The 57,671-nt window shown below is 41.4% G+C and carries 44 protein-coding genes (1 of these 44 running past the window's edge); 29 read left to right on the top strand and 15 right to left on the bottom strand.

Annotation, left to right across the window (positions count from 1 at the left end; all coding sequences use genetic code 11):
* Positions 1–139: 139 nt before the first annotated feature.
* Positions 140–838, top strand: coding sequence for a FadR/GntR family transcriptional regulator (locus tag PSF31_RS01295; protein ID WP_096863685.1), 699 nt, complete (start codon positions 140–142; stop codon positions 836–838).
* 47 nt (positions 839–885) lie between these two features.
* Positions 886–2,289, top strand: coding sequence for a multidrug transporter subunit MdtD (gene mdtD, locus PSF31_RS01300; protein WP_004906350.1), 1,404 nt, complete (start codon positions 886–888; stop codon positions 2,287–2,289).
* Here the strand turns inward: mdtD and rbsR are convergent.
* From rbsR to rbsD, 6 genes are all read right to left on the bottom strand, one after another.
* Positions 2,286–3,287, bottom strand: a complete 1,002-nt coding sequence (gene rbsR, locus PSF31_RS01305) for a ribose operon transcriptional repressor RbsR (RefSeq protein WP_164560861.1) — start codon at positions 3,285–3,287, stop codon at positions 2,286–2,288. The two genes, mdtD and rbsR, sit on opposite strands and share 4 nt — an antisense overlap.
* A 3-nt stretch (positions 3,288–3,290) precedes the next feature.
* Positions 3,291–4,220, bottom strand: coding sequence for a ribokinase (gene rbsK, locus PSF31_RS01310; protein ID WP_004906346.1), 930 nt, complete (start codon positions 4,218–4,220; stop codon positions 3,291–3,293).
* 80 nt (positions 4,221–4,300) lie between these two features.
* Positions 4,301–5,191, bottom strand: a complete 891-nt coding sequence (rbsB, locus tag PSF31_RS01315; RefSeq protein WP_004906343.1) for a ribose ABC transporter substrate-binding protein RbsB — start codon at positions 5,189–5,191, stop codon at positions 4,301–4,303.
* 18 nt (positions 5,192–5,209) lie between these two features.
* On the bottom strand, positions 5,210–6,172 hold the full coding sequence (gene rbsC / locus PSF31_RS01320) for a ribose ABC transporter permease (protein ID WP_004906340.1): 963 nt from the start codon (positions 6,170–6,172) through the stop codon (positions 5,210–5,212).
* Positions 6,169–7,683, bottom strand: coding sequence for a ribose ABC transporter ATP-binding protein RbsA (rbsA, locus tag PSF31_RS01325; RefSeq protein ID WP_096863684.1), 1,515 nt, complete (start codon positions 7,681–7,683; stop codon positions 6,169–6,171). Before rbsA ends, rbsC begins: the two co-directional genes overlap by 4 nt.
* A gap of 7 nt (positions 7,684–7,690) precedes the next feature.
* Positions 7,691–8,110, bottom strand: coding sequence for a D-ribose pyranase (rbsD, locus tag PSF31_RS01330; protein ID WP_004906336.1), 420 nt, complete (start codon positions 8,108–8,110; stop codon positions 7,691–7,693).
* Between the two features lie 280 nt (positions 8,111–8,390).
* Here rbsD and ravA point away from each other — a divergent pair, with 280 nt between their 5' ends.
* Both ravA and viaA read left to right on the top strand, forming a co-directional pair.
* Positions 8,391–9,908: an ATPase RavA gene (gene ravA, locus PSF31_RS01335; protein ID WP_096863683.1), complete on the top strand. Its 1,518-nt coding sequence runs from the start codon at positions 8,391–8,393 to the stop codon at positions 9,906–9,908.
* 2 nt (positions 9,909–9,910) lie between these two features.
* On the top strand, positions 9,911–11,368 hold the full coding sequence (viaA, locus tag PSF31_RS01340) for an ATPase RavA stimulator ViaA (protein WP_096863682.1): 1,458 nt from the start codon (positions 9,911–9,913) through the stop codon (positions 11,366–11,368).
* Here viaA and asnA read toward each other — a convergent pair whose 3' ends face one another.
* Positions 11,369–12,361 carry an aspartate--ammonia ligase gene (gene asnA / locus PSF31_RS01345; protein WP_004906329.1) on the bottom strand — a complete coding sequence of 331 codons (993 nt, stop codon included), beginning with the start codon at positions 12,359–12,361 and terminating at the stop codon, positions 11,369–11,371.
* 161 nt (positions 12,362–12,522) lie between these two features.
* Here asnA and asnC point away from each other — a divergent pair, with 161 nt between their 5' ends.
* From asnC to PSF31_RS01470, 25 genes are all read left to right on the top strand, one after another.
* Positions 12,523–12,984 carry a transcriptional regulator AsnC gene (asnC, locus tag PSF31_RS01350; protein ID WP_004906326.1) on the top strand — a complete coding sequence of 154 codons (462 nt, stop codon included), beginning with the start codon at positions 12,523–12,525 and terminating at the stop codon, positions 12,982–12,984.
* A 91-nt stretch (positions 12,985–13,075) separates the two neighbouring features.
* The gene (gene mioC, locus PSF31_RS01355; RefSeq protein ID WP_094962009.1) at positions 13,076–13,516 is read left to right on the top strand and encodes an FMN-binding protein MioC; all 441 of its coding nucleotides are present in this window, start codon (positions 13,076–13,078) and stop codon (positions 13,514–13,516) included.
* Positions 13,517–13,893: 377 nt separating this feature from the next.
* Positions 13,894–15,783 carry a tRNA uridine-5-carboxymethylaminomethyl(34) synthesis enzyme MnmG gene (gene mnmG / locus PSF31_RS01360; RefSeq protein WP_096863681.1) on the top strand — a complete coding sequence of 630 codons (1,890 nt, stop codon included), beginning with the start codon at positions 13,894–13,896 and terminating at the stop codon, positions 15,781–15,783.
* A 1-nt stretch (position 15,784) separates the two neighbouring features.
* Complete coding sequence (gene rsmG / locus PSF31_RS01365) at positions 15,785–16,405, top strand: 16S rRNA (guanine(527)-N(7))-methyltransferase RsmG (protein WP_096863680.1); 621 nt, start codon at positions 15,785–15,787, stop codon at positions 16,403–16,405.
* A gap of 601 nt (positions 16,406–17,006) precedes the next feature.
* Positions 17,007–17,384 carry a F0F1 ATP synthase subunit I gene (gene atpI / locus PSF31_RS01370; protein ID WP_004906317.1) on the top strand — a complete coding sequence of 126 codons (378 nt, stop codon included), beginning with the start codon at positions 17,007–17,009 and terminating at the stop codon, positions 17,382–17,384.
* 33 nt (positions 17,385–17,417) lie between these two features.
* Complete coding sequence (atpB, locus tag PSF31_RS01375) at positions 17,418–18,236, top strand: F0F1 ATP synthase subunit A (protein WP_004906316.1); 819 nt, start codon at positions 17,418–17,420, stop codon at positions 18,234–18,236.
* Between the two features lie 48 nt (positions 18,237–18,284).
* On the top strand, positions 18,285–18,524 hold the full coding sequence (atpE, locus tag PSF31_RS01380; protein WP_004093904.1) for a F0F1 ATP synthase subunit C: 240 nt from the start codon (positions 18,285–18,287) through the stop codon (positions 18,522–18,524).
* Positions 18,525–18,582: 58 nt separating this feature from the next.
* Complete coding sequence (gene atpF, locus PSF31_RS01385) at positions 18,583–19,053, top strand: F0F1 ATP synthase subunit B (protein WP_004906301.1); 471 nt, start codon at positions 18,583–18,585, stop codon at positions 19,051–19,053.
* A 12-nt stretch (positions 19,054–19,065) separates the two neighbouring features.
* On the top strand, positions 19,066–19,599 hold the full coding sequence (gene atpH, locus PSF31_RS01390; RefSeq protein ID WP_004906300.1) for a F0F1 ATP synthase subunit delta: 534 nt from the start codon (positions 19,066–19,068) through the stop codon (positions 19,597–19,599).
* Positions 19,600–19,613: 14 nt separating this feature from the next.
* Positions 19,614–21,155, top strand: a complete 1,542-nt coding sequence (gene atpA, locus PSF31_RS01395) for a F0F1 ATP synthase subunit alpha (RefSeq protein WP_004906297.1) — start codon at positions 19,614–19,616, stop codon at positions 21,153–21,155.
* Positions 21,156–21,206: 51 nt separating this feature from the next.
* Positions 21,207–22,070 carry a F0F1 ATP synthase subunit gamma gene (gene atpG / locus PSF31_RS01400; protein ID WP_004906295.1) on the top strand — a complete coding sequence of 288 codons (864 nt, stop codon included), beginning with the start codon at positions 21,207–21,209 and terminating at the stop codon, positions 22,068–22,070.
* 34 nt (positions 22,071–22,104) lie between these two features.
* The gene (gene atpD, locus PSF31_RS01405; protein WP_004906293.1) at positions 22,105–23,487 is read left to right on the top strand and encodes a F0F1 ATP synthase subunit beta; all 1,383 of its coding nucleotides are present in this window, start codon (positions 22,105–22,107) and stop codon (positions 23,485–23,487) included.
* A gap of 21 nt (positions 23,488–23,508) precedes the next feature.
* A complete protein-coding gene (locus tag PSF31_RS01410; RefSeq protein WP_004906291.1) occupies positions 23,509–23,934 on the top strand; it encodes a F0F1 ATP synthase subunit epsilon in 426 nt (141 codons plus the stop codon).
* A gap of 126 nt (positions 23,935–24,060) precedes the next feature.
* Positions 24,061–25,431 carry a bifunctional UDP-N-acetylglucosamine diphosphorylase/glucosamine-1-phosphate N-acetyltransferase GlmU gene (glmU, locus tag PSF31_RS01415; RefSeq protein WP_094962007.1) on the top strand — a complete coding sequence of 457 codons (1,371 nt, stop codon included), beginning with the start codon at positions 24,061–24,063 and terminating at the stop codon, positions 25,429–25,431.
* A gap of 207 nt (positions 25,432–25,638) precedes the next feature.
* Positions 25,639–27,471 carry a glutamine--fructose-6-phosphate transaminase (isomerizing) gene (glmS, locus tag PSF31_RS01420; protein ID WP_036959190.1) on the top strand — a complete coding sequence of 611 codons (1,833 nt, stop codon included), beginning with the start codon at positions 25,639–25,641 and terminating at the stop codon, positions 27,469–27,471.
* A 139-nt stretch (positions 27,472–27,610) separates the two neighbouring features.
* On the top strand, positions 27,611–28,441 hold the full coding sequence (locus tag PSF31_RS01425; RefSeq protein ID WP_096863679.1) for a TnsA endonuclease N-terminal domain-containing protein: 831 nt from the start codon (positions 27,611–27,613) through the stop codon (positions 28,439–28,441).
* Entirely contained in the window at positions 28,428–30,512 is a 2,085-nt protein-coding gene (locus tag PSF31_RS01430; protein ID WP_096863678.1) for a DDE-type integrase/transposase/recombinase, read from the top strand. The genes PSF31_RS01425 and PSF31_RS01430 overlap by 14 nt, the downstream gene beginning before the upstream one ends.
* Complete coding sequence (locus PSF31_RS01435; protein WP_096863677.1) at positions 30,512–32,170, top strand: AAA family ATPase; 1,659 nt, start codon at positions 30,512–30,514, stop codon at positions 32,168–32,170. The genes PSF31_RS01430 and PSF31_RS01435 overlap by 1 nt, the downstream gene beginning before the upstream one ends.
* Positions 32,171–32,172: 2 nt before the next feature.
* Positions 32,173–33,690 carry a TnsD family Tn7-like transposition protein gene (locus tag PSF31_RS01440; protein WP_096863676.1) on the top strand — a complete coding sequence of 506 codons (1,518 nt, stop codon included), beginning with the start codon at positions 32,173–32,175 and terminating at the stop codon, positions 33,688–33,690.
* Between the two features lie 10 nt (positions 33,691–33,700).
* Positions 33,701–35,329, top strand: a complete 1,629-nt coding sequence (locus PSF31_RS01445; protein ID WP_096863675.1) for a Tn7-like element transposition protein TnsE — start codon at positions 33,701–33,703, stop codon at positions 35,327–35,329.
* A gap of 549 nt (positions 35,330–35,878) precedes the next feature.
* Positions 35,879–36,526, top strand: coding sequence for a WYL domain-containing protein (locus PSF31_RS01450; protein WP_442959846.1), 648 nt, complete (start codon positions 35,879–35,881; stop codon positions 36,524–36,526).
* Positions 36,527–36,606: 80 nt separating this feature from the next.
* Complete coding sequence (locus PSF31_RS01455) at positions 36,607–38,430, top strand: site-specific DNA-methyltransferase (protein WP_096863673.1); 1,824 nt, start codon at positions 36,607–36,609, stop codon at positions 38,428–38,430.
* Position 38,431: 1 nt separating this feature from the next.
* A complete protein-coding gene (locus PSF31_RS01460; protein ID WP_096863672.1) occupies positions 38,432–41,083 on the top strand; it encodes a DEAD/DEAH box helicase in 2,652 nt (883 codons plus the stop codon).
* Positions 41,084–41,179: 96 nt separating this feature from the next.
* Complete coding sequence (locus tag PSF31_RS01465; RefSeq protein ID WP_096863671.1) at positions 41,180–45,061, top strand: hypothetical protein; 3,882 nt, start codon at positions 41,180–41,182, stop codon at positions 45,059–45,061.
* Positions 45,061–47,478 carry a hypothetical protein gene (locus PSF31_RS01470; protein WP_164560860.1) on the top strand — a complete coding sequence of 806 codons (2,418 nt, stop codon included), beginning with the start codon at positions 45,061–45,063 and terminating at the stop codon, positions 47,476–47,478. The genes PSF31_RS01465 and PSF31_RS01470 overlap by 1 nt, the downstream gene beginning before the upstream one ends.
* A 360-nt stretch (positions 47,479–47,838) precedes the next feature.
* Here PSF31_RS01470 and PSF31_RS01475 read toward each other — a convergent pair whose 3' ends face one another.
* The 8 genes from PSF31_RS01475 to PSF31_RS01510 all read right to left on the bottom strand — a co-directional run.
* Positions 47,839–48,249, bottom strand: coding sequence for a hypothetical protein (locus tag PSF31_RS01475; protein WP_096863670.1), 411 nt, complete (start codon positions 48,247–48,249; stop codon positions 47,839–47,841).
* Between the two features lie 21 nt (positions 48,250–48,270).
* Complete coding sequence (locus PSF31_RS01480) at positions 48,271–49,416, bottom strand: ABC transporter substrate-binding protein (RefSeq protein ID WP_096863669.1); 1,146 nt, start codon at positions 49,414–49,416, stop codon at positions 48,271–48,273.
* Entirely contained in the window at positions 49,400–50,611 is a 1,212-nt protein-coding gene (locus PSF31_RS01485) for an MFS transporter (protein WP_164560859.1), read from the bottom strand. The genes PSF31_RS01480 and PSF31_RS01485 overlap by 17 nt, the downstream gene beginning before the upstream one ends.
* Before the next feature lie 2 nt (positions 50,612–50,613).
* Positions 50,614–51,777 carry an NAD/NADP octopine/nopaline dehydrogenase family protein gene (locus tag PSF31_RS01490; RefSeq protein ID WP_096863668.1) on the bottom strand — a complete coding sequence of 388 codons (1,164 nt, stop codon included), beginning with the start codon at positions 51,775–51,777 and terminating at the stop codon, positions 50,614–50,616.
* A 10-nt stretch (positions 51,778–51,787) separates the two neighbouring features.
* Positions 51,788–52,804, bottom strand: coding sequence for a PLP-dependent cysteine synthase family protein (locus PSF31_RS01495; protein WP_272683173.1), 1,017 nt, complete (start codon positions 52,802–52,804; stop codon positions 51,788–51,790).
* Between the two features lie 8 nt (positions 52,805–52,812).
* On the bottom strand, positions 52,813–54,207 hold the full coding sequence (locus PSF31_RS01500; RefSeq protein WP_096863666.1) for a Y4yA family PLP-dependent enzyme: 1,395 nt from the start codon (positions 54,205–54,207) through the stop codon (positions 52,813–52,815).
* A 12-nt stretch (positions 54,208–54,219) separates the two neighbouring features.
* Entirely contained in the window at positions 54,220–56,154 is a 1,935-nt protein-coding gene (locus tag PSF31_RS01505; protein WP_232062928.1) for a TonB-dependent receptor, read from the bottom strand.
* Between the two features lie 321 nt (positions 56,155–56,475).
* Positions 56,476–57,671, bottom strand: the 3' portion of a protein-coding gene (locus PSF31_RS01510; protein ID WP_232062927.1) for an IucA/IucC family protein. 469 nt of this gene lie beyond the right edge of the window; the window shows 1,196 of its 1,665 coding nt (coding positions 470–1,665); the start codon falls outside the window, past its right edge; its stop codon occupies positions 56,476–56,478.

The following is a 57,671-nucleotide window of genomic DNA, read 5'->3' on the forward strand; positions in this document are numbered from 1 at the left end:
GTTTTTATCTTGTTCGTGTTTTTTTTAGCCAAAAACATATTTATAAGTTAAATTAGGTCTATATGTTGACTATTTAAGCAGCAATCACACATCTACTCACGTAATATATGCATCTAAGAATTATGCTTTGAGATGAATTATGGAATTAAGTAAGCAACAAACAGCCTCACAAAAAAATCGCTCTTATATTATTGCAGAAAATCTTGGCCAGTTGATTTTAACCAGCGCCTATTTACCTGATTCCATTTTACCCAGCGAATTAGAATTATCAGAACAATTCCAAGCAAGTCGAACAGCAATAAGAGAAGCAATAAAAATATTAGCTGCAAAAGGTATGGTATTAGCTCGCCCCAAAATAGGTACCCGGGTTATGCCTCCCTCAAATTGGAATTTTTTAGACCAAGATCTTTTAACATGGTGGTCCAATATCGAAGAGCAATCTGTCGTGATGGAACACTTTAAAATGGTTCGACTAGCGATAGAACCTCAAGCTTGTTATCTTGCAGCTATACATGCAACAAAAGAACAAAAGCAATCATTACAACTGTTAGCAAGTGAAATGCAATTACTAGCCAAAGAATTTGACAGGGCGCATTGGGTGAAAGTTGATTATCATTTCCATTTAACTATTTACAAAGCTTGTGCCAATCCTTTCTTAATTTCTTTTGCTAATTTATTCCGTTCTATTTATCTGCGTTACTTTGATGTCATTACTAATAATGAGGTTATAGAGGTCGAAATTCATCAACAACTTGCCAATGCAATTATTCATGGTAAAAGTACAGTAGCACTCGACCTTTGCTATAACTTACTAACGATTACCCAAAAGCAAGACTAACAAAACAATATTCCATTAAAGCTTTCATTTATTTGTATAGGTAACTGATGTTCAAAACAGCGAAAAATATGTCTGGCCTTCCATGGATTGCGGCAATGGCCTTTTTCATGCAAGCGCTTGATGCCACAATTTTGAATACGGCTTTACCTGATATTGCAAGAAGCCTCGATCACTCGCCGCTTGCGATGCAATCAGCCGTAGTCAGTTATACGCTTACTGTTGCTCTATTGATTCCTGTTAGCGGCTGGTTTGCAGATAGATTTGGTACAAGACGTATATTTATTTTAGCGGTTTCTTTATTTTCTCTTGGTTCATTACTTTGTGCCCTTTCGCCTTCCTTAAATTTCTTAGTGACCTCTAGGGTTATTCAAGGAATTGGTGGGGCAATGATGATGCCAGTCGCCCGCTTAGCCTTAATAAGGGCTTACCCTCGAAGTGAGTTATTACCTATCTTAAATTTCGTCACCATCCCTGGTTTAGTAGGGCCAATATTGGGGCCTCTATTAGGTGGTATCTTAGTAACCTATGCAACTTGGCATTGGATATTTATTATTAATATTCCTATTGGTGTTTTAGGTATTTTTTATGCCTTAAAACATATGCCTGACTTTAAAATGCCAAAACGTAAATTTGATACTTTAGGGTTCTTATTGTTTGGTTCCGGCTTAGTCATGCTATCTGTCAGCTTAGACTTATTCAGTGATAAATCTCTTTCAACATCGATTCCAGTCACTATTGTCTTAGTCGGCTTTCTCTTCTTATTTGTTTATATTTTCCATGCAAGACGCACTAAGCACGCAATAATCCCATTGAATTTATTTAAAACGCGTACATTTTCTATTGGGATCAGCGGTAATATCGCGACACGCTTAGGAACAGGCAGTATTCCATTTTTAATGCCATTAATGTTGCAGGTGGGTTTTGGTTACGAAGCCGTTGTGGCAGGAATGATGATGGCACCACTAGCAATAGGGTCAATCACTGCTAAATCGGGAGTTACTCGGGTCCTAACTAAGTATGGCTACCGTAATACATTATTTGTTATCACCATTATTATTGGATTAATGATCGCACAGTTTTCCTTACAATCACCAAGTATGTCGATTTACCTGTTAATCGTACCTTTATTCATTTTAGGAATGGTGATGTCAGTGCAGTTCACCGCAATGAATACTATTTGCTTGGCTGATTTAACAGACAATAATGCGAGTGCGGGAAATAGTATGTTAGCGGTGACTCAGCAACTATCGATAAGCTTCGGTATTGCAGTCAGTGCTGCAATCTTAAACTTCTATGGTGGACAACCTAATAGCAATACGGTCGATAATTTTCACTACACTTTTATTACCGTTGGTGTCATTACGCTTATCTCAGCTTTTGTCTTCTTATTATTAAGTAAGACAGATGGTGATAATTTAATAAAAAACAAAACCAAAAAAGCGAAGAATTAATATTTTTTAACCGATTGGCGCTCAATTAGCTCAGGGGTAAGAACCAAAACGCTCGCCTTTGCCTCTGGGTTATCCATACGATAAATAAGTTGGTCAACAGCCTGTTGGCCTAACTTATCTTTTGGCTGATGAATTGTTGTTAGTGGTGGGATCATATAAGGTGAAAGATCGATATCATCATAACCAATAATTGAAATATCATCAGGTACTTTCAAGCCCTTTTGGTATATCGCTTGATAAGCTCCCACCGCCATCGCATCATTACCGGCAAAAATAGCCTCGGGAGGGACAGGTAAGCTAAGCAGTTTATTCATAGACTCAAACCCACCAGCAAATTCAAAATCACTGAAAATGATATAATCATCATAAATATTAATGCCGCCATCTGTCATGGCTTGAATAAAACCTTGATGGCGTGCCCTTGCTGGTGATTTGTCTTGTGGTCCTGCAATACATGCAATACGGGTAAAACCAGATTCAATAAGGTAACGAGTGGCTATTTCCCCACCAAGAAAAGAGTTATCTTGAATGATATCGCCATCTGATTCGAATGGTGACCAGTCCATCATAACCGTTGGCACAGCGGGGTAACGAGCCAAAACATTTTTTGATGGCCCTTGAACTTCTGTGCACATAATCAATAGCCCATCAACACGCTTTTGTAGCAACGTTTCTAAACTATGATTCATCCGCTGAAGGTCACCTTCAGTGTTGCACAAAATCAAACTATAACCGCGTTCGTAACAACTCCGCTCTACCCCCCGCACTACTTCTGCGTAGAATGGGTTATTACTTGTTGTCAGTAACATCCCAATCGTATTAGTACGATTCATTTTTAAACTACGCGCTAACGCAGAAGGGGTATAGTTTAACTCTTCAATCGCATTTTTAACGCGAGTGGTAATGCTCTCGCTGACATAGCGATTTTGATTAATAACGTGAGAGACGGTGGATGTCGACACCCCCGCAAGGCGTGCCACATCTTTCATTGTTGCCACAAGTTAATCCTGTTGAGTCAAAAACTGGTCAATTTCTTTACGCCATGGAACAGACGGTTGAGCTCCTGGGCGAGTCACAGCTATCGCCGCCGCCGCATGAGCAAAAATAATCGCTTCTTCGTCAGCCTTACCTTCAAGCAGTGCAGTAACGTAAGCCCCATTGAATGTATCACCTGCGGCAATAGTATCCACTGCTTTTACGCGAAATGCAGAAATTATTTTACCTTCTGCACCTTTTTCACTATACCAAACACCTCGAGAACCAAGTGTTATCATCACTTTACTAATACCTTTTTGATGTAAGGCTTCAGCTGCATCCTGAGCACCTTGATTATCATTAACCGCAATACCTGTTAAGTGTTCAGCTTCTGTTTCATTTGGTGTGATGATATCAACTAATGATAATAATGAATCAGGTAATGATTGAGCAGGTGCAGGGTTCAAAATGACTTTCGTATTGTTTTTCTTAGCTATTTCAGCGGCCATTTGTACTGTTTCAATGGGGGATTCCAGTTGCATCAATACCGCATCCGCTTCCACAATTTTTTGCTGATAATGAGCTAACCTTGCCTTGGTTAGTTGCGCATTTGCACCTGCATTGATGCCAATTGTATTTTCCCCTTGTTGATTCACATAAATGAGGGCGACACCTGTCGTTTCACCTTCAATTGCATCAATACATTCAGTTTTAATATTATCGAGAGATAACTGTTTTTTTATACTCACACCAATATCGTCATCACCAACACAAGCAATAAACGTTATGTCAGCACCACTGCGACCTGCTGCAACAGCTTGGTTGGCGCCTTTCCCGCCAAATGCAACTTGGTAATGATCGCCTCTAACGGTTTCACCCGGCTGAGGGAAATGCTTAACATTTAATATATGATCCGCATTGATACTACCGAGAACCACCAGTTTTGCTGTACCCATAACGTTTATTTCCTTTTTTGATGACCCAATGAATTGCAAACTAAAATAAACCGCCGCAGTATGCCGCGGCGGTTTTTATCTTATTGTTTTACCACTAATTCTAATTCAACCGGAACCGTTGAATCCACTTTTTCGCCTTTTAAGACTTTATCTGCAATCTGAACACCAACAATCCCAATTTGGTCTGGGCGCTGTGCAATAGTTGCACCTAATTTTCCACCTTCAACAGCTTTGATACCATCATTTGTTCCATCAAAACCGACAACCAGAACATCAGTACGGCCTGCGGTTTGTAAAGCTCTTAATGCCCCTAATGCCATTTCATCATTTTGAGCAAATACCGCTTGAACAGCGGGATGTGCCGTTAACAAGTTTTGCATTACGTTCAAGCCTTTTGTTCTATCGAAATCAGCAGGTTGGCTCGCCAGTAAATTGAATTTGTGCTCTTTTGCTCCAGTACTAAAACCTTCACCGCGCTCACGCGCTGCTGATGTACCTGAAATACCTTCTAATTGAATCACTTTCGCTTCATTGCCTGTTTTTTGTGCAATATAGTCGGCAGCCATTTTCCCGCCCATGCGGTTATCTGATGCCACATGGCTGACAACTTCACCTTTGTTAGCTGCTCTATCCAAAGTGATGACAGGTATATTTGCTTTATTAGCCATTAATATTGAGTTACCCACCGCATCTGAATCCGTTGGGTTAATTAACATTAATTTTGTACCACGAACGGTTAAATCTTGAACGTTGGCTAATTCTTTAGCTGGATTGTCTTGGGAATCTAAAACAATCAGCTCATAACCCAATTTATCCGCTTCTTTTTGTGCGCTATCTTTCATCGTCACAAAGAACGGGTTATTCAATGTAGAAATTACGAGTGCAATGCTATCTTTCGCCATCGCATTGACACTAACGGTTGCACTCAGTGCAACTGCAGATAATAACGTTGCTAGTTTGTTCAGTTTCATAATAATTTTCCTGTAGGGTTACTTTTTATTATCAACAAGTACAGCGAGTAAGATGACGACAGCTTTAACAATCATCTGGTAGTTTGACGAAATACCTAATAAGTTTAATCCATTGTTTAAGAAACCAAGGATAAGCGCACCAATCAATGTTCCGACGATACGCCCCTTACCACCAGCAAGGCTGGTACCACCAAGTACAACCGCAGCGATAGCATCAAGTTCATACCCATTACCTGCCATTGGCTGAGCTGATGATAAACGTGCAACTTCAATGACACTCGCCAATGCCGCTAGCAGTCCACATAAGGCATAAACCACTATTTTAATGCGGTCGACATTAATACCAGAAAGACGGGTAGCCGCTTCATTCCCACCAAGTGCGTAGATGTAACGACCAAGGCGAGTATGATGCAACATATACCACGCAGCAGCAAAAACGATGATCATTAACCAGACTGGAGTTGGAATACCAAATGGACGGCCAATACCAAACCAACCGAATAAATCTGCGTTATCACTAAATCCTGTATTGATAGGGCTGCCGTCTGTGTAAACTCGTGTCACACCACGCAGTAGTAGCATCATGACTAAAGTCGCAATGAAAGCTTGGACTTTTCCTTTTGCAACAATCACTCCTGTACATGCACCGATAGCAGCACCAAGTGCTAGTGCTCCCGCAACAGCCACTAATGCGTTAACTTCCGCTCCAACCATTGAGGCCGCAACCGCTCCCGTTAAGGCCAATAAGGACCCAACAGAAAGGTCGATTCCTGACGTTAAGATAACTAATGTCATCCCAACCGCCATAATGGCGTTGACGGAGGTTTGTTGTAAGATATTGAATAGGTTATTAACCGTAAAAAAATTCGGGCTTAATGTTGATACGATTGCAATCAAAACTAATAGTGCGATTAATGATTTTTGCTCCATCAGCCATGCTTTGCTGAACCAGCGTTTTGATGATGCGGTAGTTGAACTCATACTGATAACTCCTGAACTGAGCCATAATTTTTACCCACTGCGGCAGCCATTAAGGCTTCCTGAGTCGCGTCTTTGGCTGAAAATTCGCCGCTAATATGACCTTCGTGCATCACCAAAATGCGGTCACTCATTCCTATTACTTCAGGCATTTCTGAAGAAACTAAAATGATACTCAGCCCTTCTTTTTTAAACTGGTTAATTAGTTGATAGATTTCTTTTTTAGCACCAACGTCTACACCACGAGTTGGCTCATCGAGGATCAGTACTTTTGGTCTTGTCATCAAACCGCGCGCAATGGCCACTTTTTGCTGGTTTCCACCAGAAAGATTACCAATTATTTGGTCCATAGACGGGGTTTTAATATTGAATAATCGTATGAAATCGCTAACGGTTTGCTGCTCTTCACCATGCTTGAGGCTTCCCCCCGCACGACTGAAATAACGTAATGCCGTCAATGACATATTTTCTTTCACTGACATGCCTAATACTAATCCATCACGTTTACGGTCTTCTGAAATATAAACAATGCCACTGTTTAAGCCATCTTGTGGTGTTTTCAGTGTTACGGGTTTGCCTTCCAGTTTTATCGTGCCTGATTTTTTTGTCGCCGCGCCGTAGATGATTTTCATCAACTCTGTACGCCCCGCGCCCATCAAACCAGATACACCTAAAATTTCCCCACTCTTCAGGGTGAAATTGGCATTTGTTACACCTGGTCCAGATACATCTTCAAGCTGCAGCCTAATTTTTCCAGTTTCTACCTCAACCCTTGGATATTGGTCTTCAAGTTTACGACCAACCATCATTTCAATGAGTTTTTCTTCTTCTAATTCACTCACGGGTTTCTCACCAATAAACTGGCCATCGCGAAACACCGTTACATCGTCGCAAATTTCAAAAATTTCTTTTAAACGATGAGAAATATAAACAATGCCACAGCCTTGAGCTTTTAAGTCTTCGATAACTCTAAATAAGGATTCTGTTTCCGTGTCCGTTAGCGCATCAGTGGGTTCATCCATGATAATCACTTGTGATTGGAAGCTCAGGACTTTGGCGATTTCGACCATTTGTTGTTCGCCGATAGAAAGCTCTGCAATAGTTTGATGGCTATCATAATCAAGGTTAAGCCGTTTAAGCAGTTTGTCAGATTCACTGAACATTTTTTTCCAGTTAATTTTGCCAAATGCATTAACATATTCTCGGCCTAAAAAAATATTTTCAGCGATGGTTAATTCAGGGATCAGGTTGAGTTCTTGGTGGATAATCCCAATACCCGCCTCTTGGGAACTTTTGGGCCCATTGAACGCCACTTCTTTGCCTAAATAGCGGATTTGCCCGGCATCTTTTTTATAAATACCTGTCAGCACTTTCATCATGGTTGATTTGCCAGCCCCATTTTCCCCCACCAGCGCCATGACTTTCCCTGGATAGACATTCAATGTCGCACCACTGAGGGCTTTTACCCCTGGAAATGATTTATCAATCCCGATAAGTTCTAATAAAGGTTGCATAGTCACCTCAGAAAGTCACACCAGAACAAAGAATAACGTTAGCGAACGGTGAACATTCCCCTGTTCGGATCACCGCTTTACTGTCATGAGTCAGTTGTTTAAAACGTTCATGACTGCAATAAATAATTTCAATCGTATTGTTTTGAGTGACTTCTAACTGTTGTAAGTGAGCCAAAATAGCAGCTTCCATTTGTGGGTTAATGGTGCTGATTTCCTCTGCTAGAATGACTTTTTCAACTTGCATCTCTTGGGTGATGACACTTAAAACTGACATGAAATCTGGTAAGCCTTGCGTAATGGCTAAATCAATACGTTCCGTTCCTTGATAAATGGGTAAACCTGCATCAGCAAGCGTTATTTGGTCTGTATGACCTAATCTTGCGATTACAGAGGTAACGTTGGCATTAAGTAAAACACCCTTTTTCATTTTTCACCGCCATTCCAGTAAGCGAAACGTTTCGCTCATGTAATAATAGTAAAGATAAGTAACAACTCAATATTGATGATTAATATTTGTGATCAATATCGAAACGTTTCGTTCGTGTTGAGAAAGTTTAAAAACAATAACTTATTGAATCACTTATAGCTGAATCGTTTTTTCTGATTTCTTGGGGCATATCAAAGAAAAATGGAAAAATAGGTCGCAGTATGTAATAAAAGAAATTGATAGTTTTAATATCAACGCTTCTATAATAAAAGGAATGAATATGCAGCTTGCTGAACGAATAGCCCAATTAAGCAATTACCTTGAAAGCGGTTTATATGAACGCCAGCAAGCTATTCGTTTGTGCTTATTAGCCACATTAAGCGGTGAAAGCGTATTTCTATTAGGCCCTCCAGGTATTGCCAAAAGCTTAATTGCACGAAGAATGAAATATGCTTTTCGTCACGCAAACGCTTTTGAATACTTAATGACGCGATTTTCAACACCGGAAGAAATCTTTGGTCCTCTTTCAATACAGGCGCTAAAAGATGAAGGACGATATGAACGTTTAACCAAAGGTTATTTACCAGACGCTGAAGTCGTATTTCTTGATGAAATATGGAAAGCGGGCCCAGCCATTTTAAATACCTTATTAACGGCGGTTAATGAGCGCAAGTTCCGTAATGGTGATGAAGAAAAATCCATCCCTATGCGATTATTAGTAACTGCATCAAATGAATTACCCGATGCTGATAATAGCCTCGAGGCGCTATTCGACAGAATGCTAGTACGTATTTGGCTGGATAAAGTGCAAGAGAAACAAAATTTTCGCGCACTGTTAACAGGAAAATCATCGCTGAATGAATCTCAAATGCCAGAGCATTTAAAAATCAGTGATGAAGAGTACCAACAGTGGCAACAAGAAATTCCTAAAATTACGCTACCCGATCACTGTTTTGAACTTATTTACCAATTACGCCAGCAGTTAGATGCTACAGATAAACAACTTTATGTTTCCGATAGGCGCTGGAAAAAAGCAGTTTACCTATTACAAGCAAGTGCTTTCTTTAATGGTCGCAACAGCGTATCTCCTCTAGATCTTGTGTTATTAAAGGATTGTCTGTGGCATGACATGCAATCGATGAATACTTTACCGCAACTATTGCAGTCATTATTACAAGAAGATGGCTGGCAACAGAGAAAGTTAACTCGCGAAATAGAGCAAATTTATCAGCAATGGATGTCATCGACCCAAGACCAAAACAACCAAGATGCATTTAAAGTCAATAAAAACAATGCGATGTTTGCTCGTAAAGCGTCTTACGTATTGCCCGAAAATATCAGTGACGGTCGAATTACCCTGTTTTTACATCGTCCACTTCAACTGCATAATATGAAAGTTACCTTTGTAACAACTGATAAAAAGTCACTAATAACCTTCTTAAATAAAGGAACGACACTGTCCGCTCATCTAAATGGGATTGGTTTTGCGCAAGACATTGCTGCTGAGGTAAATAATTTAAACCAGATACAGTTATTAGATGTAAGTCATCAATCATCTACTTTATATATTCAAGATAAAACCTCGTCACTTGCGCCAAATACAAATAACCAAGAGTGGCTAGACAAGCTAGATAAAATTCAAGGTGAGATTCAAGCCGCACGCTATCAGTTTGAAAAACAGCAGCCCAACTTATTTATTGAACCACACTGGCTTGCGGATATTGAACAAAGTTTTATAAAGCTCACTGAAAAGCTAAACCAATTACGTAACCAAATCACGGGTAAAGTGGCCGAATAGCGATGATGAGTTTAGCCACATTAGAAATGCTGCTTTCGGTTAATGAAGGCCAATTAATTGAAGAGATAATTATATCTTTGCTAGCAACTCCTCAATTAGCGGTATTTTTTGAAAAACATCCTCGATTAAAAAAAGCTTTACTCAAAGATTTATCGGGTTGGAAAAAGGATCTCAAACAGCGTATGCAAGATGCGCTTGTTCCCGCACAACTTTCAGAAGAATTTGAACTTTATCGTCAGTCCCTTGGGATTTCGACAGATGCCTTTTTTATCCGATTACCTAATGTCATCGCAAAACTTCACCAACTGGATTCCCCTTTTTACCGTGAGGCATATCAGCTACAGAGTGGGAAAATAGAGAACCGCAGTGCAAGACAATCATTATTTGTTCAAAGATGGCGTATTAGCTTAATTTTACAAGTTACAACACTACATAAAGAGCTACTAGAACAGGAAAAAGAACAATTATTGGCAGAATTACAACGCCGACTGGCTCTAAGTGGTAATTTAGAAGATATTCTTGGCGAAAATGATCGTGCTGCTGGCCGGCTGTGGGATTTAACCAAAGGTGTGAACATGACTTCCGCTTATAATGACCAATTATTAAGCCGATACAGTGAATTTTTACGTCAGCAGCCTGAATTAGAAAAAATAGCCCAATTATTAGGCCGTAGCCAATCCGCTCAATCCATTCCTGATGATAGTGTTTTTCTTGAACCAATGACTATCATGGAAAAAGTGCCTGAAACGGTTCCTGAGCAAGTTAATGGCTTAAATCAAAGTGATGATATTTTACGGTTATTGCCTGCAGAACTCGCTATGTTAGGCCTTGAAGATATTGAATTTGAGTTCTATCGAAAATTACTCGAAAAACAGCTTCTAACTTATCGGTTACAAGGAGATAGCTGGCAAGAAAGAAAAGTTCTGCGCCCTATTACCCACCACCATAATGAAGAACAGCCAAGAGGACCATTTGTTGTATGTATTGATACATCGGGTTCGATGGGCGGTTTAAATGAACGCTGCGCCAAAGCATTTTGCCTCGCGCTAATGAAAATTGCGCTGGCGGATAATCGCTCATGCCATGTGATGTTATTTTCCACAGAAATTGTGCATTACGATTTACTTTCTATTGATGGCTTAGAGCAATGTATTCGTTTTTTACATCAAACATTTAAAGGTGGGACTGACCTTGCGGCTTGTTTGCAAGAAACCGCAATAAAATTGGAATCAAAACAGTGGATTGATGCAGATGCCGTGGTGATTTCTGATTTTGTTGCTCAGCGTTTACCGGATGAGTTAATTCAGAAAATAAAGATTATGCAGAAGAAAGGTAAATACCGCTTCCATGCGGTATCTGTATCAAATTATGGGAAACCCAGTATCATGAAGATCTTTGACCATATTTGGCGTTTTGATACTGGGTTAAAAAGCAGGCTGTTACGCCGCTTTAGCCGCTAATTACAGCATACCTTCAACGGATTCTTGCATTTCAGCACCCCATACACCACATTGCACTTGGCCAATGTGTTGACGTTGAAGAAGTAGCATAACTAAGCGAGACTGGCCAATACCACCACCGATAGTTTGTGGCATTTCACCTTTCACTAACGCTTGGTGCCACTCTAATTCCATACGTTTTTCATCGCCAGTTAAACTTAATTGACGAGTTAAACACTCAGGACTTACGCGAATTCCCATTGAAGAAAGCTCAAATGCGTCCTGTAAAACAGGGTTCCACACAATGATGTCGCCGTTCAAACCACAAAAACCGTCTTCATTTTTTGTTGTCCAGTCATCGTAGTCTGGCGCACGAACATCATGTGATTCACCGCTAGATAGCTTACCACCGATACCAATTAAGAATACTGCGCCTAATTCTTTTGCGATTGCGCGTTCACGCCCTTTCGCATCTAAATCAGGGTAGCGCTGTAACAACTCTTCACTGTGAATAAAGTGGATTTGGTCAGGCAGGAACGGTGCCAACCCAAATTCTTTACTTACGGCAGCTTCTGTTTCTTTTATTGCCTTATAGATTTTACCCACTGTCTGCTTCAGATAAGGAAGTGTACGTTCCTCATCTGCCATCACTTTTTCCCAATCCCACTGATCAACATAAACGGAGTGGATTGGGGTTAAGCGATCTTCGTCCGGACGCAACGCTTTCATATGAGTGTATAAACCTTGGCCTTTACTAAAACCGAAACGCCCTAAGGTTTTACGTTTCCATTTAGCCAAAGAATGAACCACTTCAAAGGTTGCACCTGGAATTGATTTCACTTTCACTTGAACGGCTTTTTCGCTGCCAGATAAGTTGTCTTGAGTACCATCCCCTAAGCGGCTTAGGATTGGCCCTTGAACTTCAATTAACCCTAATTCTTTTTCAAGTAAACGTGAGAAATATGATTTCACAAAACTAATTTGTTGCTGATGTTCAATAAATGACTTGTCCATAATTTATTCCCATAATTTGTTAGCTGTATTAGCTGATGTATAGATTAAGCAACAAAATGAGGTATAAATTCAATATCCATCATTAAAAAAAGCCTTTACTGTTTATTTTGAATAAAAAAACAGGTATAAAAATGAATAATCGTTAAAATAGAGGTGAAATAATGCCGGAAAATTATCAAATCGATAATCTCGATCGTGACATACTTCACGAATTAATGGCAAATGCACGCATACCGTATGCTGAATTAGCCAAAAAATTCGCTGTTAGCCCCGGGACAATTCATGTCCGTGTCGAAAAAATGAAACAAGCAGGAATTATTAAAGGCACACGTATTGATATAAACCCAAAACAATTAGGGTTCGACGTTTGTTGCTTTATTGGCATTATTTTAAAAAGTGCAAAAGATTACCCAACCGCACTAAAAAAATTAGATGCCTTAGAAGAAGTTGTCGAGGTGTACTACACAACAGGGCAATACAGCATTTTTATTAAAGTAATGTGCCGTTCTATCGATTCTTTACAAGACGTACTTATCAACAAAATTCAAACTATTGATGAGATACAATCCACAGAAACACTGATCTCCTTACAAAACCCGATCTTACGAACAATCAATCCGTAGAAAAAAAATGATATAACCACATTATCCACAGGTAGATCCCAGCTCATTCACAGCGTACAATAGCGCCCTATTATTGTGAAAGAGAATCACCATGACAAAAGTAACCTTAATAAGTGGCAGTACAATGGGCAGTGCGGAGTATGTTGCCGAGCACATGGCTGAGATTTTAGAAGAACTCGGTCATGAAACCGAAATTCAACATGGCCCGGAGCTTGATGACTTAACACTTGAAGGCATATGGCTGGTGGTGAGCTCAACACATGGTGCAGGTGATCTCCCTGAAAATATTCAACCTCTTTTTGATTCAATAGAAGAAAGTGCTCCTGATCTAAGCCAAGTTCAATTTGGCTCGGTAGGGATCGGTAGCTCTGAATATGACACTTTTTGTGGTGCGATCCATAAAATAGATGACTTGTTAACCAAGCAAGGGGCTAAAAGGATCGGTGAATGTTTGGAAATTGATGTCCAACAACACGAAATACCCGAAGATCCCGCTGGGGAATGGGTTAAAATTTGGGCAAACGAACTCTAATTTGATTAAAATAACAGCAATCAACTGTGGATAACTCAGGGAAGATCCCGGTATTAACCCGTAGTTATCCAGAGTATAAGTTTTAGGTTCCCCATGCCCTGTGCATAAGTACCCTTTTTGATCCCAGCTTATACGCAAATGGATCACGGATCATTCACAGTATATGATCCTTTACACTTTTATGATCTTTAAAGTGAAAATCCACTTATCCACAGAAACGAGTGATCCTAATAAAAGATCTAATAAAGAGATCTTTAAATAAAAAGATCTTTATATTATATAGGGGAGAAACCTAAAGCTTGGTCTCTTCCTCAAACTTGAGTAGAATTCTCTCCTCAAATGCACAATCCGCATTTTCTAACGTTTAAGGTCCACACATGTTTTATCCAGAGCAATTTGACGTCATCGTAATTGGTGGTGGTCATGCCGGTACTGAAGCAGCAATGGCAGCTGCACGTATGGGGCGTCAAACCCTATTACTGACTCACAATATTGATACATTGGGCCAGATGTCTTGCAACCCAGCCATCGGTGGGATCGGTAAGGGGCATCTGGTTAGAGAAATTGATGCCCTTGGTGGTCTAATGGCCACAGCAACAGACAAAGCAGGTATTCAATTTAGAACATTAAATGCCAGCAAAGGGCCTGCAGTTCGTGCAACCCGAGCACAAGCTGACCGTGTTCTTTATCGCCAAGCTGTTAGAATGGCTTTAGAAAATCAGCCAAATTTGATGATTTTTCAACAACCTGTAGAAGACTTAATTGTTGAAAACAATCGAGTTACAGGGGCTATTACTCGCATGGGCTTAAAATTTAAAGCCAAAGCTGTAGTATTAACCGTTGGTACTTTCCTTGATGGCAAAATTCATATAGGTTTAGAAAATTACAGTGGTGGTCGTGCAGGTGATCCCCCTTCAATTTCACTTTCTCAACGTTTGAGAGAATTGCCTTTACGTGTTAATCGTTTAAAAACAGGAACGCCACCACGTATTGATGCAAGAACTATTGATTTCAGTCAGTTAGCTCAACAGCTAGGTGATGATCCAATGCCGGTATTTTCATTTTTAGGTTCACAAGATCAACATCCACAACAAATGCCTTGTTACATCACCTATACCAATGAAAAAACCCATGAAGTGATCAGAAATAACTTGGATCGTAGCCCTATGTATGCAGGGGTTATTGAAGGGATCGGCCCACGTTATTGCCCTTCGATCGAAGATAAAGTTATGCGTTTTGCCGATAAAGACTCACATCAGATCTTCTTAGAGCCAGAAGGCTTAACAAGCAATGAAATTTACCCTAACGGGATATCCACCAGCTTACCATTTGATGTTCAAATGCAAATTGTTCATTCCATGAAAGGAATGGAAAATGCAAGGATCATCCGCCCTGGTTATGCTATTGAATATGATTTCTTTGACCCTAGAGATCTAAAACAAACGCTTGAAAGTAAATTTATTGATGGCTTATTTTTTGCTGGCCAAATTAACGGTACAACAGGTTATGAAGAAGCAGGGGCTCAAGGACTACTAGCCGGCCTTAATGCTGCACAACATGCCTTTGGTTTAGAAGGTTGGTTCCCTCGTCGTGACCAAGCTTATATTGGTGTTCTCGTTGACGACCTTTGTACTTTAGGGACAAAAGAACCTTACCGTATGTTTACCTCACGTGCTGAATACCGTTTGATGCTTCGTGAAGACAATGCAGATTTACGTCTAACAGAAAAAGGCCGAGAGTTAGGTTTAGTTGATGATGTTCGCTGGGCGCATTTTAATAACAAAGTCGAATTGATTGAAAAAGAGCGTCAGCGCTTAAAAGATATCTGGGTTCATCCTAAATCGGATAACCACACAGAAATAGATGGAATTTTAACCGTTCCATTATCTAAAGAAGCAAATGGGGAAGATTTACTCCGTCGCCCAGAAATGACGTATAAAATGTTAACTTCACTCAACCTTTTTGCACCGGGTATTGATGATCCTCAAGCTGCGGATCAAGTGGAAATCCAAGTTAAATACGAAGGGTATATTGCTCGTCAAAAAGAAGAAATTGAAAGACAACTGCGTAATGAAAATACCTTGTTGCCTGTTGACCTTGATTACAAACAAGTCAAAGGGTTGTCTAACGAAGTGATGGCGAAACTAAACGATCATAAACCAACATCTATTGGTCAAGCATCGCGAATTTCAGGGATCACGCCTGCTGCAATCTCTATTTTACTTGTTTGGCTGAAAAAACAAGGCATGCTACGCCGGAGCGCTTAACGTGGATTTATTATCAAAACTTAATCAATTGCTAGTAAAAACCGATATCGACTTAACGGAAAAGCAAAAACAGCAGTTAGTTGATTATGTTGGGTTATTAGCGAAATGGAATAAAGCCTATAACCTGACATCGGTACGTGACCCACAGCAGATGTTAATCCGCCATATCATGGATAGCATAGTGGTGAACGGTCAACTCAACGGAACAAAATTTATTGATGTAGGAACTGGTCCTGGTTTACCTGGTGTTCCTTTAGCAATTGTTCGACCTGATTCCCATTTTGTTTTATTGGACAGCTTAGGGAAGCGCATACGCTTTCTAAAACAGGTTCAACATGAGTTAGGGCTAACTAATATTGAACCTGTTCAATCACGTGTTGAAGAATATCGGATTGAAAATGGTTTTGATGGTGTGATTAGCCGCGCATTTGCTTCGCTGAATGATATGTTGAGTTGGTGCCATCATTTACCTTCATCTGAAGGGCGCTTTTATGCACTTAAAGGTGTCATTCGTGATGATGAAATGGTGCTACCAGAAGGTTTTGTGATTGAATCTATTACAGAGCTTGAAGTACCTGAACTTGATGAGCAGCGCCATTTAGTTAAAGTTTCTATAAAATAAAGTTGCTTTCTGTCAAAATATTTTGTCTTTTAGAGCGATAGTCGGTGTGTTAAAAAGCACCGGCTATTTTTATTTTTAGCTAAAGAATAAATACTTATATTTCACGTGTTATTTACATGGAAATAACGAATAAGTTTCAAAAATAAAGTGTTGATAGAAAAAATGCTGGCTAATTGGCAATTTTTACTTAATCGATTTAGCTAGGTAAATAGTTAACAGTGAAATATTTGATTTATCACGTTTAAATTTAACTTAAAAAACTAATTCTTTAATTGTTTGATTTACAGATTAAATCTATTTTTTGTTGTCAGTAAAGTTGAAAGAATAAATAAAGAGGATAAAGTCAAATGTGATATTTATCACATTAATGTGAATATATGCAGCAATTCATTAACTATTTATTAATTATTACAGCGACAATTCTGCGCCAACTCGAAAAAATTAAATATTTATTCACCTTTTCGCTACTTACTGATTGAATTCATTTCGCCTGCCCGTATAATTTGCACGTTTTTGTCTCTTGACACATTTACGCAAAGGCAGTTTTATACAACACTTAGCGTTTCTGAGGCTGAGAAGAGCTGGGAGTAAACAAAAAGTTATGTCTGTATCCCTTTATGACAACAAACACGCTGCAAAGCAGTTGTCTGTTCAGTTTATAACTTTAGTGATCCTCAGTGGGGCTTTCTGTGCAAATAGTATAGAATGGGGGGCCTCTGCTCTTGCTGGTGGGTTAGCATGCTGGTTACCAAATATCGTATTTATGCTGCTAGCACAATTTCAGAAAGCAAAAGGAGAGGATGAACCTGTCCGCATTGCCTGGTTCTTAGCATTAGGAGCAGGGCTAAAGGTTGTTACAACTATCGCTGTCTTAGTTGTTGCTTTCGGTGTGTTCAAAGCGTCATTAACACCACTGGGTTTGACCTATTTAGCGGTGCTAATTGTTCAGATTGTTGCACCAGCCGTTTTTAAACGGTAAGTATTTTTAAACTACAAAAGGGTAAGAGGCATCATGTCTGCATCAGGAGAAGTGATGACTACAGAGGATTACATAGGCCACCATCTGAAAAACCTTCAGTTGGACCTGAGTACCTTTAAGTTGGTCGATCCCCACGCTAGTCCAACATTTTGGACGTTGAACATTGACTCGCTTTTTTTCTCGGTAGTTCTCGGGGCTCTGTTCCTGTGGCTATTTAGAAGAGTTGCAGCCAATGCGACTAGTGGCGTACCCGGTAAGTTACAGACTGCAATAGAACTGATCATTGGTTTCGTTGATAACTCAGTCCGTGATATGTATCACGGCAAGAGCAAAGTTATTGCTCCTTTAGCATTAACTGTGTTCGTCTGGGTATTCTTAATGAACCTAATGGATTTACTCCCAATTGATTTCCTTCCGTATATTGCTGAGCATTATCTCGGGTTACCTGCATTACGTGCAGTACCAACCGCAGATGTTAGTGTCACATTATCGATGGCTATTGGTGTGTTTATCCTAATCCTCTTCTACAGCATCAAAATGAAAGGAATTGGCGGATTTACAAAAGAGCTCACAATGCAGCCTTTTAACCATCCTGTCTTCATTCCAGTCAACTTGATTCTTGAAGGGGTAAGCCTGCTGTCAAAACCTGTATCACTCGGTCTGCGACTGTTTGGTAACATGTATGCAGGTGAATTGATCTTTATTCTTATCGCGGCTCTGCTTCCGTGGTGGTCACAGTGGTTGTTAAGCCTACCTTGGGCTATCTTCCACATACTGATTATTACGCTACAAGCCTTTATTTTTATGGTTCTGACGGTTGTTTATCTGTCGATGGCATCTGAAGAACACTAATTTAATTTTATCAATAATTGTATTAACTGAAACAAACTGGAGACTGTCATGGAAAACCTGAGTATGGATCTGCTGTACATGGCTGCCGCTGTGATGATGGGCTTAGCGGCGATCGGTGCTGCGATCGGTATCGGCATCCTAGGTGGTAAATTTTTAGAAGGTGCTGCTCGTCAGCCAGATTTAATTCCTCTGCTGCGTACACAGTTCTTTATCGTAATGGGTCTAGTCGATGCTATTCCGATGATTGCTGTTGGTCTGGGCTTGTATGTAATGTTCGCTGTTGCCTAATTAACGTTACGGAACACTGTAAGAACATTAATTCACTAATGAATATGAGGTATTGTCTGTGAATCTAAATGCAACAATCCTCGGCCAGGCTATCGCGTTTGTCCTGTTTGTTTGGTTCTGTATGAAGTATGTATGGCCACCGATTATGGCGGCCATTGAAAAACGTCAAAAAGAAATTGCTGACGGTTTATCTTCCGCAGAACGTGCTAAAAAGAACCTGGAACTGGCGCAAACCGACGCAACCGACCGACTGAAAAAAGCGAAAGCTGAAGCACAAGTCATCATTGAACAAGCGAATAAACAGCGCGTTCAAATGATTGATGAAGCAAAAGCAGAAGCAGAAGCAGAACGTGCAAAAATCGTCGCGCAAGCGCAAGCTGAAATTGATGCTGAGCGCAAACGTGCACGTGAAGAGTTACGTAAACAGGTTGCGATGCTTGCTATCGCAGGTGCCGAGAAGATCATCGAACGTTCCGTGGATGAAGCTGCTAACAGCGACATCGTTGATAAACTAGTCGCTGAACTGTAAGGAGGGAGGGGCATGTCTGAAATTGCTACTGTAGCTCGCCCCTACGCCAAAGCAGCTTTTGACTTTGCTGTGGAAAACCAAGCTGTTGCTAAATGGCAGGAAATGCTAGCCTTCACCGCTGAGGTGACGCGCAATGAACAGGTTGGAGAGCTGCTTTCTGGTTCTATTGCACCAGAAACATTAGCTAAAACGTTTATCTCTGTTTGTGGAGATGAAATTGACGAGCATGTTCAGAATCTGATTCGTGTTATGGCAGATAACGGGCGTTTAACGACGCTACCAGAAGTGTTAACGCAATTTATCCAATTGCGCGATTCTCTGGAATCAACCATTGAAGTTGATGTAATTTCTGCTAACGAACTGAGTGAACAGCAGTCAGCTAAAATTTCTGCAGCGATGGAAAAACGTCTGTCACGCAAAGTTAAGCTGAATTGCAAAATTGATAAGTCTGTTATTGCTGGAGTGATCATTCGTGCTGGAGACCTCGTTATTGACGGGAGTATCCGCGGTCGCTTAGAGCGTTTAACTGACGTCTTGCAGTCTTAAGGGGACTGGAGCATATGCAACTGAATTCCACCGAAATCAGCGAACTGATCAAACAGCGTATTGCTCAGTTCGATGTTGTGAGTGAAGCTCACAATGAAGGTACGATTGTATCCGTTAATGACGGTATTATTCGTATTCACGGTTTAGCCGAAGTCATGCAGGGTGAAATGATCGCGCTGCCTGGCAACCGTTACGCTATCGCACTGAACTTAGAGCGTGACTCTGTGGGTGCGGTCGTTATGGGTCCTTATGCCGACTTGGCAGAAGGCATGAAAGTTAAATGTACTGGTCGTATTCTTGAAGTTCCAGTAGGCCGTGGCCTGCTAGGACGTGTTGTGAATACATTGGGTCAACCAATTGATGGTAAAGGTCCTGTTGATAACGATGGCTTCTCTCCTGTAGAAGTTATTGCTCCAGGTGTTATCGACCGTCAATCTGTTGATCAACCAGTTCAAACTGGTTATAAATCAGTCGATGCCATGATTCCAATCGGTCGTGGTCAGCGTGAGCTTGTTATCGGTGACCGTCAAACAGGTAAAACTGCTTTGGCTATCGATGCAATCATCAACCAACGCGACTCAGGCATCAAATGTGTGTACGTAGCTATCGGCCAGAAAGCGTCTACCGTTTCTAACGTAGTTCGTAAACTGGAAGAGCACGGCGCACTGCAAAATACTATCGTTGTTGTTGCTACAGCATCTGAATCAGCTGCTCTGCAATACTTAGCACCATATGCTGGTTGCGCGATGGGTGAATATTTCCGTGACCGCGGTGAAGATGCACTGATCGTATACGATGACCTGTCTAAACAGGCTGTGGCATACCGTCAAATCTCACTGTTGCTGCGTCGTCCACCAGGACGTGAAGCTTACCCAGGTGACGTTTTCTATCTGCACTCACGTTTACTTGAGCGTGCTGCTCGCGTTAACGCTGAATACGTAGAAAACTTTACTAAAGGTGAAGTTAAAGGCAAAACAGGTTCATTGACAGCTCTGCCTATCATTGAAACCCAAGCTGGTGACGTTTCTGCATTCGTACCAACAAACGTAATTTCGATTACAGATGGTCAGATCTTCCTGGAATCTAACCTGTTTAACTCTGGTATTCGTCCAGCGGTTAACCCAGGTATTTCAGTATCTCGTGTTGGTGGTGCTGCTCAGACTAAAATTATCAAGAAACTGTCTGGTGGTATCCGTACCGCACTTGCTCAGTATCGTGAACTGGCAGCGTTTGCTCAGTTTGCTTCCGACCTCGATGACGCGACTCGTAAACAGTTAAGTCATGGTCAGAAAGTAACTGAACTGCTGAAACAGAAACAGTATGCACCTATGTCAGTAGCAGAGCAGGCACTGTCTCTGTTCGCGGCAGAACGTGGGTTCTTGGATGATGTTGAGTTAGCGAAAATTGGTGCGTTTGAAGCTGCTTTAGTTTCTTTTGCACAGCGCGAGCATGCTGACCTTATGAACGAAATTGGCCCGGCTGGTAGCTATAACGATGATATCGAAGGCAAGTTGAAAAAACTGCTCGAATCATTTAAAGCAACTCAGTCCTGGTAATACTATTCGGCCCAGTTCTTAGGGCCGTCTGGTTAATAAGGAGAAGCAGAAATGGCCGGCGCAAAAGAGATACGTTCCAAGATCGGAAGTGTACAAAATACACAAAAGATCACTAAAGCGATGGAAATGGTCGCTGCGTCCAAAATGCGTAAAACGCAGGAACGCATGGCGGCCAGCCGTCCTTATGCAGAAACCATGCGCAGTGTGATTGGTCACCTAGCGTTAGGTAATCTGGAATATAAACATCCATATCTCGAAGAGCGTGAAGTTAAGCGTGTCGGGTATCTGGTTGTTTCAACAGACCGTGGTCTGTGTGGTGGCTTGAACATTAACTTGTTCAAAAAACTGTTAGCAGATATGAAGTTATGGTCTGAGAAAAACGTTCAGGTTGATTTGGCTTTAATCGGTTCTAAAGCGGTTTCATTTTTCGGTTCTGTGGGCGGCAATGTCGTGACTCAAGTTACCGGAATGGGGGATAACCCAACGCTTTCGGACTTGATTGGTCCAGTTAACACTATGCTACAAGCCTATGATGAAGGGCGTTTGGATAAACTGTATGTGGTGACGAATAAGTTCATCAATACAATGTCTCAGGAGCCAACTATTCTTCAATTGTTACCATTGCCTGCAAGTGATGATGAAACACTGAAGAAGAAGTCTTGGGATTACATTTACGAACCCGATCCTAAGGCGTTGCTGGATACCCTGCTACGTCGTTATATCGAGTCGCAGGTTTATCAGGGCGTCGTTGAAAACCTGGCTAGTGAGCAGGCCGCACGAATGGTAGCGATGAAAGCCGCTACTGATAATGGTGGAAACCTGATCAAAGAGTTACAGTTGGTTTACAACAAAGCTCGTCAGGCCAGCATTACTCAGGAGCTTACCGAAATCGTTTCGGGTGCTTCCGCGGTTTAACAGCTAGGTTTACGAATTACGTAGAGGATTCAAGATGGCTACTGGAAAGATTATCCAGGTAATCGGCGCCGTTGTGGACGTCGAGTTCCCTCAAGATGACGTACCAAAAGTGTACGACGCTCTTGAGGTTGTTAACGGTAAAGAAAAACTGGTGTTGGAAGTTCAGCAACAGTTAGGCGGTGGTGTTGTCCGTTGTATCGCAATGGGTACATCAGATGGCCTGAGCCGTGGTTTAGAAGTTGTAAACTTAGAGCACCCAATAGAAGTACCAGTAGGTAAAGCAACTTTAGGACGTATCATGAACGTTCTGGGTCAACCTATTGATATGAAAGGTGATATCGGCGAAGAAGAGCGCTGGTCAATTCACCGTGCTGCACCTAGCTATGAAGAATTAGCTAACTCAACAGAACTGCTGGAAACCGGTATCAAAGTAATGGACTTAATCTGTCCATTCGCGAAAGGTGGTAAAGTTGGTCTGTTCGGTGGTGCGGGTGTTGGTAAAACAGTAAACATGATGGAACTGATCCGTAACATCGCGATTGAGCACTCAGGTTACTCAGTATTCGCAGGTGTTGGTGAGCGTACTCGTGAAGGGAACGACTTCTATCATGAAATGACCGACTCAAACGTTTTGGATAAAGTATCACTGGTTTATGGCCAGATGAACGAGCCACCAGGAAACCGTCTGCGCGTTGCGTTGACTGGTCTGACTATGGCTGAAAAATTCCGTGACGAAGGTCGTGACGTACTGCTGTTCGTTGACAACATCTATCGTTATACACTGGCAGGTACTGAAGTATCAGCACTGTTAGGCCGTATGCCTTCAGCGGTAGGTTATCAGCCAACGCTGGCGGAAGAGATGGGTGTTCTGCAAGAACGTATTACCTCAACTCAAACAGGTTCTATCACTTCCGTTCAAGCGGTTTACGTTCCTGCGGATGACTTGACTGACCCATCACCAGCAACCACCTTTGCTCACTTAGACGCAACGGTAGTTCTGAGCCGTCAAATCGCATCACTGGGTATTTACCCTGCGGTTGACCCTCTGGATTCTACTAGCCGTCAACTTGACCCACTGGTTGTTGGTCAAGAGCACTATGATGTTGCTCGTGGCGTTCAGTCTATTCTGCAACGTTACCAAGAACTGAAAGATATCATTGCAATCCTGGGTATGGATGAACTGTCTGAAGAAGACAAACTGGTTGTTGCTCGTGCTCGTAAGATCCAGCGCTTCCTGTCTCAACCATTCTTCGTTGCTGAAGTATTTACCGGTTCACCAGGTAAGTTCGTTTCTCTGAAAGACACTATTCGTGGCTTCAGTGGGATCCTGAACGGTGATTACGACCACCTGCCAGAACAAGCGTTCTATATGGTTGGTACCATTGAAGAAGCTGTGGAAAAAGCTAAAAAGCTTTAATCCAGCTGACAGGAGGTTGATATGGTAGCTGCAATGACATACCACCTGACTGTAGTGAGTGCTGAAAAACAAATGTTTGAAGGCATGGTACAGAAAATTCAGGTGACAGGTAGTGAAGGTGAGCTGGGGATTTACCCGCAGCATACCCCGCTGCTGACTGCCATAAAACCGGGCATGGTACGTATTACCAAACAGTTTGGTGAAGAAGAGCTAATTTACCTCTCCGGCGGTATTTTAGAAGTACAACCAAATGGTGTTATCGTACTCGCTGATACAGCGATCCGTGGTAAAGATTTAGACGAAGCTCGTGCAGTGGAATCTAAACGCAAAGCGGAAGAACACGTCCGTAAAGCTCACGGCGATGTTGATTATGCTCAGGCATCAGCAGAACTTGCAAAAGCAATAGCGAAACTTCGAGTCATCGAGTTAACTAAAAAGCTAATGTAATGATAGCGGTATAGTAAAAAAAGCCAGTTGGTTAAGTCTAACTGGCTTTTTTATTTGAGCGAAATATGTAGTAATTTATAAAGGAAATAGGTTTACTTTCATCCCTAAGTTGGAGTTTCAGGAAAAATGACTGTGCAAAGAAAAAGTGTCGTGATTTTAGCTGCCGGTAAAGGCACACGGATGTATTCAGAGCTACCTAAAGTTTTGCATTTGCTTGCAGGCAAACCAATGGTTCAGCATGTTATAGATACAGCAAAATCCATTGGTGCATCAGATATTCATCTGGTATACGGACATGGCGGTGATTTACTGAAAGAAAAACTGGGTGAGCAAAACCTCAATTGGGTATTGCAGGCGGAGCAACTCGGTACGGGCCATGCGATGCAACAAGCTGCCCCTAGCTTCCAAGATGATGAAGATATTGTCATGCTCTATGGTGACGTGCCATTAATCGCTAAAGATACCTTGGACAGGCTGATTGAAGTCAAACCACAAGGCGGTATTGGTTTACTGACGGTTATCTTAGATAACCCAACAGGGTATGGCCGTATAATTCGTGAAAATAATGAAGTTGTCGGTATTATCGAGCAAAAAGATGCCAGTGAAGAGCAACGTAAAATCCAAGAAATCAATACAGGAATTATGGTTGCTAGTGGCAAAGATTTTAAACGTTGGTTGGCACAACTGAACAACGATAACGCACAAGGCGAATATTATATTACTGATATTATTGCATTAGCACATAAAGAAGGTAATAAAATTGCAACCGTTCATCCTAAACATTTAAGTGAGATGGAAGGCGTGAATAACCGCCTACAACTAGCTGCGTTAGAAAGAGTTTATCAGAAAGAACAAGCGGAAAAACTGTTATTAGCTGGCGTGATGTTGATTGACCCTGCACGTTTTGATCTGCGCGGAACGCTGACTCATGGGCGCGATATTATTATTGATACTAACGTGATTATTGAAGGTAATGTCACATTAGGGAATAACGTACATATTCAATCTGGCTGTATATTAAAAGACTGTGTGATTGGTGATAACTCGGTTATCAGCCCATATTCAGTGATAGAAAACTCTGAATTGTCAGCCGAATGTACAGTTGGCCCTTTTGCGCGTTTACGTCCAGGTGCTAAATTAGCAGCCAAAGCACACGTCGGTAATTTCGTCGAAATGAAAAATGCCTCTTTAGGTTTAGGTTCTAAAGCGGGTCATTTAAGTTACCTCGGGGATGCCCAAATTGGTGATAATGTGAATATTGGCGCAGGTACCATCACTTGTAATTATGATGGTGCCAATAAACATAAAACCATTATTGGTGATGATGTGTTTGTAGGGTCTGATACTCAGTTAGTTGCGCCAGTTTCTGTTGCCAAAGGTGCAACAATAGGCGCTGGCACGACGGTTACACGTGATGTGAATGAAGACGAACTTGTCGTTAGCCGTGTAAAACAAATGCATATTAAAAACTGGCAACGTCCAGTTAAGAAAAAATAAGTAAATATTGAGGAGAGGTAGCAATATCTTTCCTATTATAAATGCGAATTAATCGCGAAAATTAAAATAGCTACTCAAGGTAGCAATATAAAAATAATATCCCCATTTTCTACAAGGCTGGGGAGCAGTGAAAACTGTACAACAATTAGGTTGCGACAAATGAAGGTTTCTCAAGAAAGGAACCTTTTGTCTAGGAATCAAAAAAATATGTGTGGAATTGTAGGTGCTGTTGCACAACGTGATATTGCAGAAATTCTGTTAGAAGGTCTTCGTCGTCTTGAGTATCGTGGTTATGATTCAGCTGGTATGGCTGTCGTTGATCACGAAGGTCATTTGCAACGCTTACGTGAAGTCGGCAAAGTGCAAATGCTAGCTGAAGAAGCGGAGAAAAACCCAGTATCGGGTGGAACGGGGATTGCACATACCCGTTGGGCGACTCATGGTATTCCAAGTGAACGCAATGCTCATCCGCATACCTCTGGTTATATTGCAGTTGTTCATAACGGCATTATTGAAAACTATTTAGAACTGAAAGATGAACTGAAAAAACTCGGTTATGTCTTTAGTTCAGAAACTGACACTGAAGTGATTGCGCACCTTGTTCACCATGAGCAACAAAAGGGCGGTTCGCTGGTGGAAGTAGTTCAACGTGTTATCCCACAATTGCGCGGTGCTTACGGTACTGTGATTATGGATAGCCGTATTCCTGAATTATTAGTCGCCGCACGTTCTGGTAGCCCATTGGTTATTGGTTTAGGTGTGGGTGAAAACTTTTTAGCATCAGACCAATTAGCGCTGTTGCCTGTGACTCGTCGCTTTATTTACCTTGAAGAAGGGGATGTTGCCGAGGTCACTCGTCGTACTGTTCGTATTTTTGATAAAAGTGGTGAAGCTGTCGATCGCGAGCAAATTGAATCAAACGTTCAATATGATGCGGGCGATAAAGGCGTTTACCGTCATTACATGCAAAAAGAGATTTATGAACAGCCGATGGCGATTAAAAACACCCTTGAAGGGCGTTTTAGCAAAGATAATGGCATTGATTTAAGCGAGTTAGGTCCTCGTGCGAGTGAAATTTTATCTCAAGTTGAACATATCCAAATTGTAGCTTGCGGGACATCTTACAATGCTGGCATGGTTGCACGTTATTGGTTTGAGTCTTTGGCCGGTATTCCATGTGATGTGGAAATCGCTTCAGAGTATCGCTACCGTAACCCTGCGCACCGTAAAAATAGCTTAATGATTACGCTATCCCAATCAGGTGAAACCGCTGATACACTGGCAGCATTGCGTTTATCGAAAGAGTTAGGTTATTTGACCTCTTTAGCGGTATGTAACGTCGCAGGTTCTTCACTGGTACGTGAATCTGAATTTGCTTTGATGACCAAGGCAGGGGCAGAAATTGGTGTGGCATCCACTAAAGCATTTACCACACAGTTAACCGTCTTACTGATGTTAGTTGCGTATATGGGCCGCTTGAAAGGTGCTAATCCTGAGCTTGAAGAAAACATTTCTCACGCTCTACATGCGCTACCGGCTCGTATTGAAAGCATGTTATCGCAAGATAAAGTTATCGAGGCATTGGCAGAAGATTTCTCAGATAAACATCACGCATTGTTCTTAGGTCGCGGTGATCAGTTCCCTATTGCAGTTGAAGGGGCTCTGAAATTAAAAGAGATTTCTTACATTCACGCAGAAGCGTATGCAGCGGGTGAGTTAAAGCACGGCCCATTAGCGTTAATTGATGCCGATATGCCTGTTATCATCGTTGCACCTAACAATGAGCTGTTAGAAAAACTGAAATCAAACATTGAGGAAGTCCGTGCGCGTGGTGGTTTGCTGTATGTATTCGCTGACCAAGATGCAGGCTTTGAAGCCAGTGAAAATATGAAAATTGTTTCGCTACCTCATGTTGAAGAACTGATCGCACCAATTTTCTACACTGTTCCTCTGCAACTGTTGTCTTATCACGTTGCATTGATTAAAGGCACAGACGTTGACCAACCACGTAACTTGGCGAAGTCGGTGACGGTTGAGTAATTCAGCTGATTGAAATATAAATAAATGTCGGTAGACATTAAAGTTTGGAACTGTGACATTAAAGTTTGAAACTGTACCACTAAAGTTGAAAACTTTTTAAACCCGGTTAAACTGATTAAAAGTTGACCGGGTTTTTGTTATGGCAAAATCAAAGTACGTTTTAACTGAAAAGCAGATCATCAAGCGGATAAGTGAAGGCCGAGGTGCAGGAAGGCTTTCTGGCTATAAGCCGTGGCTGTATGTCAATGAGGTTCCTTCAGAAGGTCGATCTCAGAGAGTTTACTCTCACCTAACGGGGCGGATTCATCATGTACTATCGGATCTTGAGTTCGCAGTCTTTCTCCTTCTAGACCATAACCCTGCCGTAACAGACATTCGTGAGCAGTTTCCACTCAACAGATATGACACTCTCAATATTTCCAAGGACGGTCAACTTTGGCACCCTTCGCAAGGAGGGGTAAATCTTGTCATGTCCTCTGACTTTTTGGTTAGCACCGCTTCTAAAACTCAGCCCAAGTTCGCTATTCAAGCAAAATATTCCAAAGACTTAAAAGATCCGAGAACTATTGAGAAGCTAGAAATAGAACGCCGTTATTGGCAGCTAAAAAGAATCCCCTGGTTCCTCGTAACAGATAAAGAGATAGACAAAACAGTCGTATCGAATATTGAGTGGTTATACGGGGTTAAGGGGTACTTTGATGAAGTAATAACGGATGAGCTATCGCTTACTTTTGGGCATGTCAGTGCTTATTTTGTTCAACACCCAGAAAGAAAAGTCGTTGATCTGTGTAAAGAGTATGACATGGCATACCAGCAAGATCTTGGTCAGTCGCTTTATGATATTCGTTTAATGTGTGCAGCAAGGCTTATAACGTTCGATATTCGTTTACCATTTCATCGTTTGAAAGCGAAAGAAATTGCGTTTAGAAGCGTTTCTTTGTTCGGGGGGCATCGTAATGTGGCCAGTTAACGAAACTCTAGCGTTTGACGGTAAGGCTTACCGCGTGCTTTTTACCGAGACAAATTACTTCTATTGGATTGCTATTGATGAGGATAAAGGTTTACCGGAAAGAGTCTATTTTGATGAATGCCGTAACTGGGTTGATGAAGGGCGTATAGAAAAAATTCCGGACCCTTATTCATACCTTCAAGGAGAGTCTTGGACCAAAGAGTCAAATGCATATCAGAAAAGGCAGAACGACTTTGATTTGATTAAGCCTATCGTAGATGGTGAAGGAGCATTTGACAAAAGGGTTCGAGCAAAAAGGGTTAGTCATGCGGTTGCCAATTCAAATAAAACCAAATCGACCATCTATCGTTTAGTTCGGAGATATTGGCAGCGTGGACAAATAAAAAATGCCCTAATACCAGACTACAAAAACTCAGGCGCTGCCGGAAAGAGAAGAAACTTCACAACAAATAAAGCTGGTAAGTCTAGGGTTTACGGTGTCGGTGATGGCAAACAAGTCACTGAAGAAATCAGAAAACAGTTCCGAATTATTTGTGATAAATATTTGATGAATGATAAAGGGAACTCCGTTGCTTATGCACATAGAAAGTTTTCAAAAGCATATAAGTTAAAGAACCCAGGTGTTGAAGAGCATGAAATTCCAACACTCCGCCAATTTAGATACTTCTACAAAACCGAGTATAGCAATGTCACAAAGCTTACCGTTCAAACACCTCAAGGCAATTACAATAAAGATGTTAGGCCACTACATGGAACTGCAACCGAGCAAGCTTTAGGCCCAGGGAGTCGATATGAGATTGATGCCACCATTGCAGATATTTACTTGGTCGATGATGACGATGCAGACAAGGTTATCGGTCGGCCGACGATTTATATGGTCATTGATGTTTTTAGCCGTATGGTTGCAGGGTTTTATATTGGTTTCGATAACCCATCTTTTCCCGTTGCAATGAAAGCACTGATATGCAGCTTTAGCAGCAAAATAGAAACTTGCGCAAAATATGGTATCGATATTTCAGAAGAACAGTGGCCATGCATAGGCATTCCCGATGTGTTGCTGGCTGATCGTAGCGAATTGATGAGCCATCAAGCAAATTATTTGGTTGATGCTATTGGTGTTCGCCTTGAAAGTGCTCCACCTCGAAGAGGCGATGCTAAAGGCATTGTCGAGAGATCATTTGGTACATTGCAGGCTAAGTTCAAGCCCTATATGCCAGGTGTCGTAACTGGTAACAAGGTTAAGAAGCATGGTGAAAGAGACTATAGAGTTGAAGCTGCTGTGGCGAGATCAGACTTTATTGAAATACTGCTCTATTCAATACTTGCTCACAACTTAAACAAGCCATTGGATAAGTACGATCGTGCTCCTGATATGCTAGAAAGCCTTCCATCGATCCCTATTGAGCTTTGGAGGTGGGGCCTACAGAATCGTACTGGGCGTTTACGAGCTATTGATACGGATATTGCAAAAATACTGCTGTTACCTCGTCAAAAAGTCACTGTATCTGAATTGGGCATAAAGTTATGGGGATTAACCTACACAGGAAAAGAAATTATTCAGACAGGTTGGATGCACCGTTCTTCGGAAGTGTCTAGACCTAAAAAACTATTTGCAGCCTATGAGCTTGGTTCTGCTAATCACATATATCTGTTTCCTGAAGAAGGAAAAAATACATTTTGGGTTTGTGATCTTTCTAGTCGAAGTAGAGAGTTCCGTGATCTAACTTGGTATCAAGTATGGGAGCGTCAAGCAGATCAAAAGCAGATTTTAGCTGAAGCTAAGTATCAATTTGCACCCGTAGAACGAGATTTTGATGATCTTCTTGAAAAGAAACTGAAGAAAGCTACAAAAAATCGTAAAACCAGTACATTGAGCAACGCGCAAAAGATAAATGACATCAAAGGCAATAAACGGAATGCGCGAGAGCAAGAGAGAAAGGAACTAGCAATACAGCCCGCGAGGGCAAAACAAGAAGAAGTTGCACCGGTTATACCTATACATGGAGAGGAGGAAAGTTATCAACTGCCTGACTTCATACAGGAGCTCTTTGATGATGAGGGTGATAGCTGATGAAGAGAAATCAAGATCATCGTGTAGTTGCAGTCTATCAAGGTGCAACACTCTCAGCTTATCGAGGTAACCCGCTGATAGAGGCACTACCACCAATAAATAGTTTCTTGGACGACTCGAGTGCTCTAAAGGGCTCGTTGAGGTGTACCGCAGAAGATATCCATCGAAATGGTATTGAAAGAGCGCATAGTATCTGTCGTGTTATTGATGATTTTTTTCAACCCCTCAGTCAGCACATACAGTTGCACGAACGACTGTCACTGATGATACGGCGTGGTTATGTTGGAAGAAACCCCGAAACAGGTGATTGGGCAAGACATATACAAAATGGTTACGAACGTGTATTAACTGGTGATTTAAAGGCGATAAAGTTCACGGAAGTTAGTTCTACAGCCCAAAGTATGACATTGATTGGATGTAGCGGTAATGGCAAAACAACAGCGATCAAGCAGCTTTTGTCGTTATACCCTCAAGTTATTTACCACCCTAACAGAAACCTTGAGCAAGTCGTCTATCTAAAAATTGACTGCTCCCATGATGGATCACTTAAAGAGCTGTGCTTGAACTTTTTTCGTGCGATGGATAGAGCGTTAGGAACATCAAATTACGAAAGACAATACTCGATGAGCAAAAGACCGAGTATTGAAACACTTTTAGCAGCAATGGCTCAGGTTGCAAATGCTCACGCAGTAGGTGTTCTTATTATTGATGAAATACAGCACCTTAGTCGTTCTCGCTCTGGTGGCTCTGAGAAAATGCTCAATTTCTTTGTGACGTTAGTAAATACCATTGGTCTTCCTGTGATTTTGGTCGAGACACCACGAGCTCGTGAGATATTTGAGGCTGATATGAGATCTGCAAGGCGAGGCTCTGGTCATGGAGCGATTTTTTGGGATCCAATGGAAGAAGGAAGAGAATGGAAAGCGCTCACGGATAAGTTATGGACTCTTCAATGGCTACAAAAACGTGATGAGGTGCTGTCGGATGACATTCGTTCTCTATGGTATGGCCTGAGCCAAGGTGTTCTAGATATTGTGGTTAAGCTATATGTCTTGTGTCAGTTGAGAGCAATAGCGACAAAAGTAGAAAGGATCACACCTAAATTAATGCAACAAGTTTATGAGGATGAATTAAAACCTGTTCATCCAATGCTAGCAGCGCTTCGCTCAGGTGATGTTGAAGAAATGATTAAGTTTTCAGATCTTAAACTAAGCAATACTGATAAAAGGTTACTTGAGTTACAAAAACAGGTAGCAACAACTGTTAAGCAGACACCAGAGGAGTTTGCATATCAACAGCTCAGAACCGATGAAGAGCGACGTGTATATATGGCCCTAAAAGACGAGTTTGACTCAACACTTTTAGCTCCTGTAATACGACAGCTGTTTGACCTGAATCCAGATTTGACATGGGTCAGCTTACTGCCACTGGTACATGAGCAACTCACTAACCCTGAACAGTTACTATCTAAAAAAGAGCCTAAGCCAAGTAAAGGCAAGAGGGCCTCCTCAATTAAACAGGAGCAATGGCATACCCTTGATAGTGAGGATTTGAGGTTTGTTCACTCTCAATCTGATTCTGATAGCGAAGTGTACACCGCAATGTCAAATTCGGGTCTGATTCTAGACATTCAGTCATTACTAGAAAAGGCGGTTTAATATTGCGTTGCTTCCCTGTCCCTTACCCAGATGAATTAATCTATAGCTTAGTAGCTAGAGCTGGAATTCGCAGTGTGATAACAAGCTCTAAACAGCTACTAGATGAAGTGTATGGTGACAGAAAAGTGATTGCGACAATTGACCTGCCTAGTCATTTATCTTCAATATCAGAGCAGCTAGTTAACACGGGACGATTTGACGTCCAACAGCTTATTTATGAACATACAATGTTCCCGATTTACGCTCCTTTTGTTGACGAAAGCATTAGGGTTAGAGCGATGGAGCGAATGGAACATTGCGCTAAGGGCTCTGTTCATCTAATGCTAGGAGCCCCAGCTTCTATTGTAAAAACATCAGATGATTTTTGTGTTTGCCCAGCTTGTGTCGCGGAGCAAAAACAAAAATTTGGGGAAAGTTATTGGTCTAGGTTGTGGTTTTTACCATCCTTACCTTATTGCCCTGAGCACGGCCTTCTGAATAAATCGACAACCTCTTACCATGATAGTCGGCACACGTACCATGCATGTGGCCGAATACAATGTCAGCCCTTTTTATGTAACCACCAGAATATAACAGCGCAGCGGTTTGCTTACTTAGCGAGCAAAGCTAAAGAGGTAATGTGTTTACCAGCCCAAGGCTCCCCGACTCAGCATCAATGGAGCCTTTTCTACAATCATCTAGCACACGACTTTGGGTGTGGAAAAGGCCCTAAACAGGTTGCTCACGATAAGATTGCGGACTTAGTTGTAAGCAAGATCGTTACCCCTGAGCTAACCATCAATTCTGATAGAGATACTAACTGGCTTCGCACGTTATTTCGCCGTCATCGTAAAGCTTTTAGCTATCTACAGCACTTAACGGTTTGGTGTGCTTTTATTCCTGAAATGTCGGCTAGTGAGATCATAAAAGAAGTAAAATCAAAAGATAAAGTGACGGTATCGATCCCGAAGGACAATGCTCAGCTTGTGCCAAATCCAAGTGAAGAAAAACGTGAGCTGTGGCGTCACTTAATAGGTAACGCCCCGGTTAAGAGAGCACGCAAACTTCCTGGTGGTGGTGCACTGTATGCTTGGCTGTACCGAAATGATAGAGATTGGCTATTAGCTTTCAATCGAGTCCATCAATCCCAACCTCATGTAAGGCAGAAAAAAGTAGATTGGAGAGCAAGAGACCGATCACTAACTAAGCAGCTTATTAGGATTGTAGAACGATTAGATACTGTTGTTGATGGTCCTCGAAGAAGCAAAAATTTCTTACTTAAGCAGCTAGATGATTACGGTTCGGTGAGCAAAAAACTGAACTTATTACCCTTGCTATCTTTTGCTTTGAATCGGTATCAAGAAAGCGTCTTTGAGTTTCAAGCTCGTCGGCTAGTCATAGCTGTAATCGCAAAATCAAAAACAGGTTCAGGAATGAGTCGCTGGCAATTGATGCGTTCAGCAAGCCTTCCTAAAGAAAGAATAGTGCCAATTGTCGACGACTTACTTGGCTGGGTAGCCACGGGATCAAATCTAAAATAAGGATGTACTGATGGGAGCGAGGTTTTACAAGTGTGATGATGATGTGCGTGTAGTTCATACTGGTAAGATATTGGTGCGGGAAAGTGATAAGTCTTACCGGCCTTTAATTGAGGTTTGGTGCTATCCCCCACAGCAGAAAAATAATTTTCATGCGACTGCATTTTCTAACGTTCCTGCTTTGTATCGAGGAAAAATAATTAATCAAAGAGGGTTATCAGAAAGTTACGCTAAACGAGGGCGTCATAAATTTAGAAGTAATGAGCTCCTTCGACACAGTAACTTGAGTGAGTTCCCCGACTCAGAGTCAGCAGAGTCTTTGAGAAAGAAAGAGTCAGCGCAACATGCATTTGTATTAGACCGAGGCGCTGCCCCTAAACTGATTATTCCTCAGCTAGAGTTGGCAAGGGTCCTATTTTATGCCAGCTCTTACTTATCGCGAGCGTCATTAATGTCTTCTCGTTTGCTTACAGACTTCAAGGTCGAAGTTAACACCAAGGAGGACTATGCCAATATCAAAGTGTTGCAAACATCAAACTTTCCTCCTTCGGCATTCAATGATTCAGCAACAAGAGCAATGTTGAGCTGGTTACTTGTTGATAGTAATGCAAAGCGTTCATTTGAGTCGATTTTTATATATTTCAACGTCGAAAAGGACCGAGATGTATCTGCGGGGTATAAGCGTTGGCTATTTCACTTCGATCCTCCCCAAATGGCTGGATGGTCTTTCGAATACGAAGGCAGGCTTGATGCAAGTGGCCGCTACTTTCTGGTTGAAAAGATCACGGATATTGAAATTAATGCTCAAATGCCGTCTAGGGTCTATTTCCATAACCCGTCTTTTACGCATCCAGATGAAGGCCAAGAGCCAACCATTGGTGGCAAAGGCCCTGAACCATACGAGCGTCCAGAAGATCATATTATCGATGATAATCGTGAGGCTTCCGATGCTAACCATGCATTCTTACTAGGTGAAAATACCTGCTCAGTAAGGTTTAAAAATCGTTTTTCAACGTCGAAAGCAACAACCCCCAAAAGAAGTCATCGGCCAGATAGTAGCAAAGATGCAGCTAAGAAAGCTGGTGAGCAGGTCAGTACCAATGAGCCTGGTAGTAATGGTGAGATACCTTCGGCAGACATGGGAGGAGGTATGCAAGATTGCACTGATCGATCGGAGGAGTATGCTTCTCGTTTTACGGCCTTTAACATGATGGTGCAAATGCTAGAGGAAAAATACGCCTGTACAATCATTGACTCGTACACTCATGAGCTGGATCAGGTTGGACGTAGTAAATGCCACTTGATTGACTCTGATGCAAAGAGAACGATTCGTTGCGTTGTCGTGGAGCGAAATGGTCGTGTGAATTACTTGCTCGAAGTTGATGTAACAGGCCTGAGTAAATGGATCTCCACAAAATGTATACGGCAGATTGATACTCGCAATTGGAAAGAGCAGTTTTCTCGAATCAAAAAAGGCGTAGTGACAAAGTCTCTGGGATGGCCGACAAAGGAAATGGATTCCATGTTTGGCTTCAAAAAGCATATTGGTATTTCTCACCCGAAATCCGTTGAAGGACACCCTACGGGAATTCCTACAGAATCAATCTTAGATTGGGCAGGAAGAGTCGCAGATAAACTCTAGCTTACAGATCAAAAGTGGTCGCTTAGTCTTCCCTACAAAATAATTTGTGATAGGATGATACCTAATAAAATTAATTAGGTTGAAGCCTATTCAGTGTTTTATGGCCATCTGTCCAGCTTCAACCACTAGAGATTGATTAGTCATTGCGGATAAAGAGCAGCTTTATGCCATGCTTTTCAATGTGATTACGCGATGTCTGACGGTACTTTATAAACAGAGTTTTAATAAACTGGTTGAATTGGATAAACAAGACGCATGACAAATGATGGTCTGAGACAAACAGTAGTGGCGAAGCCAGATAGGCTTTTGCAGATAGCGCAGTTGCCACAAGCAACCAGAGATCGCATTGCCCACATCGATTTCACCTTATTGTTTAAGGGAGAAGCGGTACGGGCGGATTTAGTCGATCGCTTCAGCATAGCCGCCGCACAAGCAACGAAAGACTTCACCCTATACCGAGAGCTTGCGCCAGGCAACATTGAGTATGACCAAAAGCTCAAGTTGCATAAACGTGGTGAAGCTTTTGAGCCATTGTTCGACTATGACGTTGTGAGAACGCTGGCAACCATTAGCCAAGGGTACGGCGATGGCTTTACTGGCAAGGTAAAACCCCCCCTTGCTTGTGAAGCGCCTTATCACCTTAACAAGCCAAGCCTATCTATAGTGGCAAAGGTCACCGAGGCCATCCACAAAGGCAAAGCCTTGAGCATCACCTATGTGTCGTTATCGAGCGGTGAAACAACCCGTGAAATCGTGCCGCATACACTGGTGGACAATGGCCTGCGTTGGCACGTTCGTGGTTTTGACCGCAAGCATGGCCCAAGCGGAGCGCCAAATGGGTTCCGTGACTTTGTATTGACCCGAATTAAAGCAGCGGTTGTGCTTGAAGACTCTACATTATCTGAAGCGGAGCTCGAAACTCAGGACAGGCAATGGAACCGCTTTGTTGAATTGGAGTTAGTGCCGCACCCACGCATAGAGCACAGTGAAGCGATTGAGCTGGATTATGGCATGACGGGGGGCATGATGAAGGTTGAGATTAGAGCTGCAACTGCGGGGTATTTGCTCAGGCTTTGGAACGTCGATTGTTCCGAGACCGCGTGTTTATCAACCAGCCAATGTCAGCTTGCGTTAAACAATCGTGCCGCGCTGTATGGGGTTCAAAACCTCGCAATTGCGCCGGGTTATGTCACTTAGATGATGAGCACAACCCAGACAACCGTTTTTTATGACTAGAGATTAATCATCAGAATTAAATAAGAATTTAAGGAACACCGATGCCAACGTTGGATTTTAAAGGTAAGCAGTTTGTATATTCACATCACCTGAGTGTGCCGTTTCGTGAACTAAAAGTGGTTGCGGATAAATCTTTACCGCTGGAAGGCAAGTCAGCATCACTGGATGATAACCTCATCATCCATGGCGACAACCTTGAAGCCCTCAAGGCGTTACTGCCAACTCACGCAGGTAAAGTAGACTGCATTTTTATCGATCCGCCGTATAACACAGGCAATGAAGGCTGGTGTTATAACGACAATGTGCGCTCACCATTGATGCAAGAATGGCTCAAAAAGTCAGCTAATCCTGTTGATAAAGAAGATATGGAACGTCATGACAAATGGCTTTGTATGATGTGGCCGAGAATTCTACTTTTAAAAGAGTTACTTAGTGAAACGGGTAGTATTTGGATAACCCTTGATGACAATGAAGTGCAACGGTTTAAAGTACTTATGGATGAGGTTTTTGGCGAAGAAAATTTCATCACCAGCTGTATATGGCATAAAAACTATGCCCCTAAGAGTACCGCTCGTCATTTCTCAGAAGATCACGATTACATATTGGTCTATGCAAAAAATAGCGAGACTTGGGTTCCTAACATGCTCGAAAGGTCGGAGGCGTCAAACCAACTGTACAAAAATCCAGATAATGACCCAAGAGGTCCGTGGCGGCCGAATAACTTAGCAGCAAGAAATTTCTATAGTAAAGGGACTTATTCAATAAAATGTCCAAGTGGAAGAATCGTGGAAGGTCCTCCAAGAGGGCTTTATTGGAAAGTTTCAGAAGAAAATTTCTGGAAGCTTGACGCGGATAATCGAATTTGGTGGGGAGAAAGCGGCAATAATATTCCTGCACCTAAAATCTTTTTATCAGAAGTAAAGCAAGGTAGAGTCCCTCAGACCATTTGGAACTGGGCAGATGTTGGCCACACACAGGAAGCTAAGCGTGGGTTACTAGAAATCATGGATTTTGCCACATCAGGTGATGTTTTTGTAACGCCAAAGCCAGTACGTCTTGTTGAAAGAGTAATTGAGCTAGCAACACAGCCCACGTCCATAATATTAGATTCTTTCGCAGGTTCTGGAACTACTGCCCATGCAGTATTAAGTCGAAATCAAAAAGATGATGGCGACCGGAAGTTTATCCTTGTGGAGTGCGAAGATTATGCTAGTTCGATGACTGCTGAACGTGTTCGTCGTGTCATCAACGGCTACCCCTTCAAAGGCAACCAGAAACAAGAACTGCTTTCTGAAAAAATCACTTGGTCGGTCTTTGAGAAGATGCATGCTGAGCTGCTTGAAAAAATTGCCAAAGTTGAAGCAAAACACAGCAAAGATTTCGACAAAATCAAAAAAGAGCTCAAAGACGGCGTGCTCACAGTCACGGGGGAGCGCAAAGTGGATGATTTTGCTCCGGGCATTGGTGGCAGTTTCACTTATTGCACCTTGGGCGAACCGATTCAAATTGAAAGCTTACTTACCGGCGAAGCCATGCCATCGTTCGATGCACTCGCACGTTATGTGTTTTATACCGCCACTGGTCAGTCGTTAGAAACGGTCGCGAAAGCCTCTGCCGATGGTTTTATCGGTGAAACAGACTTATTCCGTATTCATTTGTTCTATCGCCCTGATAGTGAATGGCTGCGCTCAAATGAAGCGGCATTAAACGCGGATAAAGTAGAGGCGATTGCTAAAAACAATGCCACGAAGAAGCGCACCATTGTATTTGCTGTCGCGAAATTTATGAGTCAGAAGGACTTAACTGAAAAACGCATTGAGTTTTGCCAGTTGCCTTACGCTATCCATCGCATTATGGGGGCGTAACATGGAGTTAAAAGACTACCAAAACGGTGTGCTGGATAAGCTGGATTATTACTTAAAAAAGCTGGCCGACACCAAGGAAGAAGCGGAAGACTTTGTCGCTTTTCAGAAAATGAAAGGCAAAGAGGCCCGCTTAACCGATTACGCTAAAGATACGTGGGAAGCTCTGGTACAGGAGCGCCGTATTGACCTACTTAAAGACAAAAGTGGCAATTTGGTGCCTGCACCTTATGTCACAAGATTTGACGGCTTAGAGCGTCCCATTCCTAACGTGTGCCTGAAAGTACCAACGGGTGGCGGTAAAACCTTACTTGGCGTTGCTGCGGTCGAGCGCCTGCAAACGGATTTGTTTACGCAACAAACCGGCATGGTGCTCTGGGTAGTGCCGTCGGATGCCATTTACAAGCAAACCTGGAAACAGTTGGCTAATCGTGAACATCCGTATCGACAAATGCTAGAACGTGCTTCGGGTGGGCGGGTAAAAATGCTCGAAAAGAACGATGCCTTTACCAAGCGAGATACCGACGAAAACCTGTGCGTTATGTTGTTGATGCTGCAATCCAGTGCGCGTCAATCCAAAGAAACGCTACGAATGTTCCGCGATAGCGGCCGATTTACCACTTTCTTCCCAATTGAAGATGACACCAGCGCTAATGAGGCACTTTTGAGCAATATTCGTAATTTAGATTGTAACGATCTATCCGATTACGGTTGGCAAGAAGGCATCGCCCCAGGCTCAGTGTCAGTTAAACAAAGCTTAGGCAATGTGTTACGCATGGTTCGCCCTGTGATTATTGTGGATGAGGGGCATAAAGCTTATAGCGAAACCGCAAGAGAAACCCTGTGTGGCTTTAACCCTAAGTTTATTCTTGAGCTCTCGGCCACGCCTAACGCTAACGGTAAGCATCACTCAAATGTACTGGTGAATGTGTCTGGGCAAGTGTTGAAAGATGAGCAAATGATTAAGTTACCCATCAACTTAATCAACGAAGATAAAAGCGAGTGGAAGCATACCTTGTCGCTTGCGCACGCTAAATTGGCGGAGCTTGAACAGGATGCCGGACAGCTACAAAGCGAAACCGGTCGCTATATTCGTCCCATCATGCTGATCCGTGTTGAGCGCACAGGTAAAGACCAGCGAGATTCAGCCTTTGTGCATGCGGAAGACGCCCGCGAGTATTTGATGGAAAAACTCGGCGTGCATGAAAATGAAATTCGCTTGAAAACGTCCGATAAAGACGAGTTGGGTGATGATGATTTGCTCAGCGAAATGTGCCCCGTCAAATACATCATCACAAAGGATGCGCTGCGTGAAGGTTGGGATTGCCCCTTTGCTTATGTGTTAACCGTGTTGTCTAAAATGACCGCAAAAACGGCAATCACCCAAATGATTGGCCGGGTACTACGTCAACCACATGCGCGATTGACGCAAAAACCAAGTTTAGATGAGTGTTATGTCTACACCTTTGATCAGGATGTGATGGAAGCCGTCGCCGGTGTTAAGCAAGGTTTAGAAGAAGAAGGTATGGGGGATGTGGTGAACCAGGTTAAAGCCTCGGAAGCCAATAAAACCGCTGCAGTAGTGAGCAAAGAAACCTTATTGCGTAGAGAGCGTTTTCGTAACCTACCTAAAATATTCTTGCCTCGGGTTTTACATCGTGATGCTGGGTACAAAGACGGCTACCGTTTGTTTGACTATGAACGGGATGTGCTGGGTGACCTAGATTGGGAATCGCTGTCTTATTTGAATGCAGAGAACTTCCAGCTAGTGGACGACAAGTTACAGCGCACGATTGCCCGTATCGACTACAAAATGTCTAAGGATAACCAAGGCGAATTGGACTTGGCCGATCCGATCCACGAAAACATCGATTTTGACCCCAGTGCAGGCCTAGATATCTCGTTTATGGTAAGGCAGCTCACCGATGTTATTCCAAACCCCTGGCAAGCCATGCGGGTGTTAACGCACACGTTAGACATCTTGCGTGGTAATGGCGTTTCTGAGGAGGCCTTGTTTACTAACCGCCTTGAACTACTCAAAGAGATGAAGCGCGACATTAAACAACAGGTCGCGCAATTATCGGAGCAAATCTTCAGATCTAAGTTGGACAACGGTGATATTTCCCTGCGCCTACTCGCTTCAGATAACAAGAAGCTAAATTGGGAACTGGCGCAAACCCTAGAGGTTAATGTCAGTGAGCATGAGCAGGTGCTTCGCCGCAAGGATGGATCTGAACTCGAAAAAAGCTTGTTCGAAAAGGTCTATCAAAATGGGCTGAACAATTTAGAGCGCGACACAGCTTGGTATTTGGATAAGCAAGAGTCTGTGTATTGGTGGCATCGTATTGCAGTAAATCAACGTGAATACAGCCTGCAAGGCTGGCAAAAACAAAAGGTTTACCCTGACTTGTTGGTGTGCGTCGAACAGCCTAATTCTGGCAGTTATCGTTTTTCTATATTGGAAACCAAGGGCGAGCATTTAAAAGGGAACGACGACACTGAGTACAAGCGCCGATTGTTTGAGCTGTTAACTGAGCACGTCAAGACGGCGGTAGATGCTGGCGAGCTTACGTTGGAAGCTGCGTCGGGTGGTATGTCGTTCAGAATGCTGATGGAAGACAGTTGGTCACAGGAAATCGTGCCTGAATTGAATTAATGAGTCATTTGTTGGTGTTGTGCTGTCTCCAACCTTGTCACCCCTTCTGAAAAAGGGGCGAAACTCAAAAGGAATATCAAGTTAACGAGGATTTAGATGAGTCAGCCAATACCGACTTCGTATAATCAAATCATTGCGCATACGATAGAGCAAGCACTTGCTCTATCGGTTAATGCAAAGAACGAAAATGCTATTGCTGGCTTTTGCCAGTTGCAAGGCCCAACAGGCGGTGGCAAAAGTAGTTCTCTTTATCGTAGCCCGGACGGGAAGATACCTGCGAGCCTTGAATTTATAAAATCCAAAGGGTTGCAGGCCATCTTAGTTACCCATCGCTGGAATATCCTGCATGACATTTATGAAAGTGCCACGAGTGAAAAAGACAGCTCGGGTAACCCCTTGCTGGTTAGTATTCTTTATGCACAGGATGAAACTGTCGTTAGTGCGGTTTCGCAACGAGCACTGCCACATGAACAAGGTGTTCAAAAGTCTGACTTGCCCGATCCTTATAAGGCCATTGAGGATATTCATGGTTTAGGTGCGTTTCGTTCTAATGCTGATAAAGAGGCTCTCGTCCGTGCTTGCCACAACGTTTCAGCCATAGCCCGTAATGTTGAGTATAAAAAGAAAAACCCTGATTCGATGGGCGTCTTACTCGAACGAGAAGAGCAGGAACTAAGAAAACTGTGTGGCTTTGTCGAACGGACGCTACTTGGGTGCATGTCGTCCTTAGAGAAGGCTGTGAAGTATGCCAGTAAGCACCATGGCAAGACGCATGAGCTCACGGAGCAAGAAAAAGAAAAGCTTCGTTTATTCAGAGAAAATAAATGGGTGCGTCGAATTTTCCCGGCGATTGCCTGGCACGATGATAAGCAACATTTGCTGGTGTTAACAACGCAGAAGCTGTTCGCTTCCTTTTACGACGGTAAACAGAAAGTTAGAATGTCGAGCGGCCAACTGGCCGGAAAGGTTGTATTTGTTGATGAGTTTGATTACCAAGCGGACATTCTACAGACATTACTTGCCCAGTCCCAAATGGTGCAAGAGCCGCCTGAGTGTATTGGTCAATTACTTGAAGGCGGTAAGCGCCTATTAGCGCGAATGCAGTTTGTTACTGCTGAACCTATACCTGAGCTTTACAGTGAGCTTAAACAGCTTATTGCGGAGCTAGAGGAGGATTTGACCAGCAAAGGAGTCGATCTGAATCAGTCTAGGGCACTGGTAATGCCTTTAAAACAGTATGAATTCGGTGTTCCGTTCGAAAAGAAATATCTGTTTCGCTCAGACCACTTAGTAACCAGTGAGCCTTTGCAATTACAGCAAAAACCTTATGGCTTTGAAGTGAAAAGTTATGAGCAAAGCGATGATGTATCGGTTGATGTTGGTGATTTTTTGCGTGTGATGGAGAAATATATCAGACGCTTCAGTTTGCTGTTGTCACAGTTCGCGACCGATGAGTCCGAAGCTTATGAATATCTTGTTCGGCTAAACCGGTTACTGTTCGACCCCGCGAACGATTATCGACCATCCTACTACAGCACAGCGTTACCCAGTTTATCGCTGTTCTCATTACCTCGCACAAGCTTACCTGAGTTAGAAGCGCTCAGTAGATCAAACCTATTACCTAATACTCAGACGAATATGTTTGGCCTAACAACCTGGCTGTTAACCACGGATGAAGCCGAGGCGGATATTGACCCGTTGAGGATCAAGATTAAACGCGCACTATTGCCGACAACGCCTGAAGGGTTAATGGTTTCGTTATCGAGTCGGAACCTGGTTTTTGCACTATCCGCAACCTCTTATATCGAAAGGGGGATTGGTCATTTCGATATACGCTGGATTGAAAGCGCTTTGCGTTACGTGGCTCAGGCCCGCAATCCACAATGTACCGAGAGTTTTCTGGGCGATAGCTTTGAGCAGCGCCCCGAAGATTGGTTTAAGAAGCCGATTCCATATTTACAAACTGACGAGGATAAGCAGTTACAAATGGCGGTGATCCGCTCGTTGGTTAAAGATAAATCTGAAAAGCGTCGCTCGACACTAAAAACCACGATCCACGACTTTGATGATGCTATCAATGCCCCAGTTTTTCAGGAGGCAAAACTGCATTTGAACGCTGCATTTTTTGAGGCTGAGCACTCAGATTACAAGTATGAATACCGGCAGTCTGTGTTGTTTAAATTACTGCACGTTCTGCATTTGGCAGCGAATGAGCCACAACATAAAGGGCACCTGGCCTTTGTTAACTCAGTCAAATACCTTCGGAAGTGGTTGATAAGTGATACCGCAGAGAACAGCAGAATGAGCGCTGATTGGCTTGAAATGGAGCGTTTAACCACTGGCGTATTGTCTTCATTTGACGATGTGTTTATTCCTTTGGCTGTCAACGGCAAGCCCATGATGATTTGCTTGCTCAATGCTGAAGCACAAAAGCGAGAAGGATTTGAGCACGCATATCAAGCGGCGTTCGACTCTGGCCGTACCGTGGTGGTAATGACACAAACTGCATCCGCTACCAATGGCATTAATTTGGATTACTCCTTGCCTAACTCTCAAGGGCAGATGGATCTGACGTCGCTGTTTATTATTGAAAGTAAGCACTTTTACTTTTCACCATGGGATAGCAATGACGATGATGACGAAATGTCTCATGCTGGCTTTCAGCTCAGAAACTTAGAAAAATTAGTCAGGCGTTCAGAGTTTTCACGTAAGCAGCAGCGGCAATTTATTATGCCGTTAATGAATAACTCAGTCGCTAAAATCCAGGAACTAAACAAGCTCTACAAAGCGACAAATGACTACGTTAAGAATCTTGCCGCTGACGTGCAGCAGCAAGTGGGTCGTATTGAACGTGCTTGGACGTATGTGCCCCATGTCGCTATTCATTTAAGCGATGATTTAGCAGGCCATCTTCGCAACTACGGCCAATTAACCGTTTGTACTAACAACCGAAATTGGGTTTCAAACCTTAATAATCAGCTGATTGATGATCTTACTCATTCTGAAGATGCATCGGTTTCCAACTTTCTTGCCCTGTTGAAAACGCGCTCCCAAGATGGCTCTGGTGCGGTAGATATTATTGATAATAAGTTAGTTTCCGCTATCCGAGATGCACGACAAGGTAAGGGTTGTATCGAAGATATTTCAGGACTTTGGCATGAATTAGGCCGCGCTGTATTACAGTATGATCTCCAATGGATGCCGCATAACAATACGTTTGGCATTACTGAGCCTTTGTGTCGTTGGGCGTGCTTTGAACGGCCCGAGGAATCAAATGTTACTGGTGAAATATGGTACGACCCAAAAAGTTGGCAGTTCTTTGCAAAGCGTGCTGCGGGATTGATTAAGTATAACCCCCAGACGCTTTATGAGGTTGTTAACCGGCAACCTGCTATTTCGGATTGGTTTAATCGTAAAGGTTTTCGAACGTCGTTTCAGCCGTTTGCCAACGATATTGAAGAGCAATTCTCATTTCATCCCGTCGTGATTCAGCGAATTTTACAAGGGCGTATTGGTGAAGAAGGTATTCGCGCACTGCTGAGTGACAAGCAGCTAGCCACTAAACAAGACGTCTACAACCATGAGCTATTTGAACTATATGATTTTGAGATAGCCAACGCGGATGTTTTTGTTGATGCGAAATTTTGGTCTATTGCTGCTCTGGAACAGTCGGATGAGGGCTTTGAGCAATGGCTTGCTTCAGGCAAACACCCTGAATTTGCGCCTTTGGGATTAATTAAGAAGCTGGAGAAGATTCGTCAAATCCGTGGTGAAAATGCCATTTTGGTTATCGCGAACCTATTAACTGGTGAAGATTGTTCCTTATCGGGCTTTTCTGAAATGTTAGAGCCAGTAAAAGTTGAGAATGCTTCAATTCTGTTTCTACCAGGTTGTTTGGTGAACGATGAGTATCAAATGACGTCTGGCTTTAAGTGGTTTTCGAAAATAGTTTGGCAGCGTATGAGGGAGCAAGGTTAATGGATAAAAATATAGATTTGAGGAAGTTGCCGCTGTCTCATTTGGTTTATTTGAATAGCGAGGTTGATGCAGATAAAGCCAACAAATTTGTGGTTTATCACTATCCACTTCTCAATAACAACTATCAGTGGAAAGAGAAGAAAGCCTGGGAAGAACGTATCGATGCTGAACTAGACAGTCGGCAGTTTGCCTATTTAATGAAAAAAAATGGTAATCAGTTTGGTCTCTATGTGGCTTTACAAAGCTCAAGTGATATTCCTCCGTCTATTGTAGACGCTGAGTTGCAACCTATTACACCAGTTCGAGTTGAATATTCACCGGTGTTAAATCCTGTGTGGATTCGACTAATGATGCGTTCATTGCGGGCTTTTGGCGGTCATTGTAAAGGCGCTTACAGCTTAGGTTGTCCGTTATTGAAAGTAGATAGCTGGGCTGGCGGTGTCAATGCGATCAGCCTAGATTGTAGAACTCAGCAGTTAAAAGATGGAAATACCACTGAGATTGCTCTGTTTTATACCAATGTTCCATTAAGACCGTTATCTAATGACGATGATATAGATCGCATTAAGAAGCCTCTATGGGTCTATGACAAAAATAAGGTACTCGTCAGGTGGTATCCTGGCCATGAAAGAAAACCGAGAGGTACGCTGTTTAAAGAAATTGGAAAGAGTAAAAATTCACGTAAACAGCGTCCGTTTCTGGATCTTTCTACGCCAAAGAGGTTTGAGCAAAGTTGGCCTATGGTGTTAAAACCAGTGCAAGATACGTTTATCCGTTTTGCGCGTGACTATGGTTTTGAACTTTCAGCTAAAATATTAAATCTCCAACCACTGACGTTGAAAACAAAGCATAAGGCCAATAAGGCTAAGTCATCTTTCCCAAGCATCGAGATATCCGGTGAAATCAAGGTTTTAGACCTAAGAGTTAATACCGTTGTTGCTTGTGAAGAAATCTTAGACCTATTTAAATCGCTCATTGCACAGAAAGGCGTCGATGTTTCGTGGAATTTACTAGATGGAACTGTGGAAAATGACTTTGAACGGATAAAACTTGAACGTTCGGACCGCGTTTTGATTTTGCTAGATCAGGAAAAAGGTATTGAAGATGATCGTTATCCACTAACGAAGTCGTTAGTTGGACGGTGTGCAGTTCAACATATCAACGTTAATCCTCATGATGTAACGGGAGATCCAGTCGAAAAAGGGTTTTTAATTGAATCAAAAAGAGACGATGACCCGATAAAGCTATACGTTGCGTCTGAAGGTGGATATTACACCTACAACTACGAATTATTAGATACCAAGGCATACAAAGAAGCGATTATTAGAAAGCTTGAAGTGGTTCTTAAAGAATTAGAGATCAAACGTTTACTGATTGATTCTGATAGGGCTATTTCTCAAGTCTTGCCATTGCAACGCGCCTGTTTAAATGAATCAACTATTGTCATTACTGATGGTTATTTGTTTACGGTTTCAAACGACAGACCGGTGTTGATCCCCTTCGATCCCACTGATTCTGGTATGACTTTGAAAACAAATGAGTACCTGGCCAATTTCGAAACATCCGTAGATGATTTGCTCACTTTGATGAATGAGAATTGGCCCTATAGTTATCGTCAGAATGTCGTAATGGATTACTACGGTACTGAAGTTGATAAACAACGACGATTTGCGGCAAGAATTACGCTTGTTTTGAGTAAGAATAAGGACGAACAAGTATCAATCATGATGCAAGATCCATCTTACGACCAAACGAATGTATTGCCACTTGGTATGGAAGATGCGCTTTCGGATTTAACCAAGAAACAGAAGCCTTATCCGTTGACGGATTGGGTTCTGCCAGATAGTGAAGTATTGCTCAATATTGTCAAAGAGTTGAGTGATGATGGCGTGTTATCCAGCCAAAAGGCAACAATGCGATTTGAAAGTGAGTTACTCGAATTAGTTGAATTATGGCAAGAACAATTAGTTTCGCTTCATCAGCAAAATGAGACGAAGGTGACTTACTATCAGGTAAAAAAAGAGGTTATTCAGCGTTGGTTAGATAAGCGAGGAAAGAAAAAAGATACATCAATCAGCGGTAGTTTAGATACCTTGTTATCTCGATTCTTCGATAAGCCTTTAAACGACATCAAACGCTGGATGAGTAACATACCGGGTATTCAACGCATATGGTACGACAAAGAAAAGGGGTATTTTGTTGTCGGTGGATTAACCTCTCCAAAAGCTCAGTTAATGAGACAGCCAAGCATCCGGCAATGGCACACCTTGAAAGGTGAATTGGACATCGAATTACTTGCTGATTTGCTAGATGTTGATTGGGTTCGTATGAATCAGCTTGCGGGCAACCCATGTGCGGCAACCTTAGTCAAGCGATGGAAAGAGATAAACCCCAATATACTCGCTATTCTAGACTAAGTAGTTTTCTTTTAATGGTTTGAGTTACTGTTGTTTTATCTCTGTCAGAATAAGCAAAGACCTTGAGAATGTGAATGCTAACTAATGTGATGAATAAGGAAAATTAAGTGGACATGTTCGTGTAGTGATTTCTATCTTGATTGCTTACTTTGAGTAATCTGGCTACTTAGTTTTAAACTTTACTGTCACAATAATTGACCCTTGAAAGTGTTCTGGTTGGTTTGGTTTCAATCTTTAGTGTTACATTCTTCTGTGTGGAGTTACGTACTGATAAGGCCTAAACGAGAGAAAAGTTTCAAACTTTAATGTCCTCCGACAATAAATCCGATTATGTTGTTAATGGCATAATCGGATTTTTATTTACAGGCCTTTTAATAGGCTTAATTTAAAATTAATTGTTGGTAATAATGGCGAAAAATGATGTTTTGTAGTTTTATAAGGCAATAGCTTATTTTTATATAAAATAACTTCAAAAATATTTTTCACATCATAAGGTTGGTCTGAATTTTGACAATTAACTTTGACTCGATTGTCTTGATAACTCAGCAAGATACAAGGTAACAGCGATAGTTTTAGTTGCTTAGCCACTTGATAGCGGTGGTTACCATCCATAATAATACCTGTGTGAATTTCACATGGAATTGGTGTTGTCCAAATCCCATCACAGGCAATTTTGTGGTTAAGATAATCAACGTGCTGTTCATCTGTTTCTTCTGATGAGCAAAAAAATTGTATTGGTTTTAATTCAATATGGTAGGTATTGCTAGTCATAACATCACCTTTCTCAAAAAACTATTTATTCTCTGAGCTCACAAAGTATCCTGGTTCATAAGGAATAGATAAAAATCTTTCATAGAATATTTTAAAGGTGTTATCTGCATTTAAATCAGCGAATAGTTCTGGGTGGATCCAATGTGCGAGCTGCTGTATAGCAATAAAATCATAAGGGCTGTTATAGAATTGATGCCAAATAGCATAAAATTGTTGGTTCTTAACGGCATTACTGCCAGTATAGGCGGGTTTTTTTAAGTATTTTTCTAGTTTTATTTTAGCCGCATTGAGGTTTTCATTTGGACCTAAGCCTATCCAATCTCCTTCAGGCATGAATTTTGAAAAGTTGGCGCTGGTAATAATCACTTTATCAGGGTTAGCGGCAAGCACTTGTTCAGGATTCATCATATAGAAGGTGTTAGGGGCATTGTTTGCGCCGATATTGTCACCACCAGCAAGTGAAACAAAGCGACCAAAGTTACCATCACCAAAAGTCAGACAGCACTCATCGGTATAACCACCTATGCGTTCAATAAAAATGCGTGGTTTTTGGGGATTGTTTTTTGTGAGTACATCACTAACTCGTTTTAGCTGTTTTTCTCTAAATTGAATGAATTTCTCAGTTGTTTTTTCTTTCCCCCATAAAGCACCGAATAAGCGCATGGTTGGTGGTGTATTTTTTGATGGGTTAAAGCGAAAATCGACATAGATAATAGGGATCCCCGCCTTCTGTAATGCTTTATCGTGACCTTGCTCTTCAATAGCGGTTTTAGCTTCGATATTCATAATGATGACATCAGGCTGTAAAGTTAATGCATGCTCTATGTTTAAAGAACGTCTTTCTGTGCCACCAAATGTTGGAATTTTTTTTAGTTCAGGGAAATGCTCACTATATTGGCGCCATGTTGCAGGATCTGAGGTTTGCATATCGTTCCCCATTGCAACAATACGTTTTGCAGGGTTTTCTTTATCTAGCATGGCGACTAGGTAAAGCATACGGCCTTCACCTAAAATGACTTTTTTCACTGGAACGTTGACTTTGACCTTTCTATCTAGAATGTCGGTGACAACAATCTGCTCTGCTGAAATAGCAGTAGAGAATAGCAAAGTAAAAGAAAACAATAACAGGGATACTATTTTGATAGATAATTTATGCTTTTCTTTCATATAATTCCTCATTGGATGAATGTTTGATCAGTAAAATGATTGTAATTAGGCTTGTGATATAACCAGCTGAAACATAATAAAAAAGCCAATCAATTCCAGGAAATAGAATAAATATACTTCCTAAGGCAATTCCTCCAATAGAAGCGAATTGATTGATACTTTGTGATAAACCAAGTACATAGCCTTGATGTTCAGAGGATGTAGTTGAAGATATTAATGCCGTGAGTATTGGCGTTGTTGCACCAAGTAAAACTCCCCAAAGCAAGTACAGTGAGGCAAACCAAAAAATTATAGGGGTTAATGCAAGACAGATAACAACAATGACACAGGTGAAGATAATCCATTTTAAGTGAACCAATGAAACAGTTATTGATTGGTGTTCAAACCATTTAGCCCATAACTGAGCAGATAAAATAACCCCCATTGCTTGTAGACCATAAATTAACCCAATAACCCAGAAATCTATTGAGTAGGAATGGTTGAGGTATAATGAAAAACTGGGGAGGGTGAGCATTCTGCTCATTAATAAAAGCCCCATTAATAACATAAGGTGTTTCACAACTTGTTGAGGGCGATACTTTTTTTTGTTGTTAGATGTTTTTTTTGCTTGTATCACTAGATGATGTTTTTTATCTGAAGGTAAGAAAACAAATACAGTGACTGCGCAAACACCACAGAGTAGCCCCGCAATTATATTGATCCAAAAGAAATTGAGATAATCTAAGATTAACCCACCACAAAGTGCCCCCAGTAAAGACCCGATATTTGTAGATACTTGTAGGAAGGCAAAAAGCTGTGTTCGCTTTTTAGGATCGGTGACTGAAACGCCATAAGCTTGAGCGGGAGCAATATACCCTGCGCAAGCTCCTTGCACAGTTCTCAGTAATAAAATTAGCCAAGGGTCGTTATAAAATGATAATAAAATTTGGGTAATTGCTAAGCCAAGCAATGCACGGATCATCATTGCTTTATTACCCACTCGATCACCCATTCTCCCCCAAAATGTACTGGTTAACATGACCCCAGTCATAGGAGCGACATAAACCATTGTCAAAGAAAAAGACAGTAGCCAACCCGAGCTATTATGTTGTAAATGAATAGGCCAAAATGGCCCACTCATTTCCATCGCTCCCATTGAAACAATTTGGATACCAAATAAGAAACCAATAATCAGATGGCTTTTCAGTAAATTCACGGTTAACTTACCTGATATTGAGTTAGATTTAGCTCGCTGAAGGCAGGATGCGGAATGTTAGGGTCTAGTCCTAGATACCCCATGCACCAAGTGTATATTTCATTCGTATAAGGGAGTGGAATATTGAGATGCTCACCTAAATGAACGAGTAAACTTAGCCCATAAACAATATCTTCCTGAAATACTCGATGTTGTTTATTAAAAGACCAGCCACTTTGCTTATGTTTTATTAATGGTAATTGGATACCATGGTAAGCCTCATTGGTACGAAGTATTGACCAAAGGGTTTTTGTATCACTAATTTGTTTAGGATAAACTTCGCGTAATTCATCAATTAAGGACTTTACTGTGACTAAAGGAATACCTAAGTTGTCTATTAAGTGTCGGCAAATAGAGAGTCGTTCTTCATCACAACGCTGTAAATAATAGGCGCTAAGCTCGGTACAATCATTCCACCAGCAGATAGGTGACTCAAAATAGTCATTATGCCATTGAGCGTATGGGCCGATTAGCCCGTAGATTACCGAGCTATGCATTATAGGGTTTGCTGGTGTTAGGGTAATTTCCAAATAGTTATCGAGAATACTAATAGGTGCGGAATATAGCCTTGATAACAATTTATGAAGCTGCTTTTTATTGGATTCATTTTCTCGACGATGAAAAGCAATAAAAAGTGCCGACTTTTCTCCACCGAAACAGACTTTAGTCCCAGGTTCTAATCCCCATGCGATATGAGGAACATCTTTCATTCCCCAAATCACAATATTAGGATTGTTTTTAAAAAACTGTCCAGCAAGCCAGTCAAAACCATTAATTCCAGGAATAGCACCGATAAAAACAGTTTTAGAAGAAGATAGATAAGCAGAAATAAAACGTAACCAACTTGCTTGATGATGGGAAGGGACAGTAAGAATGACTATGTCAGCTTCAGGTATCACCAGTTGTGGTGAATTGGTTATTAATCCAACAGAATGGTTTATTATCTCACCACTATTGTAATGAACAGACAGAATATTGTTTTGCTGTTGATGGCGTTCAACCGTTGTTGCATTTTGGGTCAGTAGTGATGTTTTTATATTTAGATATTGACTAAATAAAGCTACAGCAAGGTGACCCGTTTGACCTCCTCCGCAAATCACAACATTAAGATGTTTTTCTTCCGACATCACTTCCTCCTTAGCTAGCTTTCTCTAAAGAAACAGTATTAGTAAGCCAATGATTAAGTTGATGAGATATATCAGGTGAGGTCAAATTACGAGAGCTAAGCCACTGCTCATTAAATACGGTATTAAGATATTTTTCACCGCCATCAGCTACGATAACAACGATATTGCCGTGAATAGTATCGTTATTAATATACTCTAAGGCTTTATAGACAATTCCTCCGGTAGAGCCTCCTATTAACAAACCGTATTGGCTAGCAATATATCGCGCAGTTTCAAATGCTTGAATATCTGAAACCTGTGCATTATGGTCAATACAGCTGTAGTCCAGTACTAATCCAACTTCGTCCCCTTCAGGAGTGCCTGTACCTGATTGATAATAAGGTTTCCCTTGATATCCAAAAATAATGGACCCTTCAGGTTCAACGGCAACAGTGATAGTTTGTGGATTATGGGACTTTAGGCCTTGAGAAACACCAGTCATTGAGCCGCCAGTGCCAACACAGCCTACATAAGCATCAATTCTGCCAATTTGTTCTATTAGTTCACAAACTAATGCAGCATAACCACCTGAGTTTGCTGCATTGTCTGATTGATTCATAAACGTTGCATTGGGAAGTTGGGAGGCTAATTCACTAGCAAGGCGCTGACGTTCGACAACCGCTACTTCGTCTTCCTGATAATCACCAATGACATAACGGATTTCAGCACCTAGTGCTTTCATTATCGCTATTTTGTCAGGAGCGGCGTGATGATCAACAACGGCAATAAAATGTAAATCAAATTCAATGGCAGAAAGCGCAAGGCCAATCCCTGTATTGCCTGATGATGATTCTATAATGGTACTTTTAGGCTTAATTTTCCCCGATTTTAGCCCTGCAATAACCATATTGCGTGCCATTCTGTCTTTCATACTTCCACCAGGGGGGTTCTTTTCTATTTTTAAAAATAAGGCACTTTTCTTATGGGGAACTGCAATACGTAAAATGGGTGTATTACCTATCAAATCAGTGATTTTGTTGTAGATCATAAGCTTACCTATTTAGTGTCTTTGAAAAAGATAAACTGCCCAACATTGTTTTCCTGTACATATAATCGGCAAGGTATTGGGTGCCGATGAAATTGACTCTCAAGTAAATCCATTTGATATCCCGCGGTATTAACGAATCCTAATAAGTCACCTGCTTGGGGAAGGTTGTTAAATAAAATAAGTCTGTGAGTAATCACATCATCTTCTAAACAGCTATGTCCTGCTATCCATGCTCGGATAGGTTGCTGTTTTGATTGTTTGGTAACAATATGAAAAGGGTCGATTAAAAATTCAGAGTTAAACCACGTTTCGCAGGCGCTGAAGCTACTGCCTTCGACAAATATAATAGGGTGTTTGGATTGCTGGCAGGTACGTACAACTCGAAATAGAGTGATGGCGCTTTGATCAACAAGGCTACGCCCAGGTTCTATCGCTAATGTGACATTTAGCTTATTAATATATTGGGCGATTGTTTCATTATCGGTACATTTGCTTGTGAGTAATGTGCTAAGCCATTGTTCTGCTGACTGTTCACTACCATAAGGATAAAAATCTGCTGGAATACGGTGATTTTGATAAGTTTCAGTGGATTGATTATTAACCCAAGCTTGATAATGTTCTGTTGGGACATATTGAATAGGTAGCCCACCTCCGATATCGATAGTTTGGATGTTAAGCCCTAATTGTTGTGATAATTCAATCAGTGGTAATATTTCGTGAAAAGCTTGTACCCGTGAGGCTAGTGTATAGCCACCTAAATGGAAGTGGATCCCTTGCCATTGTAATTTATCATGTTGTTTCACTAATTTAAGTGCATTAACAAAAGCCGGGTATTTCATGCCGAATCGTGAATGGCTTGAATGCGGTTGATATCGCAGTAGTACTCTTGCTTTAAGTGATTGAAATTCTAATAAATGTAGAATATCTTGTAATTCTTCAAGTGAGTCTACGACAATTAGTGAGTTATGTAATATCAGTTGCCAGAGAAAATCATCTGTTTTGGCAGGGCCAGTAGCGCAAATTTTTTCAGGTGAAATGCCATATTGGTTGGCATCTCTCCATTCATGAAGGCTTGAAACATCAACTCCAATATTTTCTTCGATAGCTGTTCTGAGCAGGACGTTTGATTGATTAACTTTCACACCATATAAAATACATCCATTCACGTTGTTTTCTTGAAAAACAGCCTTCAGTTTTTGGATGTTCTGTTTCATCGTATGAGGAAAAACTAAGTTCAATGGTGAACCATACCGCTTAATCAATCCGACAAGCTGTTCATTATTAGAAAAACACAGTTGATGAATCTGAGGATCCATAATAGGAGGAAGCTCTGTTGGGGCTATTGTTTTAGCTGATAAATGAACAACAGTTGATATATTGACTAAGTTAGATTGATCCACCATGATTTTCACCTCTTAAAAGTCCACAGCAATTGATCCCATTACAGTTCTTGGTGAGCCTTGAGCGAAGGTGCTGTACGAAGCAACGCCAGACCAATAGTGTTCATTTAAAATATTATTGATGTTTAGCCTCAATGTTACAGGGGTATTGGAAACAGTTGTTTTATAAGCAGAACCGACATCAACGGTTGTCCATGAAGGAATTGAGTGGGTATTTTCTTTGTTCACATATTGGCGGGTATGATAATTAACATTGCCATTAATACTTAAACCAGAGACTGAAGGAATATCATATTCGGCTCCAATATTAGCCACCCAAGGAGATACACCGATGGGTTCATGCCCTTTGTTTTTCCCTGAAGCAGTTTTAGTCAACTCGGCTTGAATATAGGTAACACCACCCGTTAAACGAAGTGATTCAAAAGGTTTGCCTGATATACTTAGTTCGACTCCTCGGTTTCTTTGTTCATCATTTGCTGAGTAAATCAAACTGTTAGGATCTAATGATCCACTTGGTTTACTAATTTGGAATAGGCTTAAAGTGGTTATTGCAGATGGTTGTTCATATTTAACCCCTAACTCATACTGTTTTGAACGAAATGGTTTCATCATTTCGCCACTATTTTTTGCATTAACTGGTGCAGTGCTTCCTTTACTTAGCCCTTCGACATAATTAGCGTATAGAGAAATATTATCTACAGGTTTAAACAATACACTAACGAGGGGGGAGATTGCGGACTCGTCATAACGAGTTGAAAGCTTACCCAAAGTAAAATTGTCAGACTTTACATTTTGATAGCGAAGGCCTGGAGTCACCATAAAAGAATCATTCAAGAAGCCGATAGTATCGACGAAAGAAACTCCTGATAGTGTATTTTCAGAACGTTTAGTTATTTTAGCGTAAGCAGGGATCTGTTTATCGATATAAGTAGGATTAAATAAATTGGTTGTATAAGGTGTTCCTGCTGTAGTGCCAATACGGTAGCGATCAAAATATTGATTCCACTGCAATGCAAGTTGATGTGATACTCTACCCGTCATGAATTCACTTTTAACCCCAGTACCAACTGAATAACGTTGAGTTTTAGTTTGGAAATTCATGATATAGGTTGAAATATCGCCTTGATTGTTAAGGATTGTATAGATTTGCTCATTAACTCGATCTATACGAGTAAGTGCTCCTCCTATATCCATAAATAGCGATGTATTGCTTAACATGTCATATTCCATATGTAGTAATGCGGAATCATCATTAGATTTCCACCATGTCCAAGGGCTGGCTAAATTGATTTTCCCACTCGGGGCCGAAGGGACAACACCATCAGGACCTAAATAAAATGGTCTGTTCGTAGCATTCATATTTTGGTTTTGAGTTATTAAATCTAAAGATGAGCGAAAGCGTTCATTAGAGTAATCTAACGCAATTGCACCAACACTTTGCCTGCGTGTTTGATGATCGACGGCTGTATCACCATTGGTGTAGCTACCGTTAACACGAATACCAAAGTATTGGTTATTATCTAGATCATATAGGCGACCCATATCTAGTCTGCCACCTAATAGTGAGTCGCTAAGGTACTGAGCGGTTAATTGTGTAATCGGCTGGGCACTTGCACGTTTAGTTACGACATTAATAACTCCACCAACTCCACCTTCAGGAGACATACCATATAGCAGTGAAGCGGGTCCTTTTAAAATATCAACACGCTCGGCATAATCCGTTAAAAGTTGAAAATTAGGAGATACACCATAAATTCCATTTAATGCAAACTCACTGATATTACCTTCAGTAATAGGAAATCCTCGAATATATAAGGAATCAAGAAGACCTCCTTTTGAGCTACTAATTTGTATTGAGGTATCGTGAGATAAAATATCTGAAATTTGCTGTGCTTGTTGCGACTGCATATAAGCCGAATTATAATTTGAGATATTAAATGGAATATCCATAATATCCTTATCACCTATTAACCCTGCTTGCATTATTCTAGATGAAAAGTTATTAGGTTGCTGATTATTATTACTTGTTGTGGTAACTAGAATACTATCTTTATTTTTTTGCTCATTAGTTTGAGCATGTGCTGTTATTGTGCAAGATATCCCAATAACAATATATAACCATATAGAGAATATGTTTATATTCTTAGCTGTGTGTCTAGTTTTATTTTCTATTAAATTATTTTTCATATTTAAATTATCATTCAATTGATTTTTAATAAAATGAAGGGAATAGTATTACACTCGCCTTCTTAGTTAATGGATTTCTATTTGTTATTTTTGAAATAATAGAAAAGGATTTGTTAACCCATGTTGTATTCGATAATTAGTATATTGTTGAATATGCATACTAAGTAGCGAACGAGTTTGCCAAGGCTCATTCATAAACATTTGGTATTCATGTCGCCATAAATTATCATCAACTCGTGGTTGGAGCTGTTTAAAAACATCATGAACAACTGTTTTTAGTTCTAACCAAAGCTGGTGATCAGTCAATCGATAAAATCGAGTTAGGTGTACGGCAAGTTCGTGTAAATGGCAGACTAAACAGGCACTGATTAGAAATGTTCTAACGGGTTCTATATCTTCTTCAAAAATAGTAGGTAAGATGCCAGGCCAACGATAAGCTTGCAGCTGATAACCCCGCTGATTCAATAAAGGTAAAAATATTCGACCATCACCATAATCACGTATTAAAAATTTCTCAGGAATACCTTGAACAGTGAAGAGCACTTGAGTGTTTTGTTGATGGGCTTCCAGAGCAACTCCATAAAGTAAAAACATCGAAATACAAGGTGTTAGAATTACAGTCGCATATTGGTTAAACCATTGTTGAGGTGTTAAACCTGATTTTTCAATCAATTCAGTAAATATTGGTCGTGGTTGATATGGTAAATCAGTAAATAGAGTTGCCACAGTTATTGGCAGTAAGTGATCGTTTTTTTCATAAGCGTTGGTGCAACGAAATACGACAGAAATAAAGCGTCCTGCTGAATCATCTTGTTCTACTGCATGGCGGTAATGGATACCTACATCTTCACGCAGAGACTCCATTTTTCCATTAAAATAATGTTCGTGGTTTAAAATGTCATCTATTAGCTGACTTATTCTAGGTCCCATATGGATAGACTTAGCTTGTAAGCTACGCATTTCACTGGTCATCCAAACGGCGATAGGTAACTTTATAAATGCGGTGTTAATTGCATCTGTTGGTAACATTGTCCTGAATGACATTGTGGGTTTTGTTTCTAATTGAGGGCCATCAATGAGTAAAATTTCTTCGTCAATCAGTGATGTTGCTTGTTGTTTTACCCAATGATTTAAATGCCAGTCATGAACGGGAAGAGGCAGCCATTGGTATGGATTTTTCCCTTGTTGTTTAAGCCATTTGACCCATTGCCGGCCAACGATAGGGAATCGTTGAAGGAACCAATCATGAATGTTTTCCACATGAGGTAGTGACTCAACAT

Source organism: Providencia sp. PROV156 (genome assembly GCF_028480905.1).
GTDB lineage: Bacteria > Pseudomonadota > Gammaproteobacteria > Enterobacterales > Enterobacteriaceae > Providencia > Providencia hangzhouensis.

Excerpts from the sequence above, each read along its gene's own strand:
- atpG (WP_004906295.1), top strand. The coding sequence starts at position 21,207 with ATGGCCGGCGCAAAAGAGATACGTTCCAAGATCGGAAGTGTACAAAAT.
- PSF31_RS01490 (WP_096863668.1), bottom strand. The coding sequence starts at position 51,777 with ATGTCGGAAGAAAAACATCTTAATGTTGTGATTTGCGGAGGAGGTCAA.
- PSF31_RS01470 (WP_164560860.1), top strand. The coding sequence starts at position 45,061 with ATGGATAAAAATATAGATTTGAGGAAGTTGCCGCTGTCTCATTTGGTT.
- atpB (WP_004906316.1), top strand. The coding sequence starts at position 17,418 with ATGTCTGCATCAGGAGAAGTGATGACTACAGAGGATTACATAGGCCAC.
- PSF31_RS01460 (WP_096863672.1), top strand. The coding sequence starts at position 38,432 with ATGGAGTTAAAAGACTACCAAAACGGTGTGCTGGATAAGCTGGATTAT.
- rbsC (WP_004906340.1), bottom strand. The coding sequence starts at position 6,172 with ATGAGTTCAACTACCGCATCATCAAAACGCTGGTTCAGCAAAGCATGG.
- atpA (WP_004906297.1), top strand. The coding sequence starts at position 19,614 with ATGCAACTGAATTCCACCGAAATCAGCGAACTGATCAAACAGCGTATT.
- rbsK (WP_004906346.1), bottom strand. The coding sequence starts at position 4,220 with ATGGGTACAGCAAAACTGGTGGTTCTCGGTAGTATCAATGCGGATCAT.
- mdtD (WP_004906350.1), top strand. The coding sequence starts at position 886 with ATGTTCAAAACAGCGAAAAATATGTCTGGCCTTCCATGGATTGCGGCA.
- PSF31_RS01410 (WP_004906291.1), top strand. The coding sequence starts at position 23,509 with ATGGTAGCTGCAATGACATACCACCTGACTGTAGTGAGTGCTGAAAAA.
- atpH (WP_004906300.1), top strand. The coding sequence starts at position 19,066 with ATGTCTGAAATTGCTACTGTAGCTCGCCCCTACGCCAAAGCAGCTTTT.
- atpE (WP_004093904.1), top strand. The coding sequence starts at position 18,285 with ATGGAAAACCTGAGTATGGATCTGCTGTACATGGCTGCCGCTGTGATG.
- rbsD (WP_004906336.1), bottom strand. The coding sequence starts at position 8,110 with ATGAAAAAGGGTGTTTTACTTAATGCCAACGTTACCTCTGTAATCGCA.
- atpD (WP_004906293.1), top strand. The coding sequence starts at position 22,105 with ATGGCTACTGGAAAGATTATCCAGGTAATCGGCGCCGTTGTGGACGTC.
- PSF31_RS01430 (WP_096863678.1), top strand. The coding sequence starts at position 28,428 with ATGTGGCCAGTTAACGAAACTCTAGCGTTTGACGGTAAGGCTTACCGC.
- asnC (WP_004906326.1), top strand. The coding sequence starts at position 12,523 with ATGCCGGAAAATTATCAAATCGATAATCTCGATCGTGACATACTTCAC.
- mnmG (WP_096863681.1), top strand. The coding sequence starts at position 13,894 with ATGTTTTATCCAGAGCAATTTGACGTCATCGTAATTGGTGGTGGTCAT.
- rbsB (WP_004906343.1), bottom strand. The coding sequence starts at position 5,191 with ATGAAACTGAACAAACTAGCAACGTTATTATCTGCAGTTGCACTGAGT.
- PSF31_RS01455 (WP_096863673.1), top strand. The coding sequence starts at position 36,607 with ATGCCAACGTTGGATTTTAAAGGTAAGCAGTTTGTATATTCACATCAC.
- PSF31_RS01480 (WP_096863669.1), bottom strand. The coding sequence starts at position 49,416 with ATGAAAGAAAAGCATAAATTATCTATCAAAATAGTATCCCTGTTATTG.
- viaA (WP_096863682.1), top strand. The coding sequence starts at position 9,911 with ATGATGAGTTTAGCCACATTAGAAATGCTGCTTTCGGTTAATGAAGGC.
- glmS (WP_036959190.1), top strand. The coding sequence starts at position 25,639 with ATGTGTGGAATTGTAGGTGCTGTTGCACAACGTGATATTGCAGAAATT.
- PSF31_RS01500 (WP_096863666.1), bottom strand. The coding sequence starts at position 54,207 with ATGGTGGATCAATCTAACTTAGTCAATATATCAACTGTTGTTCATTTA.
- glmU (WP_094962007.1), top strand. The coding sequence starts at position 24,061 with ATGACTGTGCAAAGAAAAAGTGTCGTGATTTTAGCTGCCGGTAAAGGC.
- PSF31_RS01475 (WP_096863670.1), bottom strand. The coding sequence starts at position 48,249 with ATGACTAGCAATACCTACCATATTGAATTAAAACCAATACAATTTTTT.
- mioC (WP_094962009.1), top strand. The coding sequence starts at position 13,076 with ATGACAAAAGTAACCTTAATAAGTGGCAGTACAATGGGCAGTGCGGAG.
- PSF31_RS01495 (WP_272683173.1), bottom strand. The coding sequence starts at position 52,804 with ATGATCTACAACAAAATCACTGATTTGATAGGTAATACACCCATTTTA.
- ravA (WP_096863683.1), top strand. The coding sequence starts at position 8,391 with ATGCAGCTTGCTGAACGAATAGCCCAATTAAGCAATTACCTTGAAAGC.
- PSF31_RS01295 (WP_096863685.1), top strand. The coding sequence starts at position 140 with ATGGAATTAAGTAAGCAACAAACAGCCTCACAAAAAAATCGCTCTTAT.
- PSF31_RS01425 (WP_096863679.1), top strand. The coding sequence starts at position 27,611 with ATGGCAAAATCAAAGTACGTTTTAACTGAAAAGCAGATCATCAAGCGG.
- PSF31_RS01435 (WP_096863677.1), top strand. The coding sequence starts at position 30,512 with ATGAAGAGAAATCAAGATCATCGTGTAGTTGCAGTCTATCAAGGTGCA.
- PSF31_RS01505 (WP_232062928.1), bottom strand. The coding sequence starts at position 56,154 with ATGGATATTCCATTTAATATCTCAAATTATAATTCGGCTTATATGCAG.
- PSF31_RS01465 (WP_096863671.1), top strand. The coding sequence starts at position 41,180 with ATGAGTCAGCCAATACCGACTTCGTATAATCAAATCATTGCGCATACG.
- atpI (WP_004906317.1), top strand. The coding sequence starts at position 17,007 with ATGTCTGTATCCCTTTATGACAACAAACACGCTGCAAAGCAGTTGTCT.
- asnA (WP_004906329.1), bottom strand. The coding sequence starts at position 12,361 with ATGGACAAGTCATTTATTGAACATCAGCAACAAATTAGTTTTGTGAAA.
- rbsA (WP_096863684.1), bottom strand. The coding sequence starts at position 7,683 with ATGCAACCTTTATTAGAACTTATCGGGATTGATAAATCATTTCCAGGG.
- PSF31_RS01445 (WP_096863675.1), top strand. The coding sequence starts at position 33,701 with ATGGGAGCGAGGTTTTACAAGTGTGATGATGATGTGCGTGTAGTTCAT.